Origin of the sequence: Gottfriedia acidiceleris (assembly GCF_036421055.1) — a bacterium.
In the GTDB taxonomy this organism is placed as follows: Bacteria; Bacillota; Bacilli; order Bacillales; family Bacillaceae_G; genus Gottfriedia; species Gottfriedia acidiceleris_C.
Map to the genome: position 1 here is coordinate 403,700 of NZ_JAZGQS010000002.1, position 42,851 is coordinate 446,550.

The 42,851-nt window shown below is 31.4% G+C and carries 48 protein-coding genes and 2 pseudogenes (1 of these 50 cut by a window edge); 36 read left to right on the top strand and 14 right to left on the bottom strand.

Annotated elements, in window-relative coordinates; genetic code table 11:
* The 3 genes from RAH41_RS04620 to RAH41_RS04630 all read left to right on the top strand — a co-directional run.
* Positions 1–368, top strand: the 3' portion of a protein-coding gene (locus RAH41_RS04620; RefSeq protein ID WP_331220998.1) for an AbrB/MazE/SpoVT family DNA-binding domain-containing protein. It extends 64 nt beyond the left edge of the window; only the last 368 of its 432 coding nucleotides appear in the window; its start codon lies off the left edge, out of view; the stop codon is at positions 366–368.
* Positions 369–1,847: 1,479 nt separating this feature from the next.
* The gene (locus tag RAH41_RS04625; RefSeq protein ID WP_331220999.1) at positions 1,848–2,804 is read left to right on the top strand and encodes a hypothetical protein; all 957 of its coding nucleotides are present in this window, start codon (positions 1,848–1,850) and stop codon (positions 2,802–2,804) included.
* 157 nt (positions 2,805–2,961) lie between these two features.
* Positions 2,962–3,696 (top strand): ATP-binding protein, encoded by a 735-nt coding sequence (locus RAH41_RS04630; RefSeq protein ID WP_331221000.1) that lies wholly within the window; start codon positions 2,962–2,964, stop codon positions 3,694–3,696.
* Between the two features lie 103 nt (positions 3,697–3,799).
* On the opposite strand, the gene RAH41_RS04635 is transcribed toward RAH41_RS04630, so the two are convergent.
* Positions 3,800–4,171 (bottom strand): hypothetical protein, encoded by a 372-nt coding sequence (locus RAH41_RS04635; RefSeq protein WP_331221001.1) that lies wholly within the window; start codon positions 4,169–4,171, stop codon positions 3,800–3,802.
* 150 nt (positions 4,172–4,321) lie between these two features.
* Between RAH41_RS04635 and RAH41_RS04640 the strand changes: the two genes are divergently transcribed.
* Positions 4,322–4,837: a matrixin family metalloprotease gene (locus RAH41_RS04640; RefSeq protein ID WP_331221002.1), complete on the top strand. Its 516-nt coding sequence runs from the start codon at positions 4,322–4,324 to the stop codon at positions 4,835–4,837.
* Positions 4,838–5,060: 223 nt separating this feature from the next.
* Here the strand turns inward: RAH41_RS04640 and RAH41_RS04645 are convergent, their stop codons facing one another.
* Complete coding sequence (locus RAH41_RS04645) at positions 5,061–5,240, bottom strand: hypothetical protein (protein WP_331221003.1); 180 nt, start codon at positions 5,238–5,240, stop codon at positions 5,061–5,063.
* A 229-nt stretch (positions 5,241–5,469) separates the two neighbouring features.
* Here RAH41_RS04645 and RAH41_RS04650 point away from each other — a divergent pair.
* The 3 genes and pseudogenes from RAH41_RS04650 to RAH41_RS04660 form a co-directional block, all read left to right on the top strand.
* Positions 5,470–5,568 (top strand): annotated as a pseudogene (locus RAH41_RS04650) (hypothetical protein); the annotation flags it as partial.
* Between the two features lie 252 nt (positions 5,569–5,820).
* Complete coding sequence (locus RAH41_RS04655; RefSeq protein ID WP_331221004.1) at positions 5,821–6,993, top strand: NAD(P)/FAD-dependent oxidoreductase; 1,173 nt, start codon at positions 5,821–5,823, stop codon at positions 6,991–6,993.
* A gap of 42 nt (positions 6,994–7,035) precedes the next feature.
* Positions 7,036–7,716, top strand: coding sequence for a TetR/AcrR family transcriptional regulator (locus RAH41_RS04660; protein WP_331221005.1), 681 nt, complete (start codon positions 7,036–7,038; stop codon positions 7,714–7,716).
* Between the two features lie 148 nt (positions 7,717–7,864).
* Here the strand turns inward: RAH41_RS04660 and RAH41_RS04665 are convergent, their stop codons facing one another.
* Positions 7,865–8,407 (bottom strand): DUF1003 domain-containing protein, encoded by a 543-nt coding sequence (locus tag RAH41_RS04665; protein WP_331221006.1) that lies wholly within the window; start codon positions 8,405–8,407, stop codon positions 7,865–7,867.
* Between the two features lie 331 nt (positions 8,408–8,738).
* Complete coding sequence (locus RAH41_RS04670) at positions 8,739–9,848, bottom strand: zinc dependent phospholipase C family protein (protein WP_331221007.1); 1,110 nt, start codon at positions 9,846–9,848, stop codon at positions 8,739–8,741.
* Between the two features lie 247 nt (positions 9,849–10,095).
* Here RAH41_RS04670 and RAH41_RS04675 point away from each other — a divergent pair, with 247 nt between their 5' ends.
* The 4 genes from RAH41_RS04675 (at position 10,096) to RAH41_RS04690 (ending at position 12,865) form a co-directional block, all read left to right on the top strand.
* Positions 10,096–10,902 (top strand): protein phosphatase 2C domain-containing protein, encoded by an 807-nt coding sequence (locus RAH41_RS04675; RefSeq protein ID WP_331221008.1) that lies wholly within the window; start codon positions 10,096–10,098, stop codon positions 10,900–10,902.
* Positions 10,903–11,039: 137 nt separating this feature from the next.
* Positions 11,040–11,501 carry a GNAT family N-acetyltransferase gene (locus tag RAH41_RS04680; RefSeq protein ID WP_331221009.1) on the top strand — a complete coding sequence of 154 codons (462 nt, stop codon included), beginning with the start codon at positions 11,040–11,042 and terminating at the stop codon, positions 11,499–11,501.
* Positions 11,502–11,619: 118 nt separating this feature from the next.
* The gene (locus tag RAH41_RS04685; RefSeq protein WP_331221010.1) at positions 11,620–12,204 is read left to right on the top strand and encodes a hypothetical protein; all 585 of its coding nucleotides are present in this window, start codon (positions 11,620–11,622) and stop codon (positions 12,202–12,204) included.
* A gap of 97 nt (positions 12,205–12,301) precedes the next feature.
* On the top strand, positions 12,302–12,865 hold the full coding sequence (locus RAH41_RS04690; RefSeq protein WP_331221011.1) for a GNAT family N-acetyltransferase: 564 nt from the start codon (positions 12,302–12,304) through the stop codon (positions 12,863–12,865).
* 391 nt (positions 12,866–13,256) lie between these two features.
* On the opposite strand, the gene RAH41_RS04695 is transcribed toward RAH41_RS04690, so the two are convergent.
* Complete coding sequence (locus RAH41_RS04695) at positions 13,257–13,820, bottom strand: TetR/AcrR family transcriptional regulator (RefSeq protein WP_331221012.1); 564 nt, start codon at positions 13,818–13,820, stop codon at positions 13,257–13,259.
* A 137-nt stretch (positions 13,821–13,957) separates the two neighbouring features.
* Between RAH41_RS04695 and RAH41_RS04700 the strand changes: the two genes are divergently transcribed.
* The 7 genes from RAH41_RS04700 (at position 13,958) to RAH41_RS04730 (ending at position 21,689) form a co-directional block, all read left to right on the top strand.
* Positions 13,958–14,863, top strand: coding sequence for an ABC transporter ATP-binding protein (locus tag RAH41_RS04700; RefSeq protein ID WP_331221013.1), 906 nt, complete (start codon positions 13,958–13,960; stop codon positions 14,861–14,863).
* The gene (locus RAH41_RS04705) at positions 14,850–15,638 is read left to right on the top strand and encodes an ABC transporter permease subunit (protein ID WP_331221014.1); all 789 of its coding nucleotides are present in this window, start codon (positions 14,850–14,852) and stop codon (positions 15,636–15,638) included. Before RAH41_RS04700 ends, RAH41_RS04705 begins: the two co-directional genes overlap by 14 nt.
* Positions 15,639–16,196: 558 nt before the next feature.
* Complete coding sequence (locus RAH41_RS04710; RefSeq protein ID WP_331221015.1) at positions 16,197–17,294, top strand: endospore germination permease; 1,098 nt, start codon at positions 16,197–16,199, stop codon at positions 17,292–17,294.
* Complete coding sequence (locus RAH41_RS04715) at positions 17,281–18,780, top strand: spore germination protein (protein WP_331221016.1); 1,500 nt, start codon at positions 17,281–17,283, stop codon at positions 18,778–18,780. Before RAH41_RS04710 ends, RAH41_RS04715 begins: the two co-directional genes overlap by 14 nt.
* The gene (locus RAH41_RS04720; RefSeq protein WP_331221017.1) at positions 18,777–19,952 is read left to right on the top strand and encodes a Ger(x)C family spore germination protein; all 1,176 of its coding nucleotides are present in this window, start codon (positions 18,777–18,779) and stop codon (positions 19,950–19,952) included. The genes RAH41_RS04715 and RAH41_RS04720 overlap by 4 nt, the downstream gene beginning before the upstream one ends.
* Before the next feature lie 231 nt (positions 19,953–20,183).
* Complete coding sequence (locus RAH41_RS04725; protein WP_331221018.1) at positions 20,184–21,083, top strand: LysR family transcriptional regulator; 900 nt, start codon at positions 20,184–20,186, stop codon at positions 21,081–21,083.
* A gap of 147 nt (positions 21,084–21,230) precedes the next feature.
* Positions 21,231–21,689, top strand: a complete 459-nt coding sequence (locus tag RAH41_RS04730) for a GNAT family N-acetyltransferase (protein ID WP_331221019.1) — start codon at positions 21,231–21,233, stop codon at positions 21,687–21,689.
* Between the two features lie 95 nt (positions 21,690–21,784).
* Here RAH41_RS04730 and RAH41_RS04735 read toward each other — a convergent pair whose 3' ends face one another.
* The 3 genes from RAH41_RS04735 to RAH41_RS04745 form a co-directional block, all read right to left on the bottom strand.
* The gene (locus RAH41_RS04735; RefSeq protein WP_331221020.1) at positions 21,785–22,003 is read right to left on the bottom strand and encodes a helix-turn-helix transcriptional regulator; all 219 of its coding nucleotides are present in this window, start codon (positions 22,001–22,003) and stop codon (positions 21,785–21,787) included.
* Positions 22,004–22,014: 11 nt separating this feature from the next.
* Complete coding sequence (locus RAH41_RS04740) at positions 22,015–22,500, bottom strand: DUF2975 domain-containing protein (RefSeq protein ID WP_331221021.1); 486 nt, start codon at positions 22,498–22,500, stop codon at positions 22,015–22,017.
* 174 nt (positions 22,501–22,674) lie between these two features.
* Positions 22,675–23,859, bottom strand: a complete 1,185-nt coding sequence (locus tag RAH41_RS04745; RefSeq protein ID WP_331221022.1) for a hypothetical protein — start codon at positions 23,857–23,859, stop codon at positions 22,675–22,677.
* Positions 23,860–24,122: 263 nt separating this feature from the next.
* Here RAH41_RS04745 and RAH41_RS04750 point away from each other — a divergent pair, with 263 nt between their 5' ends.
* The 9 genes and pseudogenes from RAH41_RS04750 to RAH41_RS04790 all read left to right on the top strand — a co-directional run.
* A complete protein-coding gene (locus RAH41_RS04750) occupies positions 24,123–24,362 on the top strand; it encodes a hypothetical protein (RefSeq protein WP_331221023.1) in 240 nt (79 codons plus the stop codon).
* Positions 24,363–24,451: 89 nt separating this feature from the next.
* Entirely contained in the window at positions 24,452–24,982 is a 531-nt protein-coding gene (locus RAH41_RS04755; protein WP_331221024.1) for a hypothetical protein, read from the top strand.
* Between the two features lie 175 nt (positions 24,983–25,157).
* A complete protein-coding gene (locus RAH41_RS04760; protein ID WP_331221025.1) occupies positions 25,158–25,451 on the top strand; it encodes a DUF3784 domain-containing protein in 294 nt (97 codons plus the stop codon).
* Positions 25,452–25,688: 237 nt separating this feature from the next.
* Positions 25,689–26,522, top strand: coding sequence for a carbonic anhydrase (locus tag RAH41_RS04765; RefSeq protein WP_331221026.1), 834 nt, complete (start codon positions 25,689–25,691; stop codon positions 26,520–26,522).
* Positions 26,523–26,740: 218 nt separating this feature from the next.
* On the top strand, positions 26,741–27,382 hold the full coding sequence (gene bluB, locus RAH41_RS04770; RefSeq protein ID WP_331221027.1) for a 5,6-dimethylbenzimidazole synthase: 642 nt from the start codon (positions 26,741–26,743) through the stop codon (positions 27,380–27,382).
* Positions 27,383–27,863: 481 nt separating this feature from the next.
* Positions 27,864–27,995, top strand: coding sequence for a DUF2750 domain-containing protein (locus RAH41_RS04775; RefSeq protein WP_331221051.1), 132 nt, complete (start codon positions 27,864–27,866; stop codon positions 27,993–27,995).
* 191 nt (positions 27,996–28,186) lie between these two features.
* The gene (locus tag RAH41_RS04780) at positions 28,187–28,624 is read left to right on the top strand and encodes a VOC family protein (protein WP_331221028.1); all 438 of its coding nucleotides are present in this window, start codon (positions 28,187–28,189) and stop codon (positions 28,622–28,624) included.
* Between the two features lie 104 nt (positions 28,625–28,728).
* Positions 28,729–29,307, top strand: coding sequence for a dihydrofolate reductase family protein (locus RAH41_RS04785; RefSeq protein ID WP_331221029.1), 579 nt, complete (start codon positions 28,729–28,731; stop codon positions 29,305–29,307).
* Positions 29,308–29,380: 73 nt separating this feature from the next.
* Positions 29,381–29,617 (top strand): annotated as a pseudogene (locus RAH41_RS04790) (aminoglycoside phosphotransferase); the annotation flags it as partial.
* Between the two features lie 122 nt (positions 29,618–29,739).
* Here the strand turns inward: RAH41_RS04790 and RAH41_RS04795 are convergent.
* The 3 genes from RAH41_RS04795 to RAH41_RS04805 form a co-directional block, all read right to left on the bottom strand.
* A complete protein-coding gene (locus tag RAH41_RS04795; RefSeq protein ID WP_331221030.1) occupies positions 29,740–30,156 on the bottom strand; it encodes a hypothetical protein in 417 nt (138 codons plus the stop codon).
* A 136-nt stretch (positions 30,157–30,292) separates the two neighbouring features.
* Positions 30,293–30,421, bottom strand: coding sequence for a hypothetical protein (locus RAH41_RS04800; protein ID WP_331221031.1), 129 nt, complete (start codon positions 30,419–30,421; stop codon positions 30,293–30,295).
* A gap of 746 nt (positions 30,422–31,167) precedes the next feature.
* Entirely contained in the window at positions 31,168–31,896 is a 729-nt protein-coding gene (locus tag RAH41_RS04805) for a TIGR02206 family membrane protein (RefSeq protein ID WP_331221032.1), read from the bottom strand.
* Positions 31,897–32,219: 323 nt separating this feature from the next.
* On the opposite strand from RAH41_RS04805, the gene RAH41_RS04810 reads away from it, so the two are divergent.
* From RAH41_RS04810 to RAH41_RS04830, 5 genes are all read left to right on the top strand, one after another.
* Positions 32,220–32,723 carry a hypothetical protein gene (locus tag RAH41_RS04810; RefSeq protein ID WP_331221033.1) on the top strand — a complete coding sequence of 168 codons (504 nt, stop codon included), beginning with the start codon at positions 32,220–32,222 and terminating at the stop codon, positions 32,721–32,723.
* Positions 32,724–33,028: 305 nt separating this feature from the next.
* The gene (locus tag RAH41_RS04815) at positions 33,029–33,376 is read left to right on the top strand and encodes a DUF6054 family protein (RefSeq protein ID WP_331221034.1); all 348 of its coding nucleotides are present in this window, start codon (positions 33,029–33,031) and stop codon (positions 33,374–33,376) included.
* Positions 33,377–33,434: 58 nt separating this feature from the next.
* Positions 33,435–33,911, top strand: coding sequence for a GNAT family N-acetyltransferase (locus RAH41_RS04820; protein WP_331221035.1), 477 nt, complete (start codon positions 33,435–33,437; stop codon positions 33,909–33,911).
* Positions 33,912–34,281: 370 nt separating this feature from the next.
* Positions 34,282–34,446 (top strand): hypothetical protein, encoded by a 165-nt coding sequence (locus RAH41_RS04825; RefSeq protein WP_331221036.1) that lies wholly within the window; start codon positions 34,282–34,284, stop codon positions 34,444–34,446.
* 137 nt (positions 34,447–34,583) lie between these two features.
* Positions 34,584–34,709, top strand: a complete 126-nt coding sequence (locus RAH41_RS04830; protein ID WP_268875889.1) for a hypothetical protein — start codon at positions 34,584–34,586, stop codon at positions 34,707–34,709.
* Between the two features lie 23 nt (positions 34,710–34,732).
* Here the strand turns inward: RAH41_RS04830 and RAH41_RS04835 are convergent, their stop codons facing one another.
* The 3 genes from RAH41_RS04835 to RAH41_RS04845 all read right to left on the bottom strand — a co-directional run bounded on the left by RAH41_RS04835 (position 34,733) and on the right by RAH41_RS04845 (position 38,034).
* The gene (locus tag RAH41_RS04835) at positions 34,733–34,981 is read right to left on the bottom strand and encodes a hypothetical protein (RefSeq protein WP_331221037.1); all 249 of its coding nucleotides are present in this window, start codon (positions 34,979–34,981) and stop codon (positions 34,733–34,735) included.
* 17 nt (positions 34,982–34,998) lie between these two features.
* Positions 34,999–36,105: a hypothetical protein gene (locus RAH41_RS04840; RefSeq protein ID WP_331221038.1), complete on the bottom strand. Its 1,107-nt coding sequence runs from the start codon at positions 36,103–36,105 to the stop codon at positions 34,999–35,001.
* Between the two features lie 222 nt (positions 36,106–36,327).
* The gene (locus RAH41_RS04845; protein WP_331221039.1) at positions 36,328–38,034 is read right to left on the bottom strand and encodes a hypothetical protein; all 1,707 of its coding nucleotides are present in this window, start codon (positions 38,032–38,034) and stop codon (positions 36,328–36,330) included.
* A 262-nt stretch (positions 38,035–38,296) separates the two neighbouring features.
* Here RAH41_RS04845 and RAH41_RS04850 point away from each other — a divergent pair, with 262 nt between their 5' ends.
* The 4 genes from RAH41_RS04850 (at position 38,297) to RAH41_RS04865 (ending at position 42,157) form a co-directional block, all read left to right on the top strand.
* Positions 38,297–38,473 (top strand): hypothetical protein, encoded by a 177-nt coding sequence (locus RAH41_RS04850; protein ID WP_331221040.1) that lies wholly within the window; start codon positions 38,297–38,299, stop codon positions 38,471–38,473.
* Positions 38,433–38,741, top strand: a complete 309-nt coding sequence (locus RAH41_RS04855) for a hypothetical protein (RefSeq protein WP_331221041.1) — start codon at positions 38,433–38,435, stop codon at positions 38,739–38,741. Before RAH41_RS04850 ends, RAH41_RS04855 begins: the two co-directional genes overlap by 41 nt.
* Before the next feature lie 1,042 nt (positions 38,742–39,783).
* The gene (locus tag RAH41_RS04860; protein ID WP_331221042.1) at positions 39,784–40,065 is read left to right on the top strand and encodes an uberolysin/carnocyclin family circular bacteriocin; all 282 of its coding nucleotides are present in this window, start codon (positions 39,784–39,786) and stop codon (positions 40,063–40,065) included.
* 1,504 nt (positions 40,066–41,569) lie between these two features.
* A complete protein-coding gene (locus tag RAH41_RS04865; RefSeq protein ID WP_331221043.1) occupies positions 41,570–42,157 on the top strand; it encodes an ATP-binding cassette domain-containing protein in 588 nt (195 codons plus the stop codon).
* Positions 42,158–42,851 lie beyond the last annotated feature (694 nt).

Here is a 42,851-nt window from a genome sequence, read left to right on the forward strand (position 1 = left end):
TAAGAAACACAATGAATTTAGAGAACAATGCTCCATTTGAAATTTATTTTGAAGATGGTAAGATTATTCTTACAAAGTACGATGAAAATTCCGGTCTAAGTGGAATTGTTAGAAGATTAGATGACTTAGGAAGAATAGTTTTACCAAAGGAATTAAGAAAAATGTTAAATCTAAATAAATATGAACCATTTGAAGTATTTATAGAGGAGCAAAGGATCATCCTTAAACAATTTGTTTCAAGTAATGCTTGTATGGTAACAGGAGTTATTGATGAAAATAATTTCTCGTTTGATAGTGGAAAGATTGTAGTAAGTAAATACGGTGCAGAAATTCTAATTAAGGAATTGCAAGAATACATAACTAAATAAAAAATCTCCAAAAGTGCTCTTTTATCTTTTCAAAATAGAAGAGCACTTTTTTGTTTGTAATCGTTTTAAGGAATAAGTGTTTGGACTTGCTAGAGTATTATAAGAATCTCTTTTAGTTTCTCAACGATTTACTACAAATTTGTTAAAACCCTCTAAAATACACCAAGATAATAAGACACTACATAGAATGATAATTTCCATTTTTTACATCTCCTTTTCTTTTTTCTACTTTTAGATTTATTAGGCTTTAAATGTCTTGAATTTTAGGATTGTATGTTCTGTTTTGTTTGGATGTTTTCATTATACACGAACATCCATTCTTATGTAAGTAGTTTTTTTAGAAAAAAAATAAAATTTTTGCGAACGTATATTCAAAATAGGTCATTCGTTCGCATTTATTAATAAATTGAACAAAAAAGCAACTACAAGCCAGGTAATATATTAATAACAAGTAATACAAGTGATAAAGGGGTAGTTGGTCATTCGGGTATTGTAACTAGTTCAAATACTTTATTACATATACCAGGTATTAACTCTTACCCAAAAGAAATTTCAATCTCAAATTGGCATAAATCATATAAGAACACCAAAGTATCTCGCCCAAATAATTCAATTTTATGTCAAAGAGCAACTAAGATGGCCCGTACTCATTTTATTAATAAAAAGATATCTTATGATATTAAATTCAAACCCAACCCAACTGATATTAATAAAACATACTGTAGTGAATTTAGTTTGGTATTTTTATTGGAAAGCAGGTAAGGAGCTTAAAATATTTGAAAGTAGTTTTAATGGCACTATTTGGAAGCGCCCAGGGATAATAAAGCCATATGACTTTAAAAACTCATTTAATTTGGATTACAATGGTTTAAAATAGTTCAATCGTTTAATTGGTAAAAAAATAGAACAGCCATTTGGCTGTTCTAATTTAATAAACTATTTATCTCACATGGTTTAAAACAATCGTATTATTATTATGATCTTTATATGTATTGGAATCTCCTTTTAACTGTACTCTAACTAACCATTTTCTATCACCTGTTTCTTTAATCCAGTCTAAAAAAGGTAAAATTTCTTTTATATTATTTTTCTCAATTTTTTTTGCTTAATGAGATATTCTTCAACTGCATTTTAGTTAAAAGAAGTTTAATTTTTATATAAGAGAACGAGGCAGTTAAAAACAGTAGAACTGTAATAATAACTATGATTAATTTTTTCTTGCTAATCTTTGTTAAATCTCCTTTAATTTTATATAACTCAATTTTAACGATAATTTTGATTAAATAATTACCATGATGTTACAAAAAAGTGAAATATATTATTTCTATTTATTAACTTAAGTGTAGCTTCAGCCAAAATATATACTTCTTTAATGCAAATAACTAATGTTTTTTGTCCTCAATTTCTATACTGTAAAAGTATGTTTCTTCCATAAATATGGTAGGATATGGTTATGGAAATGTTAGAAGGAGAAAACGTATGGGCTTAATAGAGAATCAAAAGTATTTCTTTGAAAAATATAAAATTGATGAACAGGACTTTAAAAAGTACTGTTTAGACTGGTCAAAATATATTGAAATTTATAATGAATACGTATCAGAAATACCCAATCTTGAAACTGTAGCTACTTTTATTTCGGAAATACTCCGTAAAAATCCTGAAATTCATACTGTGAAATCGCGAATAAAATATCCCGACCATTTAATTGAAAAGATTATTCGAAAGACGATAAAAGGTAAAAAATTAGACTTATCATATGAAATCGATGTTTCGAATTATAAATCCGAAATCACGGATCTAATTGGTATAAGAGCATTACATTTATATAAATACCAGGCCGCAGATATAGACAAAACAATTAGACAAAATTGGAATTTACATGAAAAAGCGACTATTTACCATCGCTTAGGAGATATGACAAGCGAACAGCATATTGAAGAAGAAAAGTTCCAGTTTTTAGTTCATGATGCCGGATATCGATCATGGCACTATGTGATTAAGTCGCAAATGACAAAAGTGAATTATTTAGCTGAAATCCAAGTAAGAACGATATTTGAAGAAGGCTGGAGCGAAATAGATCATCAACTTAGGTATCCTTATGATTTAGATAATGAGATATTAAATGAACAGCTTTTAATCTTAAATAGACTTTCGGGTGGGGCGGACGAATTAGTCAATTCAATCCTTCATACTAAGATGACGATTTATCAACAAAACGAAGAAAAAGAATTTCGTGATGAAAAGATTCAGGAACTATTAGATGAAATTTCTAGTTTGTCAGAGGATGGAAAATTAACTGATGAGGATAAGAAGTCATTAGAAGAGAAAATTAAGCAATTAGAAGTTAAAAAGATTAAAGTAAATTATAGTAATCTGTTTAATAATCGCTCGGTTGAATATCACTTTAAACGAAGAATATTTCCTAGTGACTTTTAGATAATTGTAATAGAGGCCAAAGCTATATGCTTTGGTTTTTTTTTCATTTTTTACCAGAAAAATTTCTGCGTTTTTTAGGTGCCATTTCTTTTTTCCTAACATTAAATGTAATAACAGATCTAGTTTAGATTTAAAAAATATGAAACTAGGTGGAATTATGGTTAAAAGGCCAATTTATAAGCAGGAATTTCTAAACACATTTAATTATGCAGACAGGAATTTTGATATTGCTTCTCTTAAAAATCTAATTGAACAATCTTTTGGAGAAAACAATGCATTGGATTTTAAGGAAACATTTGTTAGAGAGGATCAAATTGCAAAACTAATCATTGCTATGGCGAATTCAGGTGGAGGATCAATTATTTTTGTTGTGAATGATGATAATCACCCAGTCGGGATCCTCAAAGAAGAACTAAAGGATCCAACCGACTTTCAAAGAAAATTAAATGGCTATTTACCTTCTATTCTAATTTATCATCTTCAACAAATTGATTACGACGAGAATGAAATGTACGGATATTTTAGTGGTAAAACCTTCTTCATCATTTATATCCCCGAGCAAAATCGATATATCCCGTTTATTGCTAAAAGAGGCTCCGATAAATTATTTACAGATAAAATTTATATTAGAAAAAATACTTCAAACGAAACCGCGACAAACGATGACTTGGAAATTATTTTTAGAAAAAGGCTCATTGAACAATATGAGGATTTATCAAATATGAGTTTAAATGAGCATATGGAACAATTAAAAATCCTTTATCGAATCGCTGCAATTAGTGTTGATACAAATAAAAATCAAAAAGATGATTTTAGTGAATTTATTGCCAGAATGATTGAGAAAAAAAAGCGAAAGATTGAGATTGTTTTGGAGGTTAGTAATATAGAGTGATTGGTAGTGAAGATAGGACATGATGCAGGAATAATAGGAATACAAGATAAAACCAAGAATATCGGTTTATCGTGCATTCCATTTTTTTATTTGATATTTAAAATTATTTATTATAAGTATTTTCTATATAATCAGCATGTTTTAAGTCCATCTCTACTTTCTCAATTTCTTTATCAGTATTCAAGTATCGTATATATTTTGATTCTTTCGTTTTTTTATAAAAGCAATCTATTTTATTAGAATTGTTTATTTCATAAATTAGATTGATATATTTACCATTTTTATAGACTGCAATAACAATACTAGATCGTTTTATTTTTTCTGTATTTTTTATTTTCATTTGTTTTTGTAAATAATCTTTTTCAAGTTTTATTACCTGATTTATCTGGTTATTAAACTTATTTTTATTATTACATCCATAGATAGAAACTATTAAAAGCATTGTAACAAATAAAACTAGAATTTTTATCCTCATAAAAACCACTCCTAATTATTGTAATAAATCTTTAAAAAAGTTATGACATTTATTTGAATTAACTAAAAACCTAATTGATTATATATATTAATATACTAAAATGTTAAAAAATGCACAATCTTTACATTTATTGAAAGTGGAGGAAGTTTTATGAAAAAAAGATTTAGTAGTTTGTATTTACCTATATTGGGAGTCTTTTTATTATTTTTTCCTACTACTAGCAATGCTTATGTATTAAAAAGTAACAAAGTCACACACCCGAAAGATGCTTATTATTGGATAGAAAGTGAATTTAGTACTTACGGATTGAAATCAGAAATAATAAGAGGATTGACTGCATGGAACTCGCTTCCAGAAATTCAATTTACTAATGAAGTGACTTCAGTAGGGGGAGCTGATGTGAAAATGGAATATGTAAATAGTTTATATGGAGATGTCTATGCAGTTCATAGAACTCAGGGTAATATTACATTTTATAAAAATTGGCGTACAGATTTAAGTTCTACAAAAAGAAAAGAAACAGCCGTTCATGAAGTTGGTCATGCGCTTGGTCTAGACCACACACAGAGTAAAAATAATTCAATTTCAGTAATGAGGAAGTTAGGTTTTAATAATAAGGATTATCCTTTATCAGACGATATTGCTGGTATTAAAGCTAAATACTAATCTTAAATTCCAAAGAGGTGATGTTTTAACTGGAACAGTTAGCAATTTAAGTTTGGATATTGATTGAGAGGCACCTTCCAATTTGGAGGTGCCTTTTAATGTGTCAAAACTATTGTCTTTTAGATAAAAAGAGAAGCGTTTATGCTTGGAAAAATACTTTTTTGTGTATGAAAAAAGTGGTGAAAACAGTATAAGTACTTCTCAAAATAGAAGGTGCCTCAAATTATTTTTGATCAGCTTTTTCAGCGTCCAATAATTCTTGCATGAATTTAAGATTATATGTATGGCTTTCTTTTAGTCTACTATGTCTTGTTAGTTTGATTAATTTTTGGTAGTGAGCGATTTCTTCCTCTAGTGATGAAATGACATTTGTACGATATTCTTTTAATTCTTGTTCGTTCATTTTTCATTCCTCCTATAATAGGGATTTAATAATTTAAGTATATCACTAATATGGAAAAATAAATCAAATTTCATTGTGAAAGAAGCAAGATTACACAAAATTTACAAAAAATTGTGGATCAAATGAAATTGAAGGGAAAGTTGATTCGTTAGCAATTACTTCTGTATTTTCACCAGTTTCTAAGGAGCATGAAGAAAGAGCAAGTGAATAAAGGGGAAACATTAGAAGTTTCCAAAATGAGCACTTACTAGCACAAACAGATCAGCGTTTACTTTGTGTCACACCTGATTTAATTGCTGTACTTGATGCCGAAACAGGACTCCAATTACAACAGAAATTTTTAACTGAAATTCAAAAATTGATTCACCTTGTTTTTTATTTTTAACGAACAATGTTCTTTACGAACAGTGTTCGTTATGTTAAAGTTAATTTGCAAGAAAGAACAAAAAGAAAACAAACACCAAAACTAAATTGGAAAACAACTATCTAAATATTGTTTGATTAAGACTTCAATTGGAATGGTGTATTTATAAAACAAAGAGTACGTATAAAAAATTTGAAAATAAAGGAGTGTTTTAATATGTCAACAGTATCTAAAGAGCAAAAACGTATTGCGATTATTGGAGGTGGACCAGGTGGGTTAACACTTGCTTTAATCTTGCAACGCCATGGTATTAGTCCGATCATCTACGAACGAGAGTTACTTGATATGAACAGTCAAAGAGGTGGTTCATTAGATATTCATGAAGAATCAGGACAAATGGCACTTAAGGAAGCTGGTCTTTACGAGAAATTTCAGGAAATGGCACGTTATGAAGGTGAGGACTTCCGTCTTTTCGATAAAAATGGAAAAATTTATATCGACGAAATAACGGCACCCGATGAAAAAGGAGACCGACCCGAGATTGATCGCGGAACACTTTGCGACCTTCTTCTAAGCGATCTTGATAAAAGCTGCATTAAATATGGGTACAAATTAGAAAAGGCTGTTTCACTTGATAACGGTATGACAGAGCTTCATTTTGAAAATGGATTTGTTGATACTGTTCATTGTCTAGTTGGGGCGGATGGGGCTTTTTCCCGCGTTCGTCCATTGTTAACAGATACAAATATCAAGTATTCAGGTCTAACTTTCTTTGAACTTAATGTACTAAATGTGGCCAAAAAATATCCTGATTTATCTGAGTTCAATAGACGTGGAAAAGTATTCGCCCTAGGGGATAATAAAGGTATTCTTGCCCAACTAAATGGGGACGGTCGAATAAAGGTATACGCTAGTTTAAAAGTAGAAAAAGACTGGGCCGAAAATAACGGAATTTCGATGGATAAGCCAATTGAGGCAAAAGCAAAATTGTTAGATATATTTAGTGACTGGGATGAGCATTTGAAGAGATATATTCGTTATGCTGAAGACTCAGTTATACAAAGACGAATCTATATGTTACCTATAAATTTCAAATGGAAACGTAATCCAGGAGTAACGCTTATTGGTGATGCCGCACATGTAATGTCACCATTTGCAGGTGAGGGAGTTAACTTGGCAATGTTTGATGCGATGAATCTAGCTCTTGCAATCGTCCGTCAAAACAATCTTGCCGATGCAATTGAAGAATATGAAGAAAAAATGTATGTTTATTCTTCAGAAAAGGCACAGGAGTCACATCATAATTTAGAACTAAGTTTTTCTGAAGATGCAGCTGTGAAGTTTTGCGATTTAATGAATGCATTACATGAACAACACCATGAAAATTAACGTTATATTTACTAAATGATTAAGGCATGTTATAAAGTAATTATGGAAAATTCGAATCGAAAAATAATTAGTCGTCGGGATCGACCAGCTAAGGAGCCTTTAAGCCAGGAGCTCATAGTAAGAACTGCTTATGAACTTCTTAAAGAACAAGGTGTTGCAGGTATGAGTATGCGCAAGGTTGCAAAAGCTTTGGATACTGGTCCATCCTCATTGTATGTTTATGTTAAAAATTTACAAGATTTAAGTTCATTTGTATTGGATTATGGTCTTGGACAACTCGTCTTGCCTGAATTGAAAGAAGATTCATGGAAGGAAAATTTATTTGGAGCGCTGAATGCGTATTTCTTGTTACTTTATGAGGAACCGGGTCTAGCCGAACTTTCCTTTACTACTATTCCGAGGGGCACAAATTTCCTTAGTTTATCAGAATACATCCTCACCACTTTGAAGGATGGAGGGATTAATTCTAAATCAGCAGCCTGGGGATTAGACTTGCTGTTGCTATACGTTTCCTCAGTAGCATATGAACGTACTTCTAGAAAAAAGCAAGGAAGCGTACAAATTTCAGCTATTAAAGAATCATTCCAAAATGCTGATCCAGTTCTTTTTCCAATATTACTAAGTCTTGGGGAAGAAATGTTCTCCGGAGATACGAAGTCGATGGAACGTTTTCACTGGGGGCTTGAAGTATTATTACATGGAATTCAATATTTTGGTAATTAAAAGTTTTCGATTATTTTGTAATGAAAGAACAAGCAACCAATTCAAATTGTTTGCTTGTTTCTTTTTATTTAAAGCCCACTTAATTTAATAGGTCTGTTTAGTAAAAAGTAAAAAGGATCTCTCGAAAAAGATCCTTTATCAAATATCTTCAATTTTTTTGCTTAAGTAAATCTCTAATCTCTGCTAATTGATTTTCAATATTGGTTAGACGGCTTTGCATGTCACTAATCTCTTGTTCTGCTTTATAATTTATAGCAAAATCGATAACGGATTCATGCTTATCTCGTATTGCTTGACGATTTTGACTCATCATAATGACGGGTGCTTGAAATGCTGCTATAAAAGATAGACATAAGTTCAACAAAATAAAAGGAGCAGAGTCAAAATGAAATGCTTTTGTGAAAGATAAGCTATTCCAAATCATCCAGGCAGCAAGTGTACAACTAAACCAAATAATAAATTTCCAGCTACCACCAAATTGCGCAATTTTATCTGCAATTCTATCAGAAAATTTTGTTTTTTGAGTATAATCACTATCTAAATGATGTAGAATTTCTGACTCATATCGATCTACAAGTCGGTCAATTCGTGATAAATTCTCTTGGTTTAAATCAATATCAAACCCTTGAATTTTTTGGGGTTTCTCAATTTGTTTTTTTAAATTAATTTGCTTCCAAATGTTGTGTACCATATTCCAACCTCCTCTTTTCTAGAGGAAGTCTTCAAAAGCTTATAAAAGTTGGACTACATTTTTATGATGTAATCCTCCTCGGATATTCAATTGTATGACTTCCTCTGATGTCGGTAAATTATCCGACTCACTTAAACTGGGACTACCCATAAAAATGTTCCACCTCACTTTTTTCGTATAAATAATACCTTTACTATTATATGATGACTTATCCGATTGGACTATACTATTTTCAAATAATTTATTCTTTTTCTTTCTATTTTCTTATGTATACTATGTGTTAGTTTGCATTTGAACCTCTATAACTTTCAGCTTTTCCGTTGGCTTAAGGTTACTTAGAAATTGCTGAGATCTTTACGATTTTTAAGCTTGATACTTGATGATTAAAGTTACCTAAGTCATTTACATCATCTGTAAGAACAATCGACGCTCCTTTATAATTTGCATCGGAATATAAAGTGACTTGATAGCCCGGTGCAATATGTATAGAAGATATCGTATCATTGCCAATACCTTTTACAAGCTGGTCGTAATCATAATTACCAGATCCAAGCATTTCAAATACACCACCAAAACCATTTTCCTTATATACTGTCACAGGCATTTCTACACCGTTTACGCGAAAAAACATGTCTATGAATCCAGCAGTCTCTCGTTCTGCTTGATTTAACTGAACAAGAGTCGGATTTTTTACCTCGTTCTTCCACATAGTAGAATAATAATTACTGTAAGCTGCTTGCCAGAAGTAATTAATGATCGTATCATTCCAAACTTGAGGTAAAACGGATTTAGCTTGTACTGCAGCTTGATGAATCCATGCTTCTGGATCAGTTGAATCGACCCAATTATATAGACCAGAATCAGGTACTGTCATTTGATTTTGAATACTTTCGGCATAAGTTTCAAACTTCGAATGATAGCCAGGCGCGTGATGATCTAGATTTGAAATATTTGAAGCATGTAGTGGCTGTGTTACATCTGTAAAATAGTGTAAAGATACTCCTAAGTAGTAGAAAGCATTGTTAAAATCGCCTTTTTTATAGTAATCCGATGCTAGATTAAAATACTTCGCTCCTGATTGACGAGCTGTTGGATAAGAAGCTCCTGTAAAATTTGTTTGTGTGTCTGGATCATAAAAGTGAGACATAAATGTGCCCGTATCATAAAAAGGATTCATGTGATCTGCGTCATATAAGCCCTGCTCCCAACGATCGCGAAACTGATTAAGTAATGTTGTAGGCTTGTTTATTGCAGGATTCGTATTATCGGCAATAAGTTTGACACCGCCATTTAAGATAAAATGATGTGTACTATGGTCTTGATTGTGAACATCCTCGTCAGACCATGCGAATGCTTTCTGATCATTGCCGAATAGTGTGATTGCAAGTGCACTTCCAGCAACTAATGATAATAGCTTTTTTGATTGAATACGCTTTTTCATGATACACCTTCTTTTTTGTTTTTTGTTGTCATACAAGCAACAATGTTTAAGTATAATAAGTTTTTGTTAACAAAATATTTCATTTGTGTGAAAATTTTCTAAATTTTGGAAACTGTTTACGAATCTTAGTTATACACAGTTTTTTAACAGAGCTTTAAGAATAAAATAGAAAAAATACATAATCCTTTTTGTGTTCCATATTAATTTAATGACCTACAAATTCATTTGTTTGGTGGTGACAAAAAATATGGAGATTAGTACTACTTCTAGAATATCTCTTTCAAAAAAAGTGTCCGAGGATGCAATGGTAGTAAACAACGAACTAAATGTTTATGGGGTTTTTGATGGAGCAACGCCAATTACTCCATTTAAAAATGCTGATGGTATGAATGGTGCATATATTGCTTCAAATTTATTTAGAAAGTATTTTCAAAATCATTTTAGGGCTGAAATGACTTTATCAGAAGGAATTATTCTAGCAAATAGAAGACTGATGAATGAAATGAAGCTAAAAAATATAGACATAAATCGTCCAGAGGAACGGTGGTCCACATGCGTTGCGATTATTAAAATTGATAAGCAAAAGATATCATTTGCTCAACTTGGAGATTGCATGATTTTAGCAGAATACGATAATGGTCTAATCAACATCTTAACGAAAGATACAGTAAAGGATATAAGTATAAGGGCAAAAATGAGAAGAGAAAAGCAGCGGAGGCAAGGGCTTAATTTACCAGATGAATCTTACTACGTTTCGATTAAAAATCAACTTATTTATAATCGAAGCATGGCTAATACAGTTGATGGTTATTCAGTTGCAAATGGAACCGAAGCTGTCGGAAACTATATTCAATTGGGATCTATTGATACTGATAATTTAAAGTCAGTTTTACTAATCAGTGATGGCTTATTTCATCCGAAGTTTGATTTAATCCATACTTTTAAAGTAATTAAGGAGATTGGATTGGCAGAATATTCAATACGATTAGAGAGGGAAGAGTTGAAAACTAAGATTCATTCTGATGATAAAACAGGAATATTAGTTCAGTTTTAGACTTTATTTTTTAATTCTTTTAGTCAAATGGATTGAATTTGCTCATTAGGGTGTCCAAGTCGGCATCTTTTTTTGTTCTATTTTAAAGATTTAATAGTTATATACTTATAGAAATTCAGAAAAAAGGAAGTGTTTAATTGTTCAATTTTATTAAAGTAACTCATGAACAGATTGAGCATGTAATAAGTTTACGTTTGAAGCTTTTAAATGAATTGGGCGAATTGAAGTCTCCTGAAGAAGAGAAACTGATTGAAACTTCAACTAGGGAATATTTGAATACTGCACTTTCAAAAGATGAGTTTATATCCTTTATGGCTGAAAATAATGGGGTACCAGTAAGTATTAGTGGGATGGTGTTATTTAAAAGACCACCATATTTAGAGAATTTGCAAGGGATTGAAGGGTATATTCTAAATATGTACACAGCCACTGAGTTTCGTGGTAAGGGATTAGCTAGAAGATTGCTTGAAAAATGTATTGATGAATGTAAAAAAAGTGGGGTTAAGCGAATTTGGTTGCACGCATCTGAGGATGGAAGGCCACTATATAAAAAAATGGGTTTTACTAAAAAAAATAATGAAATGGAGTTGTTTTTATAAGAAAGTATTTTTATTTAACAAAAACAGTTTAGTTGCAAAAGAAAAAGGGTTTTGAGGAAAAAAATGGAATATATTTAAAAGCAATTAATATTCTATTTCTTAAATTTTGGAGGAACAAATGAAAAATAGACTTAGAAATCTATTCTATTCATTGACGATTATGTCGTTTCTTTTATCCGGAGTAGTCATAGTAACTGGTTGCTCTTCAACCAATAGTGTAAAGTCCACGGCTCAAGATCAAAATGTTAAGACTACAAAAACTGTCTTAGAAAAACAGTTTACAGGACCTGATATAAAATTAACTGATATGTTAACGTCAGCAGAAAATGTAACAGTCATAGGAAAAGATGGGGAAGGTACACAACCCCAAAAAAACTCAGAACTAGAAAAATATTATGAAAAAACCTACCAGCCTTATTTTACTGAGAAGATGTACAACAATTTTATCGCTGCATATGCTCTTAATTATCAATTTCTAGCACAAAAAAGCGGATATCAAATGAATGTAGATAATATTGATATTAAAAAAATTGAGAATATTGAAGGAGCCTATGAATTTAAAGTTAATCTATTATACGGAAAAGATGGAAGTAAACAAAAGCAAGCTGAAGTTTCAGGTAGAGTTTATTTTAACAAAGATGGCAAAATAACGAATATTCGATACTTAGATGATGGCGAATTTATAAAAGTGATGAATAATTAAATAGTGTATTGTAAGGATTAGCTCGGTGAACAAAGATCGAGCTTTTTTTACATAAGTTTCATTAGTCATAATTTAAAGTTTTGAGAGGGGAAATTACATGCATCCTATTTTAATAGATATTCCATTACAAATAGAAACAGACAGACTAATTCTTCGAGCACCACTTCAAGCTGGTGAAGGGAATATAGTAAACAAAGCTATTAAGGATTCAATTAGTGAGTTAAAGCAATGGTTGCTTTTATTCCAGTCAATTCCTACTGTTGAAGAAACGGAAATTCTTCTGAGAAATGCCCATATAGATTTTTTGAAAAGAGAAAGTTTTCGATATCTTATTTATCATAAGGATACGAATGATTTTATTGGAACTGCTAGCCTACACGGAATTAATTGGAAGATTTCTAAATGTGAAATTGGATACTGGATTAACACGCAATTTAGTGGCAAAGGGTATATCACAGAAACAGTAAGTGAGTTAATAAACCTTGGCTTTCAACAACTTAAATTTAGAAGAATTGAAATAAGATGTGATTCTAATAACACTAAAAGCCGTTCAATCCCTGAAAAACTAGGTTTTGAGCTTGAAGGTATATTACGTAATGATGATCTTTCAGCTGACGGTAAAAAACTAACAGATACCTGCATCTATGCAAAGATAAATTAGACTAAAATTTAAAAATCCCTTATACAATTTTTATACGATTCTTCAAAAACGAAGGATCTTTTTTCTAATTCAAGTTAATTGTAGTTTAGTTAAATTAGTTAAAGCTCTTTTAAAGACTCAGCTGATGCTAATAAGTAAAATGACACAAATTTTTTAATGTAAAAGAGAGGATAGATGATCAGAATTAAATGCCTCTATTCATCTATCCTTTCTTGTATAACAAATGACCTCATCTACTACAACTTTTATGTTGCTTGTTGTTTAACGAATGCCACCCACCCGTTAGTTTAAGTATATTGCTTCTCAATTGACTGTTATTTTCCTAAATTAGCCCGAGTGCTACCTTTTAATATCCGAATACACTATCCTAAAAATGAAGTGCCACTCAACTTCAGCCCATTAATCTCCTCATAACTCCCTCACTAGAAAGCTCCGTTATTAGCACCATCAAGCTTTCGATCGATGGTGCTTTTTCTTGGTTGAACCAATAGCTTAGGGTGCCGATCATAGCTGATAAAGCATATTCCAATGTGTAGTCTAGTTCAAAGCCGTCTTTCGCTCCTTGTGCAACTAGAATTTCTTTTATCATCGGCTTCATGCTAGCTTTGACTTTACCATGAAAAGCAGGATCTCCGTGATCTCCTAGTAGTACCACTAGGTATTTGCTGTGATGTGAATACATGCTAACAAGTGCTTCAAACGGGAATGGATCTCCAGGAGAGGATAGCTGCTGCATAGGCAGTACTTGTAGCTTGGAAATCAATGTGTTTTCCATTTGCTCGAGGACATCGTAAACATCTGTAAAGTACTCATAAAAAGTTGATCGATTATATCCAGCTCTCGTTGTAATCTCCTTAATTGTTATTTTCTCTATTCGCTTAGTGCAATAAAGTTCCCAGAAGGCATCTATTAAATTCTGTTTTGTTTGTGCGGTGATCGTTGGCTTCTTTTTCAACGTTCTTCCTCCTTCGGTGTCTCAAAATCCGACAATTGAAGTAAAATGTCGGTTGATAGAGACATTAGTACATTATAGACTTATATCATACGACATGTTGTCGGATAAATAAAGAATGATTGGCGTGGTGAAATTAAATGAAAACAATAAACATTCAACATCTTACAAAAGATTACGGAAACAATAAGGGAATTTTTGATATTTCATTTCAAATTGAGGAAGGTGAGGTATTTGGTTTTCTAGGTCCTAACGGTGCGGGAAAAACAACTACAATTCGCCATCTACTAGGATTTATTAAACCACAAAGTGGGAAGTCTACGATATTAAATTTAGATTGCTGGAATCAGTCTAAAGAAATTCAAAAGCATCTCGGTTATTTACCTGCAGAGATTGCTTTTCCAGAAAACATGACTGGTACAGAGCTCATTTCGCATGCTGCTAATATGCGTGGACTCCGTGATATGACAAAAGCTAAACAGCTGATAGAGATGTTCGAATTAGACCCGTCTGCACAAATAAAACGAATGTCTAAGGGAATGAAACAAAAGGTTGGGATTGTTTGTGCTTTTATGCATGATCCACATGTTCTCATACTTGACGAACCTACAACTGGACTCGATCCTCTTATGCAATCGGTATTTGTTAAGCTAATACACCAGGAAAAACAAAAGGGGAAGAGCATCCTTATGTCTTCTCATCTATTTGAGGAAATTGAGGGGACCTGCGATAGTCTTGCAATGATAAAGCAAGGTAGATTAATTTCGGTTATGAATTCGCAGGACTTTAAGCAATTTGACAAGACAATATTTAAAATAAAGTTTCAAAAACTATATGATTTTCAATCTTTCCAGAATGAAGGTTTTATGATTAGGGAGATTCAAAAGGACAGTTTGCAAGTCACGGTAGAAATAGAAGACATTCAAATTAACGAACTAATACGTTCTCTGTCTAATCGGGATGTAATATCGTTTCATGAAATGAAGAACTCTCTAGAAGAGCATTTTATGAATTTTTATAAAGGAGAGAAGCATGAGCATGTTTAAAAAGTCTTTATTTATTCACTTAGTTAAATCAAATATAAAAATATTTTCAATCATTTCAGGCGTATTATCCCTGTTAATAGGGATTGTGGTGAGTGTATTCACTCCGGAAACCATGCATGAAATTGCACAAGCTAGCATGGATGCTCCTGTTAATCCTTTAGGTGATATAACAACCTTGATTGCTTTTATAGCAAATCAATACTTTGGGAACTTCGCCCTCATCTTTGCCATGATTTATTCAGTTATTATTGGAAATAAGCTAATAGCAAATCAAGTAGATAAAGGTAGCATGGCCTTTCATCTGTCATCTCCTATCACAAGAACTCAATACACTTTTACAAGCATCATCTTTTCTATTTCTACACTAGTGGCAATGTTTGGGCTAATATTTTTTGTTGGATACAGTGTGTCAGAGTTAGTCCAGCCTGGTGAGTTACCAGTAGAAAAGTTCTTCATCCTAACTTTAGGGTCTTTGATACTGAATTTAGCAATTAACGGTATTAATTTTTTTGCATCTTGTTTATTCAATCGTTCGAGCTATTCCCTTGCCCTTGGTGCAGGACTAACGGTGTTTTTCTTTGCTACGAATATGCTTTCTGGTATGAGTGACAGTCTGGAATTCCTTAAAAATGTTACACTTATCACTCTCTACGATTCCAATGCCATCATTCAAAGTGGAAGCTATGTTGCTCAATTGATCATACTTGTTGGGTTAGCACTTGTCCTATATTTAATTGGAATTCTCGTCTTTAAACGAAAAGATCTACCATTGTAAATATCTTTCTAACCACTTAAAATCTATTTAAAAAACCTAGAGTGTTAATCATGATTTATTTTTTCTAAGCCTAAAAATATCCTAAGTAATAAATAAAGTAAATGTGCTGTTTTACTTGAGCGATAATAAAAAGAAAAAATTATGGTGGGTATAAGCTATTTTTTCAAAGAAAGTATGAAATTCATAGATTTAGACTATTCTATGCATTTACCAGATTCCTTATCAACTGAAAAATTTACTATCACATCTTTGTATAGGATTAAATTAAATACGATTACTTTATTTAAACAAAAAATGCCCAAATCAATTTTTTTATATAGTAATTATATGTTTTTCTTTTTTCCTATTGTTAGATGCTTATAAACTTTGAAAGATCATAATCTAAATTCAAACAAAGAAAACGAGTCACAATAGTGGCTCGTTTTTTATTAATCCACATTCTATAAACGTAGGTTTTGATTTAGCTAATTAAGTAGGCAGGGTGACTTCAAAAATAATAAAAATAGTCCAGAAGGATATACTACCTTAGTAACGAATTTGCTTTCTGGAGGAATGTACATGAAAAACCAAACTATCAACTTGCTTCAAATGTCATTTATCCTAATTGGTAGTACTGGACTTGTTAACCATGTGATTATCATTCCTATGGTTTTGGACGTTTCGGGGCGTGATTCTTGGATTACTATTTTGCTCTCTAGCGTTTCATTACTATTCTTGATACCGATTCTCTACTTTATCCAAAAACGTATGAACGGAGTACAGTTGTTTCTGTGGCTTAAGGGAAATTTCGGGAGATTTATTACATACCCATTAATGGCTATGATCGTTCTATATCTATTTTCCTCGGGTGTCGTCCTTTTAAAGGAGACGTTAACCTTTTTATCGTTTTATCTCCCAATGACACCTAGAGTATTATTAGGGGCTACTTTTTCGATAGTCTGTTTTTATAATGCAAGACACGGAATTCAATCCATCGGGTTGACTGCGGGTATCCTACTCCCGATTGTCATTCTTTTAGGTTTTTTTGTCATGACTGCGAATTTTCCGCATAAAGACTATACTCTTTTAAAACCATATATAGAATACGGTACTACTCCTGTTATAAAAGGAATGATTTATCCAATATCAGGATTTGTAGAAGTTGCTTTTATCCTATTTTTTCATCATCACTTAAATGAAAAAATAAAGTTTACTACTTTGATATGGATTGGAATGACTTTTGTAATCCTTACTCTTGGACCAACTATTGGGGCTATCACAGAGTTTGGTCCATTCGTGGCTGCTAAGCAACGATACCCAGCCTTTGAAGAATGGAGACTCGTATCAATTGGTCGCTATATTGAACATCTCGACTTTTTATCAGTTTATCAATGGTTTGTTGGCGCTTTTATCCGCTTGTCTCTTCTTACTTTTTTAGTCTCAGATATTCTTAATGTTACAAATAAGAAGGTAAATAGTGGAGTGAAAATTTTTTTCCTAGCGTGGGTCACTTTAATATCCATTTTGTCCATTAACGATACTTCTTTTTATTTGTTTTTATCCCGTCAATTTTTACCGGGTACTCTTATATTTATCCTTTTGATTTTTGTACTTTTAGCCATACTCTCTATGTTTGTGAATAAAGAGAATGGAGGTAAAACCAATGAAGCGCAATAATCAACCTGATCAAGATCAGTTGAAGGTCAAGTGGGATGAAGAAGTTTTAAGGGGATGGTTTGAAGGATCTCACGATGTCGTTTTTCAAAAACAGCAAATCGACAGTGGTAAACGTTATTTTTCTATTTTATCTATCTATTGTCAAAGTCTTATTGACATAAAAGAATTGCGAAAAACAATCATGCCTCATCTTCATGAAGTGTTGGAAAATGGATTTACCGGTGATGCAAAGGATTTGGAGTCAAAACTTGATTTCCCTATCACTTTCATTAAATCAGATTTTTCACAGGAAGACCTCGCCCTAAAAATTTTTGAAGGAGAAGTTGTCTTTTTCCTCACTGCATCTAGGCTGGTTTTTTCCATTAAACTAGCGATGCTACCAGCAAGATCAGTAGAAGCACCTAGTACGGAAGTTTCACTCAGAGGGGGAAGGGACGGGTTTGTAGAAGAACTTCAAACCAATATTGGATTAATACGGAAAAGATTGAAAACAAGTTCCCTTAGTTATGAACAATTCGTTATTGGAACTAGAAGTAAAACAAGGGTTGCTGTTCTTTATTTGAAAGATGTTATTTCACAAGATGTTTTAGAAGAAGTACGATCTAAATTAAATAATATTAAAGTCGATGGCATTGTTTCATCTGATCAAATTGAAGAACTTATTACAGACCGGCCATTCAGTCTCTTCCCTTTATTAGAATATACGGGACGACCTGATTATGCTGTAAATTGCCTACTATATGGACGCTTTGTTTTATTAGTGGAAGGCTCACCGACTGCATCAATCGGACCTGTTACTCTAGTATTTTTTGTGAATAATGCTGAGGACCAGCATTCGTCAGCCCCTTCCGCAACCTTGGGAAGAGTACTGCGAATTTTCAGCTTAATAGTAGCTGTTTTTCTACCGGGATTTTGGATTGCTTTAGTCGCTTATCATCCGGATCAAATACCATACACATTGTTGGCAACACTGGCTTTGTCAAGAGAGGGAGTTCCATTCCCTACTACATTAGAGGGATTCTTGATGATTTTTTTATTTGAGTTACTCAGAGAGGCAGGTCTTCGAATTCCTACTACTGTTGGTCAAACATTATCCGTAGTAGGAGGGTTAATTATTGGGCAAGCTGCCATCAGCGCAGGTTTGGCTTCTCCAGGTATTGTCGTAATGATGGCTATTTCAGTGGTTTCGACATTTACTTTAATCAACCAGTCGCTTTCGGGAACTTTAAGTATTCTCCGATATTTTGTTTATCTACTATCAAGCTTACTCGGAATAACTGGGCTTATATTTTCAGTTTTTATTATATGTGTTCATCTTGTGAATTTACGTTCTTTTGGTGTTCCATTTATGGCTCCTTACTCCCCATTTGTACCAACTAGTTTGATTCCCGCAACAATTCGAATTCGTTTTAAAAGTATGATGAAGAGACCGAAAGAGCTTCATACGAACGATAGCACGAAAAAAAAGGGTGAAGAAAAAAGATGAGAAAAAAATTTTTTCAAAAAAAACTACTTATACTATTTCCATCTATTTTTCTGTTAACCGGCTGTTGGGACACAAGAGAAGTAGAGCATGTTTGGTACATGAATTCCTTAGGAGTTGACTATAAAAATAATCAATACGTGCTCTATCCTCAATTTATCAATTTTTCCACTTTTGCAAAACAAGAAACTACTATGCGAACACCACAGCCAATTTTTATTGGAAAAGGAAAAGGGGAGATTTTAGACCATTCAGCGTTCGATTTTTATAAAACGACTCAACAAAGGGTATCTTGGGAGCACATAAATACAGTCGTATTCTCTGAGAATGTATTAAAAAATGGAGATATTCGACAAATTGATGAATTCTTTGCTCGTTTCTTTCAGTTTAGGAATACAATGTGGGTATTTGGAACGAAGGAACCAGTTGAGGATGTTTTGGCAACTGGAACCATCTTAAATCTCTCACCCCTTTATACATTAAGGGATATCCCAAATGAAATGACAAAAAACTATTCTCTTTTTAGTCCTTTAATATTTTACAAATTTCGGGCTTATTTTTATGAGCCTGCTATGACTACACAAATCCCATTCTTATCGATTTCAAAAAAAAAATGGAAATCAGACAAAAATGATTTCCCTTTATTAAAATATAGTGGGTCGGCTTTTGTAGCTTCAAAGCAATACAAAGGGTATTTATCTGAAAAAGACTTATCAGGTATAAAATGGACGGGCAAGTCTTTCACCCGAGCACCGATCCTATTAAAAAAAGATGGGGAGCCCGTTACCGAAATGGTATTGAAAAAACCAAAAATCCAAACAGTAGCTTATATAAAGAACCACAAACCGCATTTTCGAATGAAGATTCGCATAGATGGAGATATTTTTCAAATTGTAAAATATTTGCCTATGAAAACTGTAAAACAATTAGCTGAAAAAACCTTAAAAAAGGAAATCGAAGAAACCTACAAAAATGGGGTTAATAAAGGAATTGATGTTTATCAACTTTCACAAATACTTTATCGAGATAATGTAAAAGACTGGAAAAAGTATGAAAAGAACGGATTAATCCCGCTATCGCCTTCATCCTTAGATGTTGAAGTAAACGTGCAAATTTTGACAAGCGGCCAATGGAAGGCCACTAATTTACAGAAGCCATACTCAAGTAAACCATAATGACGCAAACAATTTTTAATGATCAATTAAATGACAACACAATTAGAAATGTAAACTACCATGAAAGAAAGATTGTGACTTACATTCACTGTTGTTCAAAAGCTTCAAATGCCTACTAGAGGCTCTCACAAATGTTTCGTTTTTGAATTGAACCACTTTTTCGTGCTAGAATGAATACAACTTCATATGGAAAGAAAATATAAGTTGTATACTCATATTCGAGGAGAAATTATGAATTTCGAGCAAATGGAATATATCGTCAAAGTCGCAAGCGAGAAATCAATCATTAAGGCTGCAGAAAAATTGCATATTACAAGTTCAGGACTAAGTCAATCAATCTCCCAATTAGAGCATGAGTTGGGAATAAGTATTTTTAATCGTTCAAGAAAAGGAACATTTCCAACAGAAGAAGGAAAGATTTTAATAAATAGAGCTAGTGAAGTCTTACAAATTATTAGTAAGTTAAATGAAGAGCTGTATGATTATAAAAATAATAAAAAGATTCATTTGAAAATAGTCGCTGCTCCTACATTCGCAGCCGTACTTCTTCGAGCTATGAACAAAATTAAAGATGAACATCCGAATGTTACGATTGAAATCGAGGAAAAAGATCCACCACTAATTATGGAAACAATTAAACACACTGAATATGATTTTTGCTTTTTCCCTCAAGATTTAGAGATATTAAAGAGTGAAAAAAATATTAACTATGAATTAATACGGACTGACCGTGTTCACGTTATTGTAGGAAAAAACTCCCCACTCTATCATCTTGACTACGTAACTCAATCTGATGTATTCGAAATGGATACTGCGTGCTATTCAATCTATTCTGATTACTATTATTCTAAATTAATTAAAGAAAATAAAAATAAAATAAGAGTAACGACAAACAGTATGAATATACTTACAGAGGCTGTTAGAGAACATAATGTATTTGTCTATTCTCATGAGTCAGGCGCTAAATATCATCCTTACATTCTGAGCGGAAACTTAAGATCTATTCCTTACAAAGAAAATAATGAATTTGTTGTGAAGGATTTATGGGTAATCTATCCAAAAAACAAAAAGCTTTCAAAAATAAGTAAAAAATTTATCGAAATTGTTAAAGAAATAGCCACTCAATCTTGAGAGGTTATTTTTTTTAGTCATTATTTATTTAAATTGAACGAATCGAATTGTTGAATTAGGCTAATCGTCTCAATTAAACATTGGAAAAATTTGTTAAAATTAGGATTGAAATAAATTAGATGAAATAATCGTAACAAAGGAGAAACTATGCAGAGAAGAAATGTAGAACTTGTGGAACTAAATGCAGAAAATTGGTATGAATGCTGTCTTTTAGAGGTATCCGAAGATCAAAAAAGTCATATTGAACCGAATGCAATTTCGATTGCTCAATCGAAATTTGAATCTTCACTAAAACCATATGCGATTCATTTTGAAGGTAAAGCAGTAGGATTTTTAATGTTTAATACTACAGAAGAAGAGTTAGATGGTTATTGGATATATAGAATAATGATCGATAAGAATTTTCAGCAAAAAGGACTTGGTAAAATTGCTACTCAATTAATGATCAATGAGATGATTAAACTAACAAATGCCAAAAGAATTGTTGTAGGTTATCATCCTGAAAACTTAGGAGCACATAATTTATATTCAAGTCTAGGATTTATTGATCATGGCGATCGATTTGGGAAAGAAATGGCAGTTGTATTAGATATAAAGCATCAGTAAATGTTCATTATTTAACGAAAAGAAGGGATGGCAATTAAGCTATCCCTTAAATTCTCTATGAATACCCGTTAGCTAAATAAATTTCTTACCTGTTTTTATTTAATGTCTTCATCGATTTTGTACTCCAAAATATCCCCTGGCTGACAATCTAATGTCTTGCAGATTGCTTCTAATGTTGAGAAACGAACTGCTTTTGCTTTACCATTTTTCAGAATGGAAAGATTCGCCATCGTAATGCCAACTCTTTCTGAAAGCTCCGTTACGCTCATTTTTCGTTTTGCCAACATTACATCAATATTAATAATGATTGCCATACAATCCACCCTTAGACCGTTAAATCATTTTCTGATTTTATGTTGATCGCTTCTTGTAAAAGCTGTTGGAGGATAGCAGCAAAAACGGCGATCACTAACGAAGCAAATATAATGATCAGTACCAAAAATCCAATTGGAGGATCAACTTTCTTTGCTATAAAATGAAAGAGTGGCATACCTAAAACATATATACCACTGATTGCAATCCCACAGTACTTTATGTTCTTTAATGCCTTTACGGATAATTCCGAGAAGGCTGTGTTGTCGTCAATGTAGCGTAAAAGATTGAAAGCCTGATAGAGAGCAATGTAAAAAGGCACGGCAGCTCCATACAATACGATGAAAAGGAGATATTTCATTGAGGCAATATTTGGATACAATTTTGATGCAAAATTGCCTATATTTGGTACCAAAAATATACATAAAGCAAGCACTGCAATTCCAGCTAGAAAAATAATTAGCTTTAAGAAAGAAGTTGAACCTCTTTTACCATTCATATTAAATACCTCACTTATTTAATGACAATATGAATTTACCATATTGTTTATCGTTTTACAATAAATTTATGTTGTTTTTTATGATGTTATTATGGAATATCCCTTTCATTTTGACAATAAAAAAAAGCATTTCTCATAAAGAAATGCTTTTTCATTCATAAAGTTAAATGTTTTTTATTTATTTAAAGTGTTTATTACATTAAGAGAATGATTAATTGCCGTTTTACATTGATTTACATCTGGGGCTGATGTACGAGCTGCTGCTAATACAATGTCAATCGTACCATCAATTTTAGTCCATGAAGTACTATCTATTTTTCTAAGTTTAGCCTCTGAAGTATCCCATTGATGTTCCAAATTATCAGCATCTTTTTTAGCTAAATGAAAGTTCTTTGCGTTAACATCTGATAACATTTTATTTTCTATTGTCGCAAAATCGGTTAATTGGCCAGATAATGTTGTTTCAGTAGAAGCAGCATTTGATGATAATTTAATATAACCGCCAATACCAACTGATAAGAAAATACACAGAGCTAAAATAGTTTGTGTCATGATGTTACTCTTACTTCTATTTTCATTTGTTCTTTCAATAGATAATGAAATATCAATTTTTGTAGCAGCAAGGAAAACAATGATTGCTAAAATTGCGATTAGAAAAATGATACTTGTACTTGTTGTTCCTAAACCTAAACCGCCATTCACTTTTGGTTGAGATAGGTAATCTCCTAGTGATGCCCCAAGTGGACGTGTAAGAATATAAACAATCCAGAACCCTAACATTCCATCAAGTTTTAAAAACTTCCACGCTAAGAATACACAAAGTATGATCACAATAACTGTTACACCAGTTTTAAAATACCCTAGTCCAAGTTGCTCAGAATATAAATCCCCAACAGCAGTACCTAGTGCAAATGTAAAAAGAATCGCCAACCAATAAAATATTTCTCTTTTTCTTGTGAAAATTGAATGGATAGAAAGTGTTTTTTCACTAAGAAACCAAAAAAGAAATGTTAATGCTAACAGCGCTGAGAATACAATCGTACTTGTTTCAAGAGGTACTCCAATCGCGTCAGTCAAATTATCCGTTACCAATGTACCAAATACACTTATTAGTACAACAGTGATCCAATAAATACTTGGAACATATTTCTTTGCCTTGAATTGAAAAAATAAAGAGATAAAAAATGCAACACCCATAAGGACCGTTGTAAGTCCTAAACCTAAACCAACATTAAAATTCAAGAAATCAGCAAATGTTTCCCCAACAGTTGTACATAAAACTTTAATAATCCAGAAATAGATTGTAACTTCTGGAACCTTGTTAAGCAGAGTATTTATTGTCTTTTGTTTATTCTCCATAATTAAATTCCTTTCTATTGAATTAAAGTACATTTTTATATTCACATATAAAAATGAAAGGAAAATGAAAAACAGGAGAATTGAACAGTTTATTTTTATAGAATGCTGACCTCTTTAGATTATTGATTGTAGTTTATTTGCAATTTGCTCTGTTTAGGCAGACCATTTTTTATTGTTCAAAACGTGTTTTGGATAAAAAGGAATAAATTAATACATATCGAAAGTATTAATGAATTATCTTCATATAAAAAGGTGGAATGAATTTGAGGAATCTTGTGTGTGCTTTGTATAGTTTAGTTGGACTTTTATTTGTCTATATGACATATTTTAATACTTTTACTGGTCCTCATTTTTTCAGGGTATTAGGGTGGAGTTTATTTACTATAGGTGTACTATATCAATTATTTCCTAATTTTTATAAACAGTTTATTTCATTTATCGATTCATTTAATATTGAAAACAGTGAGGAAAAAGGGGAAGAGAAACCTGTTGCTAAAAATTAATTAACGATATTTTGACTTATCACAAGTGTTAGTTAAAAAATGACAAAAAGGTAGGAATACAATAAAAGTTAACGAATGTTGGTGATATTTTGAAAAAGGCCATTGTTTCTTGTATACTTCTAGTCTTTTTAGTTGCTATTGGCTTTGGTGTTTATTATTTCATTCCAAAGACTATAAATGAGTCAATAAACGGTGTTGAATATCAACTTGGTTCAGGTCATGATCAAGTAAATTCTGTGACGATAAAAATAAAGGGCAAACTTCATCACTCTTTATTAGGAAAAAGAAAGTTTGTAGGGTCAATCGATGTAAAAGGTGCTAATAATCCTAATCCAAATAAAGATCGCAAAGTAGAAATAGCCTTTGATCAAAATGGCATGGGGATAATAGAATATGGTTACTTTAAAAATGGAAAACCTGAAATCGATAGCTATGGTATTCTCTTTGCTAACAAAGATTTTAACAAAGTAACGATCGGAGAATTTAGAGAAGATCATAGTGGAAAAGGTTGGACAGGAAAAGACGGATGGATGATTACAGGTCCAGCGACTAACAGAAGTGAAGCTTTAATCATTTCAAATGAGTTAATGAAAAAAGTTTTACATAACAAATTAAACTAAATACAACATAGATTCAAAGAATTATTCTTTAATCGAAGATCAGTAGCCACATTTTTTGTGGCTCTATTTTTGAGCGTTATTAACGGATAAAAAGGGTTCATTTATTTTTTGTAGAATATATTAAGTTATATAACTGGGAATAAATCCCAATTAGGGGTTGGTATGTCCTCCGGAGGTGTTAATATTGGATTACAGTTTATTAGTTATTGGAATAGTGCTTTTAATAGTGTCTTACTTAGTAGCTGTGAAAAAACAAACTTGGTTGTTAGCAGGTTTTAATGAAAAAATGATTAAAAACAAATCCATGTTAGGTACAGTAACTGGTTTTGGCTTTTTTCTACCAATAAGCTTGTTAATAATTATTAATAGTTTTATTGACTATCCTTATGAGGAAACTGTACTTATAACGGTAATGTTAGTCTTATTAACCATGACCTACCTTTTTATGAATAGAAAGTTACATGATTAATTCAACTAACTCATGCGATTCTTCAATAACGAAGGATCGTTTGTTTATGCAGCTAAATGACAGGTTAGCTTAATAAGATATGAAAAGAAATTCAAAAATCAACACAAAAAATTTGAGAGAGTATAATACACCCAAAATTCAAATGTAAGCGTTATACATAAAGAGGTTAGTTATATGTATTATATTAGATATTTATTATCTTAATTATAAAAACAGGAAATGGGGAAAGACACTGACATGAAGAAGATACTCGTTTATCCAATTTTAGCTGTGATGTTAAGTTCTGTATTAGGAGCTTGTACATCACAAAATGCACAAACTCCCAAACTAAAAGAAGAACAGGCAAATGAAAAGAATGAAGGAACAGAAGTAACTAAAATAAATACTTCCCATTGGTCCTATGAAGGGGAAACAGGCCCCGAGCACTGGGGGGAATTAGATCCTGCTAATTCAGCCTGTGTAAATGGTAGTGAACAATCGCCGATTAACATTGAATTTTCGCAAGTTAAGAATGGACAAGCTGCAGAAGACGTTCAAATTAATTATGAACCGACGTTATTTTCACTCATGAACAATGGTCATACTGTACAGGCAAATGCTGCGGGTGGTAGTAACAGCATACTCATTGAGGGGAAGGAGTACAAGCTTGCACAATTTCATTTCCATACCCCAAGTGAGCATCAATTCAACGGCAAAAACTATGTAATGGAGCTTCACCTTGTACATAAAGATTCAAATGGAAAGATTGCTGTCCTTGGAGTGATGATTCAGGAAGGTGAAGAAAATAAAAATCTGGCAGCGGTCTGGGATATTCTACCGAAAGAAGAAACAGATAAAGATATTCCCTTGAATGAGTCAGTTGATTTAAAGGCTTTGCTTCCTGAAGATCAAACTGCATTTCATTATGAGGGTTCATTAACGACCCCTCCTTGTACAGAAGAGGTAAAATGGACCATTTTTGAAATGCCGATTGAAATGTCAAAAGAACAAATTGAAGCATTTCGAAAGATTTTCCCCGATGATCATCGTCCAGTTCAATCTCTAAATAATCGTAAAGTCATAAAAAGCTAAAAAATGCACGTTAACCCAACGGGAGCGTTGTCAAAGAGAGAATTAACACTCTATTTGTTGAACTTACTTATTGAACAAACGTGCAGTTTAGTTCCACTTTAACAAGATAGAAGGAAATGCTTCAAATGTTTTTTTAAATCCATAATAAATGTAGAATAGTTTCATGCAAGAGGAAGAACGAGTAAAGTTCTTCATTATTTGATAGGGAGAGAAATTTAATGTTTTCTAATGAAGAAAGAGATGCAATTTATAAAGCTATTTATTATAGGAGAGATATTCGAAGTTTTTTGTCAACTCCTATCCCAGAAAACAAGTTACATAAAATATTAAATGCAGCTCATCATGCACCTTCAGTAGGTTTTATGCAACCTTGGAACTTTATTATCGTTTCCTCTGACGAAATGAAAGAAAAATTAGCCTGGGCGGCAGAAAAAGAAAGACGAGCATTAGCTGTTCATTATGAAGGCGAAAAAGAAATGAAATTCCTTGATTTAAAAGTTGAGGGTTTAAAAGAAGCGCCTGTAACTATTTGTATAACATGTGACCCAACAAGGGGAGGTTCACATGTATTAGGGCGAAATTCAATTCCTGAAACAGATATATTATCAACAGCCTGTGCTATTCAAAATATGTGGTTAGCATCTTGTGCTGAAGGACTTGCGATGGGGTGGGTAAGTTTTTATAAAAAAAATGATATTCGAGATATTTTAGAAATACCACCACATATTGACCCTATTGCTCTTATATCTATCGGTTACACTAAACACTATCCAGAAAAGCCAATTTTAGAATTAGCTAATTGGGAAAAAAGACGTTCGTTAGAACATCTCATTTTTGAAAATAAATGGGGTAGAAACTAAACGGCTTATTCAATAAACGGGTGCATTAGTTGATGATCAAGAGCAGCCAAAGGCTGTTCTTTTTTATTAAGTAAATGGCAGCTTAGTTGCTTAATGTTATTATTTATATGAGTGTAATTAAAATATACGTTTATTAATGAGTAATGTTGAGGGGATATTTTGATATTTATATATAGTTTAATAATAATTTGTGTGATCACATTTATTGGAGTAGAAGTAAGATCGAGTATATTAATGAGGAAATTTGAAAACGAGTTAGATAAAAACATATCAGAAGGTATGGATGATTCTCCATTAACAAGAAAGGAAAAAGGATTACTAAATGGATATTTTAAGTGGAATAATGTATCAATAATCGTTGTTATAGTGTGTAGCTTATTAATGCTTATAAAGACCCTACTTAATGAAATAAAATAACAAATTATCACTTTTTTCCTGAACTACAATAAATCTGTATGGAATATTCTTATTGAACTAACGCATCAGCTGGCTTTACGGTATGAATGAAGATGGTTTATTAGTAGGTGTAAACTGGAATGCACAGTTAATTGGTTTGGAAATAGAACCAGCTGCTTTATTTGGTGAATTAGAACAAAAGAATAGTTTAAAATAATACACCTTGTACAACTAACGCACGATTCTTTAGATGAACAACAAGATCAGCGGAAAAGTCGTTTTTTATTGAGCTAAAGGCCCCAGGTTTGTTGAAGAAGGATATTTTCTGTTTTAAGCGAATTGTAATTTCAAACAAACCTTACACCAACACATGTATTGATAATAACAAGAGCCTAGGAGGTATGAGATATGAAGATCAATAGAATAGATCATGTGAGTATAAATGTAAACGATCTTTCAGAGGCTAAAGCGTTTTTTATAGACCTTGGACTTGAAGTGAAAGCGGAATGGGAATTGGATGGAGAACAGTTGGACAGAATAGTTGGGCTTAATAATGTTAAAACGGCATGTGTAGGAATGGGGATGCCTGATGGTGAGGCATGGATCGAGCTAGTCAAATTTTATACACCGTCAGATGATAAGGATGTAGAGCAACCTCTTGCAAATTCACTAGGTATCCGACATATTTGCTTTGCTGTTGAAGATATTGAAGCTATTATTGCAAAATTGAAAGAAAAGGGTACGGAAATATTTAGTGAAATACAGCAATATGAAGAAAGTTATAAGTTATGCTACGTTCGTGGCCCAGAAGGAATTATTTTAGAGTTGGCGGAGAAAATCAAATAAATCTATTCGGGTGAGTTAGGAAGAACATGATCAACAATTTTGTTCAAACAATTAGTAATTCTTTGTTTAGGAAACAACTATAACTTAGTACATAGGAGGATTTTATGAGAAATGTTATTTTATTTTTACATTCTTCTTTAGATGGTTTTGTAGAAGGACCAAAGGGTGCAATGGATATTGGATGGGTATCTTACAATGAGGAATTAGAAAAGCATGCTAGAGAAATTTTAAGTACTGTAGACACCGTGTTATGGGGAAGAGGAACCTATCAAATGATGGAAAATTATTGGACATCAGTTCCTTCTAACCCTGAAGCGTCAGAATATGAAATTGAACATGCTAAATGGATTGAAGAGACATCAAAGATTGTATTTTCTACGACACTAGAAAAAGCAGAATGGAATAATACAAAATTAGTAAAAGAAAATATTGAGGAAGAAATTAAAAACATAAAAAAACAACCAGGTAAAGATATTATTATTTTAGGTAGCCCAAGGTTTGGACATGCTCTAATGGAACTTGATTTAGTTGATGTCATTAAAATGACTATTTCACCAGTTATTATAGGAAGTGGTTTACCTTTATTTAAGGCCTCGGAATATAAACGCAACCTTTCACTAGTCGAAAATAAAACATTTAATTCTGGTGCAATTGGCCTTACGTATAATATTTTAAAATCGTAACTAAAATCGGCTGATCAGTCGATTTTTTTTGGATATATTTACACTTTCTAAAACAGGCGAGAAAGTAAATTAAGATTCATCACAACATGCTAATCTAAAACAGCGAATTAGATTGTTTGTTGAAAATTATGGGGAAGAAATGAAAGAAGATTTTTTAGAAATAGTTACGTTACGTTTAGAAGGATTATGCAAAACAACGACAAGAAAAGCTAGTGAAGGTGACAATACATTTCAAAAGATGATAGAAAAAGGACATCTTGAACATTATCAAAACGATATTAAATTCATTCTTGAAGAAGGTAAACAGTAGATTTAAAGGTATTATGGTAACTTTTATTACCAAACGTTGTTAAGAAAGCAAAAATAAATGAGCCCCTAGTTTTCAAAACAACTGAACACTAGGGGTTTCTTTTAAAGTTTGAGAAAGGCTTTTTAGAAAATCCATTTTTTCTTATTATTTTTTTCATTTCTTTGGAAATTTGTAACTAAATTAGCTAAATCCTTATTATTTTTATTAATCTCAGCCAGTTCAGATTTTATTTGGTCAAGCTCATTGTATATTTTTTCTAATACCTCACTAGTTTGTGGTAATTCAATCTCTTCTTTTTTTGGAGCGGTTTTTGGAAATGTAATTGAATCAGATTGAATGCCTTTTCCAAGATCTTGTACAGATTTCATTAGCGAATCATCTTTAAAAAGATTTTGTGCCATCCTCATAATTGAACTCATATCTATAGTAGTTTCATTCGCCTTAAGATTATTTGCTAGTTTCATAATACTTTCTCTATTTAAATTATTAATATCACTTGTTTCAGTGAGATTTTGCTCACTCGATTTCTTATTATTCAATAAAAAGCCCACCTTTATATAAATTTGAAAGAATTTATTTCCTAAAAATAACCTAGAAGATTATTAAAATTTATAAAAATCTTCTAGGTGTTTTACCCTCATTTAAAGGGCTTGTCCTTTTTTTACGGACATTTGATTAACTGCATCCAAGTGTTGCACAGATAGCAGCTAAAATTGGTGCTTGGTCAACGCCTAGTAATGAAGCTAAAAGCAATGCAACCAATAGCACTACTACAACCAGAAAAGTTGCAAGATTGAATGACATATTTTTTTCCCCCTTTTATTAAAATATGAATTAAAAGATCTCCCTATCAGGACGATCATATTTTATTTATATGTTTAATAGGATAAGCTTGTTTATGCTATAACCTATTATTAAGATTGGTAATATTTTACATATACATTTAACAAATCGATCTTCTTGATTACGAGAATCACTTTAGACAGATTTAAATGATCGATTAACGGAGCGTATTGTAGAATGGAGTATTGATCATAATGGTCTCAAAGACTATTCGATATCATTGAAGATGGAAGTTGAGGTTTATAAATCGAAAAAGATTTTAAAATATAAACAAGACTAAAAACCAATCCTTTATAAGTCAAGGAATTGGCTTTTTTTGTTTAATGTCTCGTTATTTATTGCATTAAATCCTAGTCTAGTTACATAAGACACTATAAATAATATATAGGGGATTCGGAAATTGGTTCAATTAGTCATACAAGTGGTGTACTTGATGATCTTGCAGAAGCATATTTTGGAATTCAGCCTTGGAATGATATGTTTGATGAAGATTTTTATGATCAGTCGCTTTTACCTTCAGTTTCTCGTCCATCCACTGCAAAAATATTAAGCCCTTTAGAAAGGAAGCGTTATCGTAGGTAAAATAATAGGTGGGGGGAGGATCTTTAGTAGCCAATGCCCCCATTAACGTGCAGATATGACTCACTCTTATTATTATTCAAATTCCGTAGCCATATCTGCTTTATCTTTGACAGCACTAACACTAATTATCGATTTCTTTCCATTTTCCTTTTTAACCAAAACGGACTATACAAAATGTAAAAGCTCACAATCATTACCAATTCTGCCGAGAGAAGATACCATGGCCAAGGCCCTAAATAATCTAATAGTGAAGTATTTACGGGTTTCTTCATGAGGTACATGAAGTTAGTATTTAAAGCCTTATTAATGAAAAACACGCAAGCTGCATAAAGGTTAACAATGAGAATGGTCACCCACATGGATGGTATGGTCGGTCGATATTTGCTGGCCACCACCATAATCAAACAAGCAAGCACGACTCCACCGTGCGAAACAAAAAACTCAAAATATCGAAAATGCGGAAATGAATAATGACCAAGATCAGGTGTCAAGATGGCTTGAATGGAACTGGCTAAACCAGCAAAATACATGAATTGAAACACTCTATAGCTATTTGTAAGAAGCATGATAATTCCCAGAATGACAGTAATATCACTAAGTTCAAGTGGCAAACCCGTTTTAAGCGACCAAGCATTCTCATACACAAGCCATATATGAAAAAAAATCTCAGTAGCCAATAAGAGAAATGCTAAAGAAAAACGAAAAAGCCGTTTATTACCTGAGTCCTGAATTTGTTTTCTAAAGACAAATAGAAAAACACTGAGAATTAATATGATTCCGATTGTTATTAAGTGATTTAATGAAAAAAGGTGAAACGGAACTAGTTTTGAATGAAATTGAAAAAATCTTTCCAACTTATTACCCCATTAATTAATTTGATTTTTATTTTAGTTTGGGGCAAACTCTACCAGTTCTATACAGGATTTAACATTTCATTTCCTTAAGCAGAGCAGAATAGTAGCACTATTTTATTAGAGCACATTAAATAGTTAATTTGGAAATAAAAAAAGGTAGTTTCCATAGATTTGTGTACAAGCAGTTTTTCTCTTTTTACATATTATTTAGGGATGTCACTAATCTAATATTATTAATAGAAAGGAAGAAATTAATTGACTAACAACTTTGAAGAAATTTTCTTAGAAGTAAGTTCATCCGAAGAGTGTGGTGAGAATGAAGGATGGGATGTGATAAAATAGTGAAGGCAATTACAACTGGTGTATTTCATGTGCCCGTTGATAACCAGGCGCCAGATAGCAATGATATGATTAACATCTATTTTAAAAATCCAAGTTCGAAAACGCTTAAAGCTAATTTCGTTGTAGAATTTTCCGCTCCTGGGGTACCTCCCGGCGTTCAAAACCCAGAAATTTCGTCCCCAGCATTTGGTAACTGGACAGTAAATATTCTCCCTCAGCATACGCTCCTCATCGTTGTCACTGGTCCATCTTCACCTCCAGCTTTCGGAACATGGCGTTTTACATTTTGGGGCGATATTGACCGGAAAGAGAAGAAAAACAAACTTAGTGTGGAGGTAATAGCTGGAAGAATATTTGGCTCTGGCCCGGATTTAGCTTTTAACAATGCAGGTGCGACTTTCCCCCATGCATTGTTTGTTGATGCAGAAATTAAAAAAAACGGACCATCCATTCCAGTCCCACCGGGCGGTATCATTTCGGTCTAACAAGCAAAATAGATTCTCCATCGCTTTTATGTCTTAAACTAAAAAGATTAAGTGTATCTGTCTACTACCTCAAGTTCAATAATAAAAAAAGCTGCGAAAATAGCGGCTTTTTTTTATTGGACAGTATCTCCAATTTCTTAATAATAAAGTTTGAATTACCCCATTTTTAATACGATAAATAACGTTTGTTCAATTAAAATAGGATAATTTCCTTTAGAAAATTAAATGAAATAATTGATAGAATTAATGTAAATTAATTTAGACGTATTCTTATATATCATATTAAAAGGAGGATAAGGTAAGAAATGAAACATTACTTAGAATTCACTGTAAATATAAAGCCAGTTCAAGTATCTCAACTTATTTTAGATGATATGGAATTAAAGTCTAACTTGATTTTTCAAGATTATAAAGTTGCTGAGGAGAAAGAAATTGTAATCCTAGTCTTTCAGAAATACTTTTTTAGAAACGACAGTACAGCTACATTGACGGTTACAATTGACAACTTTAGTGGTGTGACATATGTTAAGTGCATTTCCTCAGGTAATGGAGAAGGAATATTTGATTTTGGTTGGGGAGCAGGGAAAAGTTTTATCAAACCGATTAGACTAAAGTTGGCAGCTAATCTATTGGATATCATTGAGGATAATTAATTTTCGGATCTGAATGAAAATTAATGCAAAGTGAAAACAACCAAAGAGGTGAAAATGCATGGAGATTTCCATCCGAAATGCCAATCAAAAAGACTACCAGTCATTATTACCATTATTTAGACAAGTTCACAATTTACACGTTTTTGAAAGACCGGACCTTTACAAAGAGAACGCAACTCCAGTAGATGAAGAGGAATTCAATAACCAACTAAAAGATGAAAAACAATGTACCCTAGTAGCAACTATAGCTACAGAAATAGTAGGCATGGCAGTTTTGAAGGAAGAAGAAATACTTGAAAACTCATTTGTTAATGCGAGGAAGATCTTACTTGTTAATAGTTTATGTGTTGATGATGCGAGTAGGAAAAAGGGGATTGGAAGAAAACTGATGCAATCTGTTCTTGATTTTGCGAAAGAATTGAACGTTGATAGTATTGAATTAGGTGTTTCAGAAAGTAATCAAAATGCGATCCATTTTTATGAGTCGATTGGAATGGCAACAAAAAATAGAAAAATGGAGTTACGATTAAGTTAAGCAAATTTTGATTTCCCTGTTTTGTTTTAGGCAATGAAAAACAGCAGTAGAACAGAGCTGAATCACTGGCTCTTTTTATCTATACGAAAGAATAGTACTGCATAAAATACCCTACTATTGAAGGAATGAAAGTTTAATTCAAAATGGTACAATCATTTTTATAACAACACTTTAAGCCAGAGGTTAACTATGAAAATTAAATTATTGTACTATGCTCCATTTTTATTAACCGTGGTAATAGCTCTTTGCTATGGCATACCAGAAACTTTATCATGTGTTTTTGGGTGGTTATTCACCTCAATATTTATTTTTGAACTTCGATTGTTAGTTCTTTGTTTACCCTATGGTCTGGATTTATCAAACTAGCAAAATGAATGGCTGGGATGATGTTGAAGTTAATGGTCTTGTAGAAGGTAGGCGACTAGAAATCTATATAATGCCAATTAAAAAAGAAGATAGACGTAGCGTAGATTTTTATTATCTATTAAAAGAAGGTAAATGGACACTAGAAAGAACAGAAGCACAAATAAACTGATTTATAAAATAAAAAGCGTGTATCATTGATTACTTGGTAATCGTGGATACACGCTTTTTTTACTAAATCTAAAAATATTTAACTTCATTGGTATACGAAATGAAAATGTGAATATTTTTTTATGAGGAGGTAGTGTAATGAAAAAGAAAGAACTTCCAACGATTAAGAAAATTATCGAGAAGAATAGAGAAGAGCGAGAGAGAAAGTTGAAATTGTCAAAACAGAAAACAAACGAGTTTTTAAAAAAAATTAAAGAATATTAAAATAGGAGCCGCATTTTTAGCTCCTATTTATTTCCTATACTATTTAATTTTTCCATAAATCTTGCAGTTTTATTTTTACTTTGTGCTAATCGATCGTTACGTTGTTTTCGAACTTCGCCAATAACACTTTCTAGTGAATTATCTTTTGCTACAATAGTTCGATCACCAATAGTTACTGTTACAGCACCCGTTGAACTATTTGCATAAGCTCGGACTTTACTATATCTTTTTCTATTTCTATCATTAAATCTTCTAGATTCTTCTTTTAACATATAATTCACCTCTCTTATTATTTTGAAGTAACCAATGGTTTTTCGCTAATAATCTTAGAGTGCGACTTTAGGATCCTATGAATATCTGCTGTTTGTAATATCTCACTTTGTCCTAAAAGTATACTATTTTCTAAGAATTCTTGCAATGTAACTTCATCTTGAAGATTCACGAAAAATGTAATGATCCAATACTCATCTTTACTCTCAATATAAATCTTATATGAGTATGAGTCATCTGTTTGTAAAATAAGTTCATCATTTTGAAAATAGCATTTTACGTAGGGTTCATTTACCATATCCGAGTCTTTACCGTTAAATTCTTCTTTAAATGATCGTCTAGGATATTCTTTATGTAGTAGACTAAAATGTTCATCTTTCACTTTATATACACAAAATGGAGATTCCATTATATAGAGATATTGGTATTCAAGTGCACCATTAGCGATAAATTCTATATTTTCATCTAAATGAATAAGAATCTTATTAAGGAAAAGTATGTTTTGCTCATATGAATCTATTGTATAGTTCATATCATCAACTATATCTTGTAATCTATTGACCTCATCTACAGTCATATCCTTTATTTCACGGATGGCACGTTCACCACTGTTCCGTAACATGAAATTATTTAATGATTCTATTGAAAAGGTTGTACCTAAAAAAGGCTGTACAATTGCGTATTCATTCGGTCTGAAAACTCTGTAGGCATCAATATGGAATAAATCTTCATTCTTCCAATTTGGCATCTGAAGAAAGGTGTATAATACTGTTACAAAGTACCAAGCTATCAATCCATACATAAAGAGTTGTAAAAATGAATGTTGATGATAAAATTCATAGCCCCATTTAAACCATGATTCAGGGATAGGGAGAAATTTGGTAATCGTTGCAACAAGACCTGATATCCCAACGCTAACTTGTAATTTTGATACTTTCATACCATATTGACCGATTGTTATTAGTGATACTAACTGTTTAAATGGATAAATAAAGAATAAAGGTATCCACATTCGCTCAAATCCATTTTTCTTTTTAACCGTTTTATAATTAGAATTAGCAGCGGAAATAAGAGGGTCCAATACCTTTTGGAGTTCTACTACACTTTCATCAAAATTGCTCTCCATGATGATTTTCTCCTTTATATTATGTTTAGAATCGGTAAGGTTACAGGAAATCTTTACTACCCTATTTAAAGTATAGTATGAACTTATTTCCAATTTTACAAGATTCTACCTGGACACATAAAGTTCACTTAATACATAAACAGTACATTATTAAAAAAACGATAAAAAAAAGCCTGTACCTATAATTACTTTGTAATCATAGGCACAAGCTTTTCTTTTAAATCATTGTGGTTGAATATGCGGTTGTTCCTTTAAATGATCCGTCAACTCATCTACAACATACGAAAATTCATCATAAGATACACATTCCAATGGAAATTCTAGTGCAACTTTGTTTTGTTTGTTGTAAATAGCAACAACTTTAGAACGTCGGTCAAGGAGTCTTGTTTTCATATTAGACTTTTGAATTGTGATCTTCTTTATGTCTTCTAGTAAAATTTGAGTGTGAGCATCTTTTACGGTATACCTTACAACATTGCCAACGATTTCGATTTTGTTTTTTAATAGTTTAGTTTTATAGATATGATATGACACGATTAAAATGGCAAGTAAAGATGTTAAAGTGATGTATACTGGGTCCATTGTGGAGAATGCTTTATATCCTCTAAAAGCTAGTAGGACGTACCAAGCGTAGAACCATTTACTTAATTTAGGTTTACCTTCGTAGTATACAGTCGAAGCATCTTCTTCTTTTTCATTTGCTCTGTTGTCCATAAATAGTTGTACATGTTCTTCAATTGATTTTTCATTGAACTGTCCATCTTCTAAATAAGTACCTTCCCACATATGAACAGAGTCATCATCTTCTTCAAGAGCATAAGCTCCTACCCATGCTGGAATGACTTGATCATCATATGAAACAGAAGCTAAATAATAACGGATTGGTTGGTTATATGAGTTTTCAATCTCAAGTTGTTTAATTAACTCGATTGTTTCAGGGACAAAATCATGTTCTTGCACGATATAAAGGAACAAGTGACTTTTAGCGAAGTATTCTTGTTTTTTCTCTTTAATAGGGAATAAATGTTCTTTACGAATTCTAAGTATTTCCCAGTAAAAGTATTCTGTCGATTCAATATTTTTTGCACAGGCCATCAGTTGTTCTTCAGGTACGACAATGTCCCGTTGAAGAGCAGCAATAATTGCGTTCGTTCGAATAAACGGGTCAGTAAATGTCATTGCTTCTTGTATAAAAGGTGTCATCTCATCATTAAAGTAATACTCCATTAAAGAAAGATAGATCGACATAATTGAACGGATTTGTAAGTAGGTTTCTTTCCATGAGCCATATACAAACTTAATATCATAATCATTTTGATAAGGAAGAAATTCATCTACTTGCTTTTGATAATCTACTAATAACAATGGCGCGATGTATTTTGGTTTGAAACGGTCTAGATAACCTTTATCTAAACAAAATGATAACAATCGATAAAAGGTATTTTTATATTCACCTACTTCAAATAATTGCGTATGTTTATCTAATAGTTTAATAATGATGCCAGGGTTGTCGTATAGTACATCTAATGGTAAAACAACTTGCTTGTTTTGAATATCTTGTTCGATTAACTCCAAGATTGCTAGTTCATACTCTTCTCCGTCAAAAGAGGTTATGTATCTGAATACTTCTTCTTTAGCATGCTTACTATATTCAGGGTAATATTTTATTAATGCCTCTGTTAATTCAGGTACTTCAAAATCAGAGATAAATTTGATTATATGGTAACTAGGTTCATCCCATGCCTTAAATGAAGTTGGATATGGATAAGCAGCTTCTTTTGCTAACCATTCTAAAGTTAATAAATTAAATTGTAGGTCATCTACTTCTGATAGTTCGATTAACTCAAAAATTGCATCATGTCGAATTGCTGGATCTGTATGCTTTAATCCCTCGACAATGCGTTTCAGTTGTGATTTATAATTTGACACAATACTCCTCCGATATAGTTGTAAGATTAAGATTTCTAACAATATTTTAATTTTATTGGAAAACCTTATAGATCGCTACTGTTAAATAGTAGTAAATAGGAGATTATTAATAGTTTAGTTGAGATTAAGGTTGTCTAATTGGATCTTTTTTTAGTTCCGAGGCTACAATAATTACTTCTTATTTTTATACAAAAACCAACGTTTTAAAGATGACAAGGAAATTGCTTTTTAGAATAATAGAAAACAAAAAGTGGGGCGGAAATTGGAAATTATCAGTTTACAGATTCGTTTATTTGGCTTGAATGCGGAAAAAGTAGCGACAGATATTGAGTGTCCTTTGTTTGTGGCACATGGTAAGGATAATCATTTACATCTGGTCGATGAGTCGGTTCGGTTTTTTGAGGGGGCAGCGGAACCTAAAGAGTTGTATATCATTTAGTTGGGGAGAGCATACCGCTAAAGAGTTAGCTGGTACAATAGCTACTGGATTAGCAGGTCTTTTTGTTCCGGTGTATATGTCATCTACATTTGCTGGTTTTGCTCAACACATTATTTCAACATACGGCCCAGGTCCTAATCGATACGGAGAAGATGTTGTTCAATACTATTACTCTGGAAAAACAAGAGTTCTTAGACACAATATATATATATACAGCGATTCAGCGCGTACTAAATTAATAAAATCTTACTGGACTGAAACAATTTAAAATAGCGGAGGTTAGCATCAAATTATTCAATGCTGACCTCCGCTATTTACTTATTAACAAATATTAGTACACATACAAAAAATAAAAAACTTAAAATAAAAGATAGGTAATTTCGTTTAGTTCGAGGCATTAGTATAAAAATAATTAAATAACTTAACAAAAATAAACATGTGATCAATAACTTCACAATACTTTCTATCATAAAACGTGCATTTAACATAATAAGAACACCCTGTAACCCTGAAGAAATAGATAGTATTCTATTCAAAGTAAATTCTTTTTCGTCATTTAGAAAAACATTCTCATCCATAATCTTAAATAACTCCTTTTAGTATAATCTATCAAAATCTGCCAAAACAAGAAAACCTTATATTATCAAATCGATCACCTCTTTATGTAATATATTATGTTTTTAATTATAGTAATCGTTGGTAACGAATATAGTGGAATTTCTGTGAAAATATTAGTAAAACGTTATAAATTTTTACTTTTAAACGTACTCTTGTGAAGAATAAATAAAAATAGAGGAATAATACATGTTAATAGAATCATAGTTGTTAAATTTTCATGCGGTTCAAATAGGAGTAAACACATTCGTAGAAATAATTGTGAAAAAATTCACAAAAATGTCAATAAACTTTAGTAAATTTTACCTTTTAAGATGTTAGTCTATTTCCGTAAACGTTTACTAAAAAATTTAGGAGATGAGATATGAAATAAAACATGATTGAAAATTACAGAGGAATAGATAGAAAAGACAATTGAGAAGTATATTAACCATTTTAGTTTAAGGTATGACGTCATTCTACATTTAAGAAAATTTTCAACTGATTTTGTAAGGAAATATGGTAAGGGGTATACACCGCAAAGCACTAACCCAACGCATTCTCTTTGACAAACAAGGTAAACTAACTGATGCAATTGTAATGTATTTCGACCTTGCTCATGTTAATGGTGAAGTTGATATCATAGTCATTTACAGCTGGATCAATTTAACTAGCAGGGTTATTAGACTCTACCAATTAATAAAGGAGGCACTATTATGACTTTAGTGATTAATAAAAAAACAATTTTTTATGTATTAGGAATGGCTGTATTGCTTTCAACTTTAACTATTTCTTTGCCATATCTTGCAGCTAACTTAGGTATCTCTACTACTGTGGCTGGAAAAGTTATAACCATTATTAATACATTTAGTACGATTACAACGATCATTAGCCTAGTTGCAATTATTGTTGGATATGGAGTTATCTCAACTGCACTTGTTATTACCGCTAAAAAAATTATTTCAAAATACGGGAAAGGCTATGCAACTACTTGGTAAAAGTAGCTAAATAGAGCTATGTTAAAAGCTATTTTAAAGTTAAAAATTGAAGAGATTAAAACTATTTTTAATAGCTTGTTAATAAAATCTGAAATAAATAAATTATTAGTTAAATACATAGGAATAGTTTTTCTATTCTTATGTATCTTTCTTATTATTTGTTATCCAGTTGAGCTATTGTATCTATTTAATAGATTTAATTTCTTTTTTATATCATTGGATATTAATATACTATTTTTGTTTACATTGGTGACAATGATTAGCGGGAACAAGAATATTATTTCATCCTTACAGTATGATTTCTATATGTTTTACGGAGATCGATATTTATTTTTGTTTTTTTATTTAAAAGAGAAAATTATGGTATTTATTTGGATGATCATTGTCCTAATTTTTGTTTTTTTAAGCTATGTTTTCTCTTATATTTCTTTAACAAGTTTTTTTACCTCACTTGTATCTATATTACTATTTATTACATTAAACATACTTTACCTTGTCTATAAAAAGAATAATAATCAAAAGAACTTTATGAAAGTTTTAAAACTATTTTTATTATTATTTGGATTTGGTATGTTTCTGATATCCGTTTCTTTAAATTTGTTTGGTTTAGGACGTATACCTTTATACGCAGTGATAAATATTCCATTGTTTTATTTATGTGCCAATCTATTTATTTACTCGGAATTAATAAACGTAAATGCTAACTACAGACAACTATTTATGCAATTCAAATATTTAAGAGTTCCTTTAATAAACATTTATAAGAAAACAATTTTATATAGGAATACTTTTTTTTCTTTTATAGGCATGAATATTTTGCTTATTTTCTATTTAATAAATAAAGGATTTTATCATATACACATTTTAACGTTTATTGCAGTAAATGCCTTCGCTTTTTATCTTTTATTACTATTTACATATAAAATCATAATGTTTGAATCATTTAAAGGACAAAAAAATTATTTCTTTTACTTTTTTTTCATGGAAATGTTTTTTGGTTTTATTGCATTTAACGTAATTTACATTGGGTGATTTTTATTAAAATATTAAATAGATATTTTTTATGTATAATTAGTTTATTTATACTATTTTTAATTTTAGTCCATGTGCCATCTAATATAAATCCTGCTTCAGTATATAAGAATATTTCATGCAAACCAAAAAATGTTTTTGAAATATTTTCCAACAATTTATTGGCTGTTATCTTTTATATCATACCAATACTAGGAGTTGGTAAATTATTATTAGACTTATATATTACAGTGGGATCCTTAAAAATCTACTTACTACAATATAATTTTGTAAATACATTTTTTTTATTTTTTCCCCATTTTTTATTTGAATTATATGCTATGACAATATGGGTATATATGTCATGGGTTTTATTCAGAGATATTTTTATAGAAAAAGAGTTGAATTTTACCAATTATATTAAATTAATCTTTTTTTCTATTGTACTTTTAATTATATCTGCAACAATTGAAGCTGCTGAGAGGTGTTTTTTTTGATTGAATTAAAAAATATTGATTTTTTCTATCATGAGGAAAACTATATCTTTAAAGATTTTAGTTTAACCCTTTTAGATAATAAAAAATACTGGTTGCAAGGTAAAAACGGATCAGGAAAAACTACACTATTAAATATTATATTGGGAATCAATAAGGTCAATGAAGGGAATTGCTACTTAAATTACAATAAAAGTAAAACCCTTTTTGTTCCATCAACCCCGTTTTACGAACCTTATATGCTTTTAGAAGATTTTCTACTTTTTTACCTTAATAAGATGCTGAAAATTCCAAAGTCATTCATCAATCTTGACGAATTAATAAAACTACTAAATCTAGAGAGTAACCGTTACACTTCTTGCAAGGACTTATCTAAAGGAACTAAGCAAAAAATAATCATTTCAGCTTTATTTACTGATTATCCTTGGGAATTTTTGTTCTTGGATGAACCTTTTGAGCACTTAGACATGCCTACATGCGAACTGGTTAAAAACAGAATTTTCAATGTCGACTCTTTTGTGTTTATAATAAATCACAAAGAATATTTATTAAGTAGTATATATGATATTGAGAGAATAGTATTATGAATTCAAAATCAATGTTTTTTATGAATTTTTCTCTATTATTTGGGATCATTTTTCTATTATTTATAGAAATTAAGAGCTTTTATAAAATTCAGTGGTCACAATCAAATATAATACTAGCTATATTTGCTATATTATTTGTCATGCTAATATTAATTCTTTTTATTAATATTTTGTTTAACTTTATTCTAGACAGATTTACATCATATAATTTAGATTACAAAAAAAATCAGGAAAAAGTTTTAAATACTATTTTCTTAGTTAATGAAATTTTATTTTTAATAACATATCTTTTATTACTATTTAATAATCAATTATTTTTTACCTTACAGGATTATAAATATATTACACCAATGATTTTTTCATTATTATTTTCTGTTCTATTGGGATTAAAAATTAAAGATATAATCTATTTCAATGTCGGGATAATCTCGGCAAATATTTTTCTTATGATTTCCCAGAAACTTTTCCTATTTGTAATAAAATCCTTTTAATTGAGTCATTAATAAATAATGAAGTTATTTACTTTTTTGTAAATTGGAATTTTACCACAGGATTAAGTGATAATTGTTATATTGTGAATGTAATTAAAGAGAAAGTATCAAAAATATCATAAGTGATATAAATAATAAATAGTTTTATATTTAGTCCTGCTATAATTATTTTAAAAAAAGCACATTCAATTAATGTGCTTTTT

Bases quoted from the DNA above. Each gene is read 5' to 3' on its own strand.
- RAH41_RS04625 (WP_331220999.1), top strand. From the start codon at position 1,848: ATGGGCTTAATAGAGAATCAAAAGTATTTCTTTGAAAAATATAAAATT.
- RAH41_RS04630 (WP_331221000.1), top strand. From the start codon at position 2,962: ATGGTTAAAAGGCCAATTTATAAGCAGGAATTTCTAAACACATTTAAT.
- RAH41_RS04635 (WP_331221001.1), bottom strand. From the start codon at position 4,171: ATGAGGATAAAAATTCTAGTTTTATTTGTTACAATGCTTTTAATAGTT.
- RAH41_RS04640 (WP_331221002.1), top strand. From the start codon at position 4,322: ATGAAAAAAAGATTTAGTAGTTTGTATTTACCTATATTGGGAGTCTTT.
- RAH41_RS04645 (WP_331221003.1), bottom strand. From the start codon at position 5,240: ATGAACGAACAAGAATTAAAAGAATATCGTACAAATGTCATTTCATCA.
- RAH41_RS04655 (WP_331221004.1), top strand. From the start codon at position 5,821: ATGTCAACAGTATCTAAAGAGCAAAAACGTATTGCGATTATTGGAGGT.
- RAH41_RS04660 (WP_331221005.1), top strand. From the start codon at position 7,036: ATGGAAAATTCGAATCGAAAAATAATTAGTCGTCGGGATCGACCAGCT.
- RAH41_RS04665 (WP_331221006.1), bottom strand. From the start codon at position 8,407: ATGGTACACAACATTTGGAAGCAAATTAATTTAAAAAAACAAATTGAG.
- RAH41_RS04670 (WP_331221007.1), bottom strand. From the start codon at position 9,848: ATGAAAAAGCGTATTCAATCAAAAAAGCTATTATCATTAGTTGCTGGA.
- RAH41_RS04675 (WP_331221008.1), top strand. From the start codon at position 10,096: ATGGAGATTAGTACTACTTCTAGAATATCTCTTTCAAAAAAAGTGTCC.
- RAH41_RS04685 (WP_331221010.1), top strand. From the start codon at position 11,620: ATGAAAAATAGACTTAGAAATCTATTCTATTCATTGACGATTATGTCG.
- RAH41_RS04690 (WP_331221011.1), top strand. From the start codon at position 12,302: ATGCATCCTATTTTAATAGATATTCCATTACAAATAGAAACAGACAGA.
- RAH41_RS04700 (WP_331221013.1), top strand. From the start codon at position 13,958: ATGAAAACAATAAACATTCAACATCTTACAAAAGATTACGGAAACAAT.
- RAH41_RS04705 (WP_331221014.1), top strand. From the start codon at position 14,850: ATGAGCATGTTTAAAAAGTCTTTATTTATTCACTTAGTTAAATCAAAT.
- RAH41_RS04710 (WP_331221015.1), top strand. From the start codon at position 16,197: ATGAAAAACCAAACTATCAACTTGCTTCAAATGTCATTTATCCTAATT.
- RAH41_RS04715 (WP_331221016.1), top strand. From the start codon at position 17,281: ATGAAGCGCAATAATCAACCTGATCAAGATCAGTTGAAGGTCAAGTGG.
- RAH41_RS04720 (WP_331221017.1), top strand. From the start codon at position 18,777: ATGAGAAAAAAATTTTTTCAAAAAAAACTACTTATACTATTTCCATCT.
- RAH41_RS04725 (WP_331221018.1), top strand. From the start codon at position 20,184: ATGAATTTCGAGCAAATGGAATATATCGTCAAAGTCGCAAGCGAGAAA.
- RAH41_RS04730 (WP_331221019.1), top strand. From the start codon at position 21,231: ATGCAGAGAAGAAATGTAGAACTTGTGGAACTAAATGCAGAAAATTGG.
- RAH41_RS04735 (WP_331221020.1), bottom strand. From the start codon at position 22,003: ATGGCAATCATTATTAATATTGATGTAATGTTGGCAAAACGAAAAATG.
- RAH41_RS04740 (WP_331221021.1), bottom strand. From the start codon at position 22,500: ATGAATGGTAAAAGAGGTTCAACTTCTTTCTTAAAGCTAATTATTTTT.
- RAH41_RS04745 (WP_331221022.1), bottom strand. From the start codon at position 23,859: ATGGAGAATAAACAAAAGACAATAAATACTCTGCTTAACAAGGTTCCA.
- RAH41_RS04765 (WP_331221026.1), top strand. From the start codon at position 25,689: ATGAAGAAGATACTCGTTTATCCAATTTTAGCTGTGATGTTAAGTTCT.
- bluB (WP_331221027.1), top strand. From the start codon at position 26,741: ATGTTTTCTAATGAAGAAAGAGATGCAATTTATAAAGCTATTTATTAT.
- RAH41_RS04780 (WP_331221028.1), top strand. From the start codon at position 28,187: ATGAAGATCAATAGAATAGATCATGTGAGTATAAATGTAAACGATCTT.
- RAH41_RS04785 (WP_331221029.1), top strand. From the start codon at position 28,729: ATGAGAAATGTTATTTTATTTTTACATTCTTCTTTAGATGGTTTTGTA.
- RAH41_RS04800 (WP_331221031.1), bottom strand. From the start codon at position 30,421: ATGTCATTCAATCTTGCAACTTTTCTGGTTGTAGTAGTGCTATTGGTT.
- RAH41_RS04810 (WP_331221033.1), top strand. From the start codon at position 32,220: ATGGGATGTGATAAAATAGTGAAGGCAATTACAACTGGTGTATTTCAT.
- RAH41_RS04815 (WP_331221034.1), top strand. From the start codon at position 33,029: ATGAAACATTACTTAGAATTCACTGTAAATATAAAGCCAGTTCAAGTA.
- RAH41_RS04820 (WP_331221035.1), top strand. From the start codon at position 33,435: ATGGAGATTTCCATCCGAAATGCCAATCAAAAAGACTACCAGTCATTA.
- RAH41_RS04825 (WP_331221036.1), top strand. From the start codon at position 34,282: ATGAATGGCTGGGATGATGTTGAAGTTAATGGTCTTGTAGAAGGTAGG.
- RAH41_RS04830 (WP_268875889.1), top strand. From the start codon at position 34,584: ATGAAAAAGAAAGAACTTCCAACGATTAAGAAAATTATCGAGAAGAAT.
- RAH41_RS04835 (WP_331221037.1), bottom strand. From the start codon at position 34,981: ATGTTAAAAGAAGAATCTAGAAGATTTAATGATAGAAATAGAAAAAGA.
- RAH41_RS04840 (WP_331221038.1), bottom strand. From the start codon at position 36,105: ATGGAGAGCAATTTTGATGAAAGTGTAGTAGAACTCCAAAAGGTATTG.
- RAH41_RS04860 (WP_331221042.1), top strand. From the start codon at position 39,784: ATGACTTTAGTGATTAATAAAAAAACAATTTTTTATGTATTAGGAATG.